59 protein-coding genes (2 of these 59 running past the window's edge) are annotated in these 53,353 nt (G+C 67.0%); 25 read left to right on the top strand and 34 right to left on the bottom strand.

The features are described from left to right. Window positions 1-721 carry the 5' portion of a hypothetical protein gene (locus tag ACOZ4N_RS03480; RefSeq protein ID WP_424018549.1) on the bottom strand. 29 nt of this gene lie to the left of the window's left edge, so 721 of the gene's 750 nt are visible here — the first part of the coding sequence; it begins with the start codon at window positions 719-721; the stop codon falls past the left edge of the window. A gap of 85 nt (window positions 722-806) precedes the next feature. Here ACOZ4N_RS03480 and ACOZ4N_RS03475 point away from each other — a divergent pair, with 85 nt between their 5' ends. Next, entirely contained in the window at window positions 807-2,948 is a 2,142-nt protein-coding gene (locus ACOZ4N_RS03475) for a thioredoxin domain-containing protein (RefSeq protein ID WP_424018548.1), read from the top strand. Between the two features lie 53 nt (window positions 2,949-3,001). Beyond that, window positions 3,002-5,236, top strand: coding sequence for a DUF2298 domain-containing protein (locus ACOZ4N_RS03470; RefSeq protein ID WP_424018547.1), 2,235 nt, complete (start codon window positions 3,002-3,004; stop codon window positions 5,234-5,236). 30 nt (window positions 5,237-5,266) lie between these two features. On the opposite strand, the gene ACOZ4N_RS03465 is transcribed toward ACOZ4N_RS03470, so the two are convergent. The 3 genes from ACOZ4N_RS03465 to ACOZ4N_RS03455 form a co-directional block, all read right to left on the bottom strand. Beyond that, a complete protein-coding gene (locus tag ACOZ4N_RS03465) occupies window positions 5,267-6,244 on the bottom strand; it encodes a hypothetical protein (protein ID WP_424018546.1) in 978 nt (325 codons plus the stop codon). Between the two features lie 185 nt (window positions 6,245-6,429). Beyond that, on the bottom strand, window positions 6,430-6,834 hold the full coding sequence (locus ACOZ4N_RS03460; RefSeq protein WP_424018545.1) for a thioredoxin: 405 nt from the start codon (window positions 6,832-6,834) through the stop codon (window positions 6,430-6,432). 54 nt (window positions 6,835-6,888) lie between these two features. Then, window positions 6,889-7,335 carry a DUF488 domain-containing protein gene (locus ACOZ4N_RS03455; protein WP_424018544.1) on the bottom strand — a complete coding sequence of 149 codons (447 nt, stop codon included), beginning with the start codon at window positions 7,333-7,335 and terminating at the stop codon, window positions 6,889-6,891. A gap of 116 nt (window positions 7,336-7,451) precedes the next feature. Between ACOZ4N_RS03455 and ACOZ4N_RS03450 the strand changes: the two genes are divergently transcribed. Further along, the gene (locus ACOZ4N_RS03450) at window positions 7,452-8,453 is read left to right on the top strand and encodes a PLP-dependent cysteine synthase family protein (RefSeq protein WP_424018543.1); all 1,002 of its coding nucleotides are present in this window, start codon (window positions 7,452-7,454) and stop codon (window positions 8,451-8,453) included. 223 nt (window positions 8,454-8,676) lie between these two features. Beyond that, entirely contained in the window at window positions 8,677-9,822 is a 1,146-nt protein-coding gene (locus ACOZ4N_RS03445; protein WP_424018542.1) for a hypothetical protein, read from the top strand. Here the strand turns inward: ACOZ4N_RS03445 and ACOZ4N_RS03440 are convergent. Next, window positions 9,819-10,397 (bottom strand): DUF5804 family protein, encoded by a 579-nt coding sequence (locus ACOZ4N_RS03440; protein ID WP_424018541.1) that lies wholly within the window; start codon window positions 10,395-10,397, stop codon window positions 9,819-9,821. The genes ACOZ4N_RS03445 and ACOZ4N_RS03440 overlap by 4 nt on opposite strands. Before the next feature lie 129 nt (window positions 10,398-10,526). On the opposite strand from ACOZ4N_RS03440, the gene ACOZ4N_RS03435 reads away from it, so the two are divergent. Beyond that, entirely contained in the window at window positions 10,527-12,065 is a 1,539-nt protein-coding gene (locus ACOZ4N_RS03435) for an RAD55 family ATPase (protein ID WP_424018540.1), read from the top strand. A 1-nt stretch (window position 12,066) separates the two neighbouring features. Further along, window positions 12,067-12,639, top strand: a complete 573-nt coding sequence (locus ACOZ4N_RS03430) for a DUF7504 family protein (RefSeq protein ID WP_424018539.1) — start codon at window positions 12,067-12,069, stop codon at window positions 12,637-12,639. Here ACOZ4N_RS03430 and ACOZ4N_RS03425 read toward each other — a convergent pair. Next, complete coding sequence (locus ACOZ4N_RS03425) at window positions 12,636-13,838, bottom strand: methionine adenosyltransferase (protein ID WP_424018538.1); 1,203 nt, start codon at window positions 13,836-13,838, stop codon at window positions 12,636-12,638. The two genes, ACOZ4N_RS03430 and ACOZ4N_RS03425, sit on opposite strands and share 4 nt — an antisense overlap. Before the next feature lie 65 nt (window positions 13,839-13,903). Further along, window positions 13,904-14,452 carry a class IV adenylate cyclase gene (cyaB, locus tag ACOZ4N_RS03420; protein WP_424018537.1) on the bottom strand — a complete coding sequence of 183 codons (549 nt, stop codon included), beginning with the start codon at window positions 14,450-14,452 and terminating at the stop codon, window positions 13,904-13,906. Between the two features lie 102 nt (window positions 14,453-14,554). Between cyaB and ACOZ4N_RS03415 the strand changes: the two genes are divergently transcribed. Both ACOZ4N_RS03415 and ACOZ4N_RS03410 read left to right on the top strand, forming a co-directional pair. Beyond that, a complete protein-coding gene (locus tag ACOZ4N_RS03415) occupies window positions 14,555-15,538 on the top strand; it encodes an FKBP-type peptidyl-prolyl cis-trans isomerase (RefSeq protein ID WP_424018536.1) in 984 nt (327 codons plus the stop codon). Between the two features lie 159 nt (window positions 15,539-15,697). After that, complete coding sequence (locus ACOZ4N_RS03410; protein WP_424018535.1) at window positions 15,698-16,528, top strand: bacteriorhodopsin; 831 nt, start codon at window positions 15,698-15,700, stop codon at window positions 16,526-16,528. A gap of 3 nt (window positions 16,529-16,531) precedes the next feature. Here the strand turns inward: ACOZ4N_RS03410 and ACOZ4N_RS03405 are convergent, their stop codons facing one another. Beyond that, a complete protein-coding gene (locus ACOZ4N_RS03405) occupies window positions 16,532-17,161 on the bottom strand; it encodes an RAD55 family ATPase (RefSeq protein ID WP_092663910.1) in 630 nt (209 codons plus the stop codon). A gap of 29 nt (window positions 17,162-17,190) precedes the next feature. After that, a complete protein-coding gene (locus ACOZ4N_RS03400; RefSeq protein ID WP_424018534.1) occupies window positions 17,191-17,844 on the bottom strand; it encodes a MinD/ParA family ATP-binding protein in 654 nt (217 codons plus the stop codon). 101 nt (window positions 17,845-17,945) lie between these two features. On the opposite strand from ACOZ4N_RS03400, the gene pyrB reads away from it, so the two are divergent. Both pyrB and pyrI read left to right on the top strand, forming a co-directional pair. Then, window positions 17,946-18,860 carry an aspartate carbamoyltransferase gene (gene pyrB / locus ACOZ4N_RS03395; RefSeq protein ID WP_424018533.1) on the top strand — a complete coding sequence of 305 codons (915 nt, stop codon included), beginning with the start codon at window positions 17,946-17,948 and terminating at the stop codon, window positions 18,858-18,860. Then, on the top strand, window positions 18,857-19,321 hold the full coding sequence (pyrI, locus tag ACOZ4N_RS03390) for an aspartate carbamoyltransferase regulatory subunit (RefSeq protein WP_424018532.1): 465 nt from the start codon (window positions 18,857-18,859) through the stop codon (window positions 19,319-19,321). Before pyrB ends, pyrI begins: the two co-directional genes overlap by 4 nt. 1 nt (window position 19,322) lies before the next feature. Here pyrI and ACOZ4N_RS03385 read toward each other — a convergent pair whose 3' ends face one another. Beyond that, window positions 19,323-21,224: a PAS domain S-box protein gene (locus ACOZ4N_RS03385; protein WP_424018531.1), complete on the bottom strand. Its 1,902-nt coding sequence runs from the start codon at window positions 21,222-21,224 to the stop codon at window positions 19,323-19,325. Window positions 21,225-21,488: 264 nt separating this feature from the next. Here ACOZ4N_RS03385 and ACOZ4N_RS03380 point away from each other — a divergent pair, with 264 nt between their 5' ends. Next, window positions 21,489-22,313, top strand: a complete 825-nt coding sequence (locus ACOZ4N_RS03380) for a hypothetical protein (RefSeq protein WP_424018530.1) — start codon at window positions 21,489-21,491, stop codon at window positions 22,311-22,313. On the opposite strand, the gene ACOZ4N_RS03375 is transcribed toward ACOZ4N_RS03380, so the two are convergent. Together ACOZ4N_RS03375 and ACOZ4N_RS03370 are read right to left on the bottom strand one after the other, a co-directional pair. After that, a complete protein-coding gene (locus tag ACOZ4N_RS03375) occupies window positions 22,310-22,798 on the bottom strand; it encodes a hypothetical protein (RefSeq protein ID WP_424018529.1) in 489 nt (162 codons plus the stop codon). The two genes, ACOZ4N_RS03380 and ACOZ4N_RS03375, sit on opposite strands and share 4 nt — an antisense overlap. A 90-nt stretch (window positions 22,799-22,888) precedes the next feature. Beyond that, window positions 22,889-23,446, bottom strand: coding sequence for an NUDIX hydrolase (locus tag ACOZ4N_RS03370; protein WP_424018528.1), 558 nt, complete (start codon window positions 23,444-23,446; stop codon window positions 22,889-22,891). 404 nt (window positions 23,447-23,850) lie between these two features. Between ACOZ4N_RS03370 and ACOZ4N_RS03365 the strand changes: the two genes are divergently transcribed. Genes ACOZ4N_RS03365 through ACOZ4N_RS03350 form a run of 4 tightly spaced genes read left to right on the top strand, consistent with a single transcriptional unit; the run spans window position 23,851 to window position 25,884 of the window. Beyond that, entirely contained in the window at window positions 23,851-24,468 is a 618-nt protein-coding gene (locus ACOZ4N_RS03365; RefSeq protein ID WP_424018527.1) for a DUF7504 family protein, read from the top strand. 45 nt (window positions 24,469-24,513) lie between these two features. After that, complete coding sequence (locus ACOZ4N_RS03360) at window positions 24,514-24,711, top strand: DUF1918 domain-containing protein (RefSeq protein WP_424018526.1); 198 nt, start codon at window positions 24,514-24,516, stop codon at window positions 24,709-24,711. A 7-nt stretch (window positions 24,712-24,718) separates the two neighbouring features. Beyond that, entirely contained in the window at window positions 24,719-25,156 is a 438-nt protein-coding gene (locus ACOZ4N_RS03355; RefSeq protein WP_424018525.1) for an RNA-binding protein, read from the top strand. After that, on the top strand, window positions 25,156-25,884 hold the full coding sequence (locus tag ACOZ4N_RS03350) for an RNase P subunit p30 family protein (protein WP_424018524.1): 729 nt from the start codon (window positions 25,156-25,158) through the stop codon (window positions 25,882-25,884). The genes ACOZ4N_RS03355 and ACOZ4N_RS03350 overlap by 1 nt, the downstream gene beginning before the upstream one ends. A gap of 231 nt (window positions 25,885-26,115) precedes the next feature. Here the strand turns inward: ACOZ4N_RS03350 and ACOZ4N_RS03345 are convergent, their stop codons facing one another. Both ACOZ4N_RS03345 and ACOZ4N_RS03340 read right to left on the bottom strand, forming a co-directional pair. Continuing rightward, window positions 26,116-26,964, bottom strand: a complete 849-nt coding sequence (locus ACOZ4N_RS03345) for a hypothetical protein (protein WP_424018523.1) — start codon at window positions 26,962-26,964, stop codon at window positions 26,116-26,118. 112 nt (window positions 26,965-27,076) lie between these two features. Further along, window positions 27,077-28,018 carry a hypothetical protein gene (locus tag ACOZ4N_RS03340; RefSeq protein ID WP_424018522.1) on the bottom strand — a complete coding sequence of 314 codons (942 nt, stop codon included), beginning with the start codon at window positions 28,016-28,018 and terminating at the stop codon, window positions 27,077-27,079. Window positions 28,019-28,151: 133 nt separating this feature from the next. Between ACOZ4N_RS03340 and ACOZ4N_RS03335 the strand changes: the two genes are divergently transcribed. Next, complete coding sequence (locus ACOZ4N_RS03335) at window positions 28,152-28,379, top strand: DUF7385 family protein (RefSeq protein ID WP_424018521.1); 228 nt, start codon at window positions 28,152-28,154, stop codon at window positions 28,377-28,379. 14 nt (window positions 28,380-28,393) lie between these two features. On the opposite strand, the gene rqcH is transcribed toward ACOZ4N_RS03335, so the two are convergent. The 6 genes from rqcH to ACOZ4N_RS03305 form a co-directional block, all read right to left on the bottom strand. Beyond that, window positions 28,394-30,598: a ribosome rescue protein RqcH gene (gene rqcH, locus ACOZ4N_RS03330; RefSeq protein ID WP_424018520.1), complete on the bottom strand. Its 2,205-nt coding sequence runs from the start codon at window positions 30,596-30,598 to the stop codon at window positions 28,394-28,396. Window positions 30,599-30,670: 72 nt separating this feature from the next. After that, a complete protein-coding gene (locus ACOZ4N_RS03325) occupies window positions 30,671-30,847 on the bottom strand; it encodes a hypothetical protein (RefSeq protein WP_424018519.1) in 177 nt (58 codons plus the stop codon). A 76-nt stretch (window positions 30,848-30,923) separates the two neighbouring features. After that, on the bottom strand, window positions 30,924-32,372 hold the full coding sequence (locus ACOZ4N_RS03320) for an NAD(P)(+) transhydrogenase (Re/Si-specific) subunit beta (RefSeq protein ID WP_424018518.1): 1,449 nt from the start codon (window positions 32,370-32,372) through the stop codon (window positions 30,924-30,926). Continuing rightward, window positions 32,372-32,668 (bottom strand): NAD(P) transhydrogenase subunit alpha, encoded by a 297-nt coding sequence (locus ACOZ4N_RS03315; protein ID WP_092692896.1) that lies wholly within the window; start codon window positions 32,666-32,668, stop codon window positions 32,372-32,374. Before ACOZ4N_RS03315 ends, ACOZ4N_RS03320 begins: the two co-directional genes overlap by 1 nt. After that, window positions 32,658-33,926, bottom strand: coding sequence for a Re/Si-specific NAD(P)(+) transhydrogenase subunit alpha (locus ACOZ4N_RS03310; RefSeq protein WP_424018517.1), 1,269 nt, complete (start codon window positions 33,924-33,926; stop codon window positions 32,658-32,660). The genes ACOZ4N_RS03315 and ACOZ4N_RS03310 overlap by 11 nt, the downstream gene beginning before the upstream one ends. 191 nt (window positions 33,927-34,117) lie before the next feature. Further along, complete coding sequence (locus ACOZ4N_RS03305; protein ID WP_424018516.1) at window positions 34,118-35,149, bottom strand: NAD(P)/FAD-dependent oxidoreductase; 1,032 nt, start codon at window positions 35,147-35,149, stop codon at window positions 34,118-34,120. 111 nt (window positions 35,150-35,260) lie between these two features. Between ACOZ4N_RS03305 and ACOZ4N_RS03300 the strand changes: the two genes are divergently transcribed. Next, the gene (locus ACOZ4N_RS03300) at window positions 35,261-35,662 is read left to right on the top strand and encodes a hypothetical protein (protein WP_424018515.1); all 402 of its coding nucleotides are present in this window, start codon (window positions 35,261-35,263) and stop codon (window positions 35,660-35,662) included. 14 nt (window positions 35,663-35,676) lie between these two features. Here ACOZ4N_RS03300 and ACOZ4N_RS03295 read toward each other — a convergent pair whose 3' ends face one another. From ACOZ4N_RS03295 to ACOZ4N_RS03265, 7 genes are all read right to left on the bottom strand, one after another. Continuing rightward, entirely contained in the window at window positions 35,677-37,338 is a 1,662-nt protein-coding gene (locus tag ACOZ4N_RS03295) for a tRNA uridine(34) 5-carboxymethylaminomethyl modification radical SAM/GNAT enzyme Elp3 (RefSeq protein WP_424018514.1), read from the bottom strand. A 52-nt stretch (window positions 37,339-37,390) separates the two neighbouring features. Continuing rightward, the gene (locus ACOZ4N_RS03290; protein ID WP_424018513.1) at window positions 37,391-37,960 is read right to left on the bottom strand and encodes a hypothetical protein; all 570 of its coding nucleotides are present in this window, start codon (window positions 37,958-37,960) and stop codon (window positions 37,391-37,393) included. Window positions 37,961-38,022: 62 nt separating this feature from the next. Then, window positions 38,023-38,535: a hypothetical protein gene (locus tag ACOZ4N_RS03285; RefSeq protein ID WP_424018512.1), complete on the bottom strand. Its 513-nt coding sequence runs from the start codon at window positions 38,533-38,535 to the stop codon at window positions 38,023-38,025. Between the two features lie 52 nt (window positions 38,536-38,587). Continuing rightward, the gene (locus tag ACOZ4N_RS03280) at window positions 38,588-40,723 is read right to left on the bottom strand and encodes a DHH family phosphoesterase (protein WP_424018511.1); all 2,136 of its coding nucleotides are present in this window, start codon (window positions 40,721-40,723) and stop codon (window positions 38,588-38,590) included. Between the two features lie 124 nt (window positions 40,724-40,847). Continuing rightward, window positions 40,848-41,111: a hypothetical protein gene (locus ACOZ4N_RS03275; RefSeq protein ID WP_424018510.1), complete on the bottom strand. Its 264-nt coding sequence runs from the start codon at window positions 41,109-41,111 to the stop codon at window positions 40,848-40,850. A 23-nt stretch (window positions 41,112-41,134) separates the two neighbouring features. Then, window positions 41,135-41,746, bottom strand: a complete 612-nt coding sequence (locus tag ACOZ4N_RS03270) for a YIP1 family protein (protein WP_424018509.1) — start codon at window positions 41,744-41,746, stop codon at window positions 41,135-41,137. A gap of 62 nt (window positions 41,747-41,808) precedes the next feature. Beyond that, complete coding sequence (locus ACOZ4N_RS03265; protein ID WP_424018508.1) at window positions 41,809-42,399, bottom strand: NADPH-dependent FMN reductase; 591 nt, start codon at window positions 42,397-42,399, stop codon at window positions 41,809-41,811. A gap of 19 nt (window positions 42,400-42,418) precedes the next feature. On the opposite strand from ACOZ4N_RS03265, the gene ACOZ4N_RS03260 reads away from it, so the two are divergent. Both ACOZ4N_RS03260 and ACOZ4N_RS03255 read left to right on the top strand, forming a co-directional pair. Beyond that, a complete protein-coding gene (locus tag ACOZ4N_RS03260) occupies window positions 42,419-42,559 on the top strand; it encodes a hypothetical protein (protein ID WP_424018507.1) in 141 nt (46 codons plus the stop codon). Window positions 42,560-42,594: 35 nt separating this feature from the next. Continuing rightward, on the top strand, window positions 42,595-43,317 hold the full coding sequence (locus ACOZ4N_RS03255; RefSeq protein ID WP_424018506.1) for a class I SAM-dependent methyltransferase: 723 nt from the start codon (window positions 42,595-42,597) through the stop codon (window positions 43,315-43,317). 12 nt (window positions 43,318-43,329) lie between these two features. On the opposite strand, the gene ACOZ4N_RS03250 is transcribed toward ACOZ4N_RS03255, so the two are convergent. After that, window positions 43,330-44,253, bottom strand: coding sequence for an A/G-specific adenine glycosylase (locus ACOZ4N_RS03250; protein ID WP_424018505.1), 924 nt, complete (start codon window positions 44,251-44,253; stop codon window positions 43,330-43,332). Between the two features lie 66 nt (window positions 44,254-44,319). Then, window positions 44,320-44,889, bottom strand: a complete 570-nt coding sequence (locus ACOZ4N_RS03245; protein ID WP_424018504.1) for a hypothetical protein — start codon at window positions 44,887-44,889, stop codon at window positions 44,320-44,322. A 101-nt stretch (window positions 44,890-44,990) separates the two neighbouring features. On the opposite strand from ACOZ4N_RS03245, the gene ACOZ4N_RS03240 reads away from it, so the two are divergent. Continuing rightward, on the top strand, window positions 44,991-45,317 hold the full coding sequence (locus tag ACOZ4N_RS03240) for a hypothetical protein (RefSeq protein ID WP_424018503.1): 327 nt from the start codon (window positions 44,991-44,993) through the stop codon (window positions 45,315-45,317). Window positions 45,318-45,342: 25 nt separating this feature from the next. Here the strand turns inward: ACOZ4N_RS03240 and ACOZ4N_RS03235 are convergent, their stop codons facing one another. The 3 genes from ACOZ4N_RS03235 to ACOZ4N_RS03225 form a co-directional block, all read right to left on the bottom strand. Next, window positions 45,343-45,573 carry a hypothetical protein gene (locus ACOZ4N_RS03235; protein ID WP_424018502.1) on the bottom strand — a complete coding sequence of 77 codons (231 nt, stop codon included), beginning with the start codon at window positions 45,571-45,573 and terminating at the stop codon, window positions 45,343-45,345. Between the two features lie 72 nt (window positions 45,574-45,645). Further along, complete coding sequence (locus ACOZ4N_RS03230; protein ID WP_424018501.1) at window positions 45,646-46,974, bottom strand: aminotransferase class III-fold pyridoxal phosphate-dependent enzyme; 1,329 nt, start codon at window positions 46,972-46,974, stop codon at window positions 45,646-45,648. Between the two features lie 84 nt (window positions 46,975-47,058). Then, window positions 47,059-48,327 (bottom strand): MgtC/SapB family protein, encoded by a 1,269-nt coding sequence (locus tag ACOZ4N_RS03225; RefSeq protein ID WP_424018500.1) that lies wholly within the window; start codon window positions 48,325-48,327, stop codon window positions 47,059-47,061. Between the two features lie 94 nt (window positions 48,328-48,421). Here ACOZ4N_RS03225 and ACOZ4N_RS03220 point away from each other — a divergent pair, with 94 nt between their 5' ends. Then, window positions 48,422-49,660 carry an AI-2E family transporter gene (locus ACOZ4N_RS03220; RefSeq protein ID WP_424018499.1) on the top strand — a complete coding sequence of 413 codons (1,239 nt, stop codon included), beginning with the start codon at window positions 48,422-48,424 and terminating at the stop codon, window positions 49,658-49,660. 57 nt (window positions 49,661-49,717) lie between these two features. On the opposite strand, the gene ACOZ4N_RS03215 is transcribed toward ACOZ4N_RS03220, so the two are convergent. Further along, a complete protein-coding gene (locus ACOZ4N_RS03215; protein WP_077207569.1) occupies window positions 49,718-49,993 on the bottom strand; it encodes a PadR family transcriptional regulator in 276 nt (91 codons plus the stop codon). Between the two features lie 222 nt (window positions 49,994-50,215). Here ACOZ4N_RS03215 and ACOZ4N_RS03210 point away from each other — a divergent pair, with 222 nt between their 5' ends. Further along, window positions 50,216-50,494, top strand: a complete 279-nt coding sequence (locus ACOZ4N_RS03210; protein ID WP_424018498.1) for an amphi-Trp domain-containing protein — start codon at window positions 50,216-50,218, stop codon at window positions 50,492-50,494. Window positions 50,495-50,771: 277 nt separating this feature from the next. Here ACOZ4N_RS03210 and ACOZ4N_RS03205 read toward each other — a convergent pair whose 3' ends face one another. After that, window positions 50,772-50,918, bottom strand: coding sequence for a hypothetical protein (locus ACOZ4N_RS03205; RefSeq protein ID WP_169302358.1), 147 nt, complete (start codon window positions 50,916-50,918; stop codon window positions 50,772-50,774). Between the two features lie 101 nt (window positions 50,919-51,019). Between ACOZ4N_RS03205 and ACOZ4N_RS03200 the strand changes: the two genes are divergently transcribed. The 3 genes from ACOZ4N_RS03200 to ACOZ4N_RS03190 form a co-directional block, all read left to right on the top strand. Then, on the top strand, window positions 51,020-51,739 hold the full coding sequence (locus ACOZ4N_RS03200; protein WP_424018497.1) for a DUF7117 family protein: 720 nt from the start codon (window positions 51,020-51,022) through the stop codon (window positions 51,737-51,739). Window positions 51,740-51,812: 73 nt separating this feature from the next. After that, window positions 51,813-53,033, top strand: coding sequence for a CaiB/BaiF CoA transferase family protein (locus tag ACOZ4N_RS03195; RefSeq protein WP_424018496.1), 1,221 nt, complete (start codon window positions 51,813-51,815; stop codon window positions 53,031-53,033). A 190-nt stretch (window positions 53,034-53,223) separates the two neighbouring features. Continuing rightward, window positions 53,224-53,353, top strand: partial view of a dodecin gene (locus ACOZ4N_RS03190; protein WP_092692830.1) — the 5' portion only. The gene runs 71 nt beyond the window's last position; 130 of the gene's 201 nt are visible here — the first part of the coding sequence; it begins with the start codon at window positions 53,224-53,226; its stop codon lies beyond the right edge, outside the window.

Below are 53,353 nucleotides of genomic sequence, written 5' to 3'. Positions count from 1 at the left end.
AGCGCAGTTCCGGGTCGAATTCCGTGGCCGGGGGTGCGACACCACGGTCACGGGCCAGCCCGTACAGCGTCGTCGCCTTGAGACTGACCTCGGTGGCGGGATAGTCGTCCCGGTTCGACCGGTGGTAGTCCAGGACCGACACGAGGCCGTCGCGGACGCGCTCGGTTTCTCCGTGGTGGAGTCCCGCCAGACACTCCGGAACCCCGCGCAAAACCGGCGGGACCGACTCGTCGAGCAGCGGTTCCGAGGCGGCCTCGACGACCGACTCCCTGGCGAGGAGTATCCCCGCGACAGCACGTGCGTACCGGGCGAACGCCAGCGTCCCGGCGTCCTCGATGACCGCCTCGGCGTCCCGGAGGGCGTCGAGCATCTCCGTCGTAGCGGTTGTCACACGGTCGCTCGACCCGGCCGCCCGCGCCGCGTACAGCGCCAGCAGGTAGGTGTGTGGTTCGTTCAACCCGATAGGCTTCTCACGCCGCCGTCGTTTCTCCTCGATGGCCGTCAGGTAGTGTTCTACGGCCGTCTCGTAGTGGGTTCTCGCGGCATCGTACTCGCCGAGCAACACCTCGATGCTCGCAGTATTCTCGGCGTTCACGGCGAGTCCGAAATACGCCGATGCGATTTGGTCGTCGACGACCGCGTCTGCCGCCAGTCTCGCCAGGCTCGAATCGTACATCTTCCGCTGGAAGCGAATCTCCTCCCGGAGCTGTTGTTCGTTCATGGCGACGTATCGGCGAACCGAATCAAAAAATCTGGGCTGGGTGGGCGTCCCCGCCCTCAAGTACCCGGCGCGCCTACCTCGCCCCATGACCGACGCGGCCCCCACCGACCGCAACCGCCTCGACGACGAGGAGAGCCCGTATCTCCGCCAGCACGCCGACAACCCCGTCAACTGGCAACCGTGGGACGACGCCGCCCTCGACGCCGCCCGCGAACGCGACGTGCCGATCTTCCTCTCGGTCGGCTACTCGGCCTGCCACTGGTGTCACGTGATGGAAGACGAGTCGTTCGAGGACCCCGACATCGCACGCAAACTCAACGAGAACTTCGTCCCGATCAAGGTCGACCGCGAGGAGCGGCCCGACCTCGACTCGATCTACCAGTCGATCTGCCAGATGACACAGGGCACCGGCGGCTGGCCCCTCTCCGTGTTCCTCACGCCCGAGGGCGAACCCTTCTTCGTCGGGACGTACTTCCCACCCGAATCCAAGCGCGGGATGCCCGGCTTCGGCCAGTTGCTCGACGATATCACCGAGAGCTGGGAGACCGAGCGCGACGGACTCCAACAGCGCGCCGAGAAGTGGACGAACGCGGTCAGGGGCGAACTCGAGGAGACGCCAGAATCGGCCGGCGAGGCACCCTCGGAGACCCTCGACGCGGCCGCACAGGCCGCCGTCCGCGGGGCCGACCGCGACCACGGCGGGTGGGGGCGCGGCCAGAAGTTCCCCCAGGCCGGCCGCGTCCACGTCCTCCTGCGGGCCCACCGCCGGACCGGCCGCGATCAGTACCGCGAGGTCGCCACCGAGGCACTCGACGCGATGATCGAGGGTGGCCTCTACGATCACGTCGGCGGCGGCTTCCACCGCTACTGCACGGACCGTGACTGGACGGTCCCCCACTTCGAGAAGATGCTGTACGACAACGCCGAGATCCCACGTGCCCTGCTGGCTGGCTACCAGGCGACCGGCGACGAACGCTATCGGGAGTACGCGCTCGACACGCTGGAGTTCGTCACCCGCGAACTCCAGCACCCCGACGGCGGCTTCTTCAGCACGCTCGACGCCCAGAGCGAGGGCGAGGACGGCGAGCAAGAGGAAGGCGCGTTCTACGTCTGGACACCCGAGGCAGTCCGCGAGGCCGTCGCCGGGACGGACTTCGACGCTGTGGACGACGACACCGCCGCCGAGATCTTCTGTGACCGCTACGGCGTCACCGAACCCGGGAACTTCGAGGGCCGGACCGTGCTGACGGTCGTGGCCGACATCGACGACCTCGCCGACGCCTACAGCCTCGACCCCGCGGATGTCGAGACGGTCCTCGACGAGGCGACCACCGCCGTCTTCGAGGCTCGCGAGGACCGGCCGCGACCCCGCCGCGACGAGAAGATTCTGGCCGGCTGGAACGGGTTGATGCTGTCGGCCTACGCCGAGGCCGGACTCGTGGCGGGCCCCGAGGTCGCCGAACCGGCCGTCGACGCAGTTGAATTTCTCCGGGAACATCTGTGGGATGCCGAGGAACGGCGACTCGCCCGGCGGTACAAGGACGGCGACGTGAGCGTCGACGGCTACCTCGAAGACTACGCCTTCCTCGCGCGGGGCGCGTTCGACCTCTACCAGGTCACGGGCGGGCTCGACCATCTCGCGTTCGCGCTGGACCTCGCACGAGCCATCGAGGCGAACTTCTGGGACGCCGACGCGGGGACGCTGTACTTCACGCCGGCCGACGGCGAGGGACTGGTCGCGCGACCCCAGGAACTCACCGACCAGTCGACACCCTCCAGCGCCGGCGTCGCCGCCGACCTGTTGCTCGCGCTCGATCACTTCCTGCCCCGCGAGGGGTTCGCCGACGTGGCCGAGACCGTGCTGGCGACCCACGGCAACGAGATCGAGTCCGACCCGCTCCGCCACGCGTCGCTCGTGCTGGCCGCCGACGGCTACGAACACGGCGGGCACGAACTCACCGTCGCCGCCGACTCGCTCCCCGAGGACTGGCGGGCGGCCGTCGGCGAGGCCTACCTCCCGGGTCGCATTCTCACGCGCCGGCCGCCCAGAGCCGACGAACTGGCGGACTGGCTCGACCGGCTGCATCTCGACGAGGCACCACCGATCTGGGCCGACAGGGGCGAGCGCGACGGCGAACCGACGGTGTACGCCTGCCGCGCGTTCACCTGTTCGCCGCCGCGCCACGACATCGAGGCGGCGCTGGACTGGTTCGAGACAGCGGATTGATGGGTGTCGCCGTGCTTTTGTAATCGCGCTGTGAGCCACCCACCCGAGAACGGGTGATTCCCTTCGACGCCGTCGTCGGCTGGCTGGTCGTCTGTCTCGTCCTCGGGCTGGCCGGTGGACTGATCGCACTCGGACCGCTCGCGAACCTGGGTCGCTACGCGCCGGCGTTCGGCCTCCCCGCGGCACTGTTCGTCGTGGGTAGCGTCGCGCTCTGGGTCGGCCACCTCTCGATTTCTGTCGGGCTCGTGGCCGGCCTCGCAGTGCTGGGGCTGGCCGCCGTCGTCACGGCCCGCCGGACGGACTGGCGCGACCGGTTCCGGGCCGGCCTGCCCGCCTACGGTGTCTTCGTACTCGCCTTTGCCTTCCTGCTCGCGCTCCGTGCCTTCGATCCCGCCGTCGACCCCGCGAGCGGCGAGAAGTTCCTCGATTTCGGCTTGCTCCGCGCGCACCTCAGAGCGTCGGCCCTGCCGGCCGAAGACATGTGGTTCGCCGGCGAACCGTTCGGCTACCACTACGGCGGGCAGTTCACGACCTCGCTGCTGGCGCGGCTCACCGGCACACCGGCACGGCTCGCCTACAACCTCTCGCTGGCCACCTTCTACGCGGCACTGGTGACGGCCGCCTACGGGCTGGCGGGTTCCATCGGGCGACGCTGGAACGCCGGTCGCGCCGCTGCCCTCGCCGGCGTCTTCTTCGTCGGGTTCGCGAGCAACCTGTCTCCTCTCGTTCGGTTGCTGTCGGGCCTCGTCGACGGATCGCCCGCCACAGCGCTCGCGGGGCTGGACTACTGGCCGGCCAGTCGCGTCGTGCCGGGGATGATCACCGAGTTCCCACTCTTTGCCTACCTCGACGGCGACCTGCACGCGCACATGCTCGCGGCACCGTTCTCGCTGCTGGCCGTCGCCTGTCTGTACGCGTACTTCGAGACACCCCCCAAGAAGCGGCGGTACCGGCAGGCCGTCGTGTTCGGCCTCGTCCCCGCCATCGCGGGCTTCCTCACGGTGACGAACGGCTGGTCGCTCCCCATCATCCTCGGCCTCGTCTGGCTGACGCTGTACTTCGCCCCCGCGTCGCCCGTGTCGCTCGGCTTCGACCGCTTGCGGGAGTCGGTTCCCGTGTCCGGCGACACGCCAATCGCGCGGTTCGTTCGTAACGGCCGCGCGCTCGCGGCGACACTGGCGACCGGCGTGGTGGCACTTCTCGCGGTCGGCTGGTCGCTCCCGTTCTGGTCGGTCTCGGCGACCACCGGACTCTCCGTCGGCTTTTTGCCGACCCGGAGTCCCCTCGGATCGCTCCTGCTCGTCCACGGCCCCTTCCTCGCCGTCCTCGTCCCGTACCTGCTGGTCCGGTTGACGCCGGACACGGAGGTCCGGACGAGCGCCGGCATCGTCGTCGCCGCGGTGGCGATGGTGAACTACCTCCTCTCGGGCTTTGCCGGCGTGATCGTGTTCACCATGCTCGTGCTGGTCGCCTGGTTCGTCCTCCAGCGCACTCGCCGCTCCGACGCTGACACACCCATCGGCTACGAGGGAGTCCTCGCGCTCGCCGGCTTCGGCTTGATCGTCCTCGTCGAGCTCGTCTACCTGAACGAGCCGACCAGAATCGGGCGTGTGAACACCTTCTTCAAGACCTACGCCGAGGTCTGGCTGTTGTTCAGTGTCGCCACTGCCGTCGTCGTCGGCCGCCTGCTGGCCGACAGCGACGGGCCGTCGCTCCCTGTGGTCGGTGGTTTCGATCTCCGTCCGGTCGTCGTGGCGGCGCTGGTCCTCTCGACCGGCATCTACGGCGTCGCCGCCGTGGTTGAGTGGACCGACGGTGACGGCGAACCGCACAACAGCGTCGCGGACCCGACGCTCGACGGACTGTCGGTGGCCGAAGATGAACACCCCGACCGGATGGCCGCGATCACCTGGCTCGACGACCGGTCGGGGACCCCGACACTGCTGAGCGCGCCCGGTTCCGGTACCGGCGCTGACCACTACTGGGCCACCGCCCCGTCGAGTCTGACGGGCGTCCCGACCGTCGCCGGGAGGGCACACGGTGTCGGGTTCCGCGACCCCGACGCTTACTGGCGTCGCGTCGACGACGTGGGCGTCATGTTCGAGGGGAGTCGTCCGGATCGTCATCGTCTCCTCGACCGCTACGGTGTCCGATACGTCTACTACGGCCCCGAGGAGCGCAGGCGATACGGCACCGACCGGTTCGACGACGACCCCGCCACGGAACCCGTCTTCGAGAACGACGCCGTGACGATCTACCGCGTGAACCGGTCGACGCTCCGGTACTGACCCGGCTACCCGCCAGCCGGAGCCCGCGACTCAGTCCCACCAGTCGTCGTCATCGTCGTCATCGTCTTCCCCGTCGTCCCACCAGTCCCCGTCGTCTTCGTCGTCCTCGTCGTCTCCAGTCTCGCCTTTCCCGTCGTCGTGGTCGCTGTGGTCTTCGTCGTCGCCGTGGTCTTTCCCGTCGCCTTCGTCTGTTTCCTCCCACTCCTCGCGTTTCCGCTCCCAGTAGTCCTCGTGGTCGCGGTGGCTGAAGATGTCCTTGAAGAAGTTCGCGCCCTGGTCCATCCAGAGCGTGTGACGTTCGGGGTCGTCGAGTCGGCCCGAGAGGAGTTGCCACTTCTCGACGGTGCCCTCGTACTCCTCGCCGTAGAGTTCGGCGTCCTCGTTGAACGCCGGGTCGATCCGGAAGTAGAGGTCGTCGTCGAGCGGCCCGTACGCCCCGCCGTCGTTGCGGCCGCCGGCCCAGGTCCAGTGGACGGTCTGGAGCAACCCCTCGGTCTCCCACTGGTCGAAACTACTCGGAGAGTCGTAGTCGTCGTCCCTGACGATCCAGGAGCCGTCCGCCGGCAGACCGAGAAACGTGAACGACGCCGCGCCTCCGTCGTTGTCACCCGTCCACTTCTCGTGGACGATTACCAGACTCACGTCACCGTCGGGCCCTTCGTAGAGAAAGACCGTGCAGGTGTTCTCGCGCTGGAGCGGTTTCGTCCCGACGGAGCTGTAGTGGGTCCGGTCCCACCCATACAGTTGTTCGACCGGTATCGATCCCTTCAGCGGCGTAATCTCGACGAGTTTCTTCTCGAAGAACCACTTCTTCTGCAGGCAGTAGTAGGTCTCGTCGGATTTCCCGTCCGCGACCTCGTCGAGGTCCGGCGCGTCGTGGTCCGTACAGCCCGCGACTGCGATCCCTGTCGAGGCGAACGCCCCTGCCCCCGCCGCGACGCCACTGATGAACTGCCGCCTGTCGAGTCCCGCGTTCGTGTTCCGGCGCATCGAACCGGTCTCTCTCACCTACGCCCTTCGTTATATTCCGAGTAGAACAGGTCAGTTATCGTGTACTCCGACTCCGGAGACGGAGGTGCGTGGTTACGACGGTTCTACCGGGTCGGTGAGTGTGGGTAGCCGGTCACTACCAGTTCGTCGTCGACTGTTCGTTCGTGGGTGCGGCTTGCGTTCGGTTCGGCTATCGGGTGCGCTCAGGCCGTCGTTTCGACGTCGGCGAGGTCGTCGGCGAGAGCCACCGCGATGGGGACCTCCGCGTCCTCGACGAACCGGGCCAGTTCCTCGCCCGTCGCCGAGTCCTCGACGACGACCGTCGGGATGTATTCGATGCCGTACTCCTCGACGCCGGGGCCGGTTTTCGATCCGTCGTCTTCCTTCTCTGTCGGGTAGTGTTCGATCCGGTCCTCGGAGACCTCCGCCGCCTTCAGCGCCGCGCCGAAGGCCGGGAGCTGCGACCGGCAGTCCTTGCACCAGTCGCCGCCCCAGACTTTGAACACCACGGTCTCGTCGAGGTTCCCGAGTGTCTCGACCGTCTCCTCGTAGGAGTCTTCGTCCCAGACCGGGTCCGGTTCCATCGTCGTGAGTCGTCCGTCGCTCATACCCCCATCAACGCGGCCGGCGGCCTTAACGGGTGCGTTCCCGACAGCCGACCGTTAGGTCCCGTCGGCTAGCCGTTCGTCCAGCAGTTCGACCAGAATGTGTCGGTGACACCGTTTATCCTCGCCCTCGAAACAGACGAGGACGACGGTCTCGCCGTCACGAGCCCGTTCGGCCAGGTCCGCGAGTACGGCCTGCGCGTCGGGGGATTCGCGGACGTATTCGCGGTATCGCTCCTCGAACCCCACCTCGTCCCAGGCCGCGTTGTGCGCGCCCTCGTCACAGAGGCCCTGCATCTTCAGGTCCTCGTGGCGCTGTTTCGTCGCTTCCAGCAGGTTTTCTGGCGGCCCCAGCGCGGGCCGGTTCTCGTCGACCGCTCCGTGGAACCAGCCGGTCGGCTGGCGGACGACGCCGACCAGGGTGGCGTCCTCGAACGTCACCAGGTCGTGCTGGAGTGCGGCGACGTAGGTCTCGGAGACCTCCCCGGAACCGGGTCGCGCCATGAGCCAGTCTCGAACGGGCGTACGCAAAAACCCGGCGACCAGGCGGGCGTCGGCGACCGAGGCACGCCCTGCCGGCGGCAGTGGGCACTTAAGCCGGGGTGGCATAGCGGGAGCAAATGCACGCGTCGATTCTGGAGACCGTCGGGTCGCCGCTGGTACAGGTCAAGTCCCCGCCGGGGGCGACCGTCGCCGCGAAGATCGAGTCGAAGAACCCGGGTGGGTCGGCCAAGGACCGTCCCGCGCTGGCGATGATCGAGGCCGCCGAGGCCGCCGGCGAGATCGAACCCGGCGACCACCTCGTCGAACCGACCAGCGGCAACACCGGGATCGGCCTCTCACTGGTCGCCGCAGCCAAGGGCTACGACATCACCATCGTCATGCCAGCCTCCAAGTCGGCGGAGCGGCGCAACCTGATGAAAGCCTACGGCGCGGACCTCGAACTCGTCGAGGGCGAGATGGACGCGGCCAAAGAGCGCGCCGATCGGCTCGAAGCCGAGGAGGGCATGGTCCAGCTCCGGCAGTTCGAGAACCCCGCCAACCCCGAGGCCCACTACCGGACGACCGGCCCCGAGATTCTGGAACAGTTGGGCGACCGCACCCCCGACGCCTTCGTCGCCGGCGTCGGTACTGGTGGGACGCTCTCGGGGACGGCACGCCGCCTGCTGGAGGAGTTCCCCGACATGGAAGTCGTCGCGGTCGAACCCGAGGACAACGCCGTCCTCTCGACGGGCGAATCCGGATCCGACGACTTCCAGGGCATGGGCCCGGGCTTCGTCAGCGACAACCTCGACACCGACCTGCTCGATTCCGTCGAAACCGTCGGCATCGACGAAGCGGAAGCTGAGTGCCGCCGCCTGGCCCGCGAGGAGGGGATACTGGTCGGCCAGTCCTCCGGCGGGACCAACGTCGTCGCCCGCCGCGTCGCCGAACGACTGGCCGACCCCGACGCCGACTGCCCGCCCTCCCCCGACGAGGGCGGTCCCGGCCCGGGGATCGTGATGGACGGCGACGGCCCCGCCGATCCCGGGTCCGAGACGTTCACCGACTGCCCGCTCGTCCTCACCGTCTTCTGGGACTCCGGCGAGCGGTACATGTCGACCGGGATGTTCGAGGGCTGAGTGTTGGGAGGCGAGGTGCCCCGCTCCGCGCGGCACCCGACGAGGTGACCGTGTAGTACGAAAACGATCTACCCGCCGCCACACGCGATGGTTCGACCTGTCGGTGGCGATAAATCTACGAATTGCAAACTCTAAATAACTGGTTCCTGTCTGACTAGTACGAACGGCTGTGGTGGGCGGTACACCTGGGTGGGATCACGGTCCGCCACAGCCTCGAACGACTATGACAGGGAAACCGGCTTTCGATGCCACGATATCGCGGGCTCTGGTCGCGGTCCTGTGCTGTCTGCTCGTCGCGGTCCCCGTCGCAGGTGTCGCTGGGGGACAGCCCAGGGCACAGGCGGCCGACAGCGGGCCGGCCGCGACCGTCGGTGGCGCCGTCGCTGGGTCCTCACTCGACGCGCCACCACTGGTCGCCCAGACGAACGGGTCGTCGGCCAACGAGACCGACGCCGAGAACGGGACCGACGGCAACGCATCGAGCGGCGACGGGAATCGCACGGCCACCACGACCAGCGGAAACGAGACGGGCGACGACGGGACGGCCGAAACGGAGACGACCGAGGAACCGGCGTTGATCGAGTCCTTCACCGCGACCACGGCGGGAACGAACGTCACCGTCCGGGTCGAGAGTTCCGAAAAGCTCCGCCAGATCGCCGTCGGCGTCTACGACATCGACGGCGACGTGGTAGCCCAACGCGAGTCGAACTTCCACGTGGGGACCGAGTACGCGGCGACGTTCGACCTCTCGGCTGGCACCTACAGAACGAGTCTCGTCACCGCCAGAAGTTACGACCGACGGGTGGACGACCCGACGAGTCACTTCGCCATCGTCACGGTCGCCGAACCGGGGGCCAACGACAGCGAACCGACCGACGACGAGACGAACACCGGACCCGACGACACGGGGCCAGGAGCCAACGAAACGGAGACGGCACCCGGGGACGGATCGGGTGAGACGACGACCGGCAACGAGACGGCGGACTCGGGCTCACAGGAGGGGGGAGCCGAGTCGGAGCCAGAGAACGGGACGGAGACCACCGACCGGAACCGCACTGCTACTCCGGTGTCGTCGGCGACCGGGACACCGACGACGGCCGCCACCGAACGGTCGACCACCGCGACTCCGGCACCGACGACGAGTGCGTCCGCGTCGACGGACGCCGAAACGAGCCGGGAGGCGTCACGTCCGGCAGGGACGACACCGCCGCCGGAGACGCGCGCGGCCGCCGCCGACGAGCGTGGCTCAGAGCCCCGGACCCGAACGCGGGGAGCGCTGTTCGGATCGCCGTTCCTGCAGAGCGTCCTCACGCTCGTCGCCGCCGCTGTCCTGGCTCTGCTCAGCGTCCTCCTGTGGATTCGGGGCTAGCGCTGTTTCTCGCCGCCGAACTCGGCTTCGGCCACTCTGACGACGAGCGTGTCCGAAACGTCCTGGAGGTCGTACTCGGGGAGGTCCGGGCCGGTCCGGGCGGCGTACATCGGTTCGACCAGCGCCGGGGCCGTATCGACGGTCGCGTCGTCGGACCCGTCGTCCGTCTCGGACTCGCCGGCGTCGGAGTCCCCGCCGGTCGCCACTGCGTCCGGCGGGCCACCGTCGTCCCGGTCGGACTCGTACTCGACGCCGTAGATCTTGAGGAAGCGTTCGGTCTCGTCGGCGGACAGTTCGTCGTCGCGGACGGCGGCGGCGAGGTCCCGGGAGAGCCACTCGGTCTCGCTGACGCTGGGTTCGCGGACGAACGCGTCGCGCGTGAACCGGACGAGATACCAGTTCAGGTCGTTCAGGAGGGCGACGGCCGCGCCGAGGCTCACCGTCTCGACGGCGACGGTGTTCTCGAACGGCTCCCGCAGGTCGTAGGTCGCGAGGGCGTTTCGGGCCGTCTCTCGCGAGAGCAACTCGTACCGGAGGTTCACCTCCGGATCGCCGACGAGACAGACCTGCGTCATACTGGGCGGAACAGGGCCGCGAGGCATAGCGGTTTCGGCTCCTCGACCGTCTCGACCGGCACGGCGCGGTGAAGCGACCCGCACTCACTTACGACTGGGGTTCGTATCGGCGACAAGTTTGATCCCCCCATGACTACGGACCCGACAGCAGAGTCCGGCGGCGGACTGCGGAAGATCCCCTCGGGCAGTGTCGTCCTGGACGAGATCCTCCAGGGCGGCCTCCCGAAGAACCGGTCGGTCCTCGTCTCCGGCGGTCCCGGGACCGGCAAATCGACGCTGGCGATGCAGTTCCTCCAGCGCGGCCTCGAAGCCGGCGACGACTGTCTGTTCGTCAGCACGGAACAGACCACAGACGAGTTGCGGGACACGTTCGACGGCTACACGTTCGACCTCGATCACGAGGCCCTCACGATCACGACGATCCACGCCACGACCGGCTACACGCTGGAAGGCGAGGACGAAGAACTGACCCTGAAGACGCTCGAAGGCGGCGACTCGGTCAGCGACGGCTACTCCGCGCCCTTCGAGTCCCAGTACATCGTCAAACACCTCGAACAGTTCGCGCCCGTCGACCGCGTGGTCCTCGACAGCGTCTCCGGGCTGTCGGCGATGGGCGACGACTACGACCGCTACCGCCGGGCCGTCCTCGACCTCATCAGGCTATTCTCCGACGAGTTCGAGGCGACGACGATCCTGACCGCCGAGGAGAGTGGTCTCGGTGCGGACTCGGGCGAGGCCACGGTCGCCGTCTCGGACTCGATCCAGTACAACACCCACGGCGTCGTCCGACTCTGGCGGGAGAACATCGAGGGCGACTACCACCGCTTTTTGGAGGTGATGAAGATGCGCGGCGTCGACCACGACACCCGGGTGTTCCAGACGGACTTCGACGACGACGGAGTGCGGCTCATCCCCCGGATGCGCACCCACCCCGGCGAGTTCGTGCCCGACGACTTCATGGCGACCGGGATCGGTGGCCTCGACGCACTGCTCGGGGGTGGCATCGTCCTCGGCGGGACGATGTTGCTCGAACACGACGGCCAGGCCAGCCCCCACTCCATCCTCACGAGTTTGATGCGGGCCGCCGTCGACAACGACATGTCCATCGCGCTGGCTCCACCGGTCGAGTTACCGCCCAAGCGACTGGAGACGATCATCGACCGGGACGTGGGCGACATGGACGAGATGCTGGAAAACGACGAGCTATTCCTGCTGGACTACCCGAACATCTGGCGCAACACCCGCCGAAACGTGTTCAAGCCGCGGGAACACGACGACGAGGGAGCCGAGTCGGTCCTCGAGATCATCGACGAACGTCGCGGCGACAGACCGATGTTCAGTGCGATGAACGTCGAGGCGATGGTGCCGGTCATGGACGAGAACGAACTCAAGCGGATGCGGTTCTGGGAGGAAGAGAACCTGATGGGGGAGGACGATACCTCGCTGTACTTTTTCAACCCCGGGACGTTGCCGGACGAACTCGCCGAGTTCTACAAGAACAGCGCGTGGCAGGTCCTCCGGACGTGGATCAACGACAAGGGACTCCAGTACATCAAGCTGAAGAAGTCACCGGCCGGCTTCCTCGGCTCGACGCGACTGGTCGAGTACACCGAGGCGAAACCGTACATGCGCGTCCAGCGACCGCCGCGAGCCGACGAGGAGAGTTGAGATGAGCAAGCACACCCCCGCCAAATCGGGTAACTTCCTCGTCCTCGCGCCGGCCATGAGCGACGAGAAGGCCGACCAGTGCCACGACCTGCTGTCGGGCGAGTCGCCCGAGAACGTCGACCTGTTGCGGATCGTCTACCACCGCTCGCCCGACCGACTCGTCGACGAGTGGGCGGACCGGGCAGGTGCCCAGCCGTCGAACACGGTCATCCTCAGCGTCGACGACCGCGCCCAGTCGGGTTCGATCGGCGGCGAGAAACTGTCGGGCGAGGCCGACGGGACGGTCGAAGTCCTGGCGGCGAATCCGAACGACCTCACGGGACTGGGGATGGAACTGAACAACGCCCTGACGGCGCTGTCCGAGACGGGCAACGACGTGTACGTCTGCTTCGACTCGGTGACCGCGATGCTCCAGTTCGTCGACACCGAGAGCGCCTACAAGTTCCTGCACATGCTGACCGGCCAGTTCCACAAGGTCGACGCGGTCGCACACTTCCACCTCGATCCCTCCGCTCACGACGACCAGACGATCAGCCGGATCAAGACGACGTTCGACGACCTGATCGAACCCTAGAAGGTCGAGAGGTCGCCCTCGATGGCCCGCTCGGTGATCGAGGTCACGTCGGCGAGTCGCTCGTCGACGATTGCAGTTACTTCGTCCTCGATGTCGGCGACGGAGACCCCGTCTTCGGTGACGACGTGCGCGTCGGCCACGTGGGGCTGGTCGATGGGACGCCCGATCTGGCTGAGCAGCCGGATCTGGAGTTCGCGGATGCCGTCGACCTCGTCGACGACGGCCTCGGCCACGTCCGTCGAGAGCAGGTTGTAGATCTTCCCGATGTGGTTGACGGCGTTTTTCCCGCTCGTGGCCTCCATGCTCATCGGCCGGTTGGGCGTGATGAGGCCGTTCGCGCGGTTGCCTCGACCGACGGAGCCGTCGTCGCCCATCTCGGCGGAGGTGCCGGTACAGGTCAGGTAGATCGCGCCCTCCTCGTAGTCGTCGGCGGTGTTGACGTGGACGGTCACGGAACGGTCCGTGATCGAGCGGGCGAGGTCGCCGACGTACTCACGGACCCCCTCGACGGCATCCCGGTAGGCGTCGAGGTCGGCGACGTACTCGTCGATCATCGCGACGGCGACGGTCACGTCGACCTGATCGCCCTCGCGTTTGCCCATCACCTTCACGTCCGGGCCGATCTCGGGGTTGTCGTCGGCGTACTCGCCGTTGAGTCGGCGCTCGGTCTCGTAGACGATCCGCTCGGTCTCGGTCAGCGGCGCGTGGCCGACGCCGAAACTCGTGTCGTTGGCCATCGGGACCGCGCCGTCTTCGCCGAACACTTCCTGCAGGTCGCCGCTGCCTTCGCCGAGTTTCACGTCGATCACGACGTCCCGACCCACGTCGAGCTGGGGGATCTCCTCGTTGAGGTAGTCGCGGGCGGCCTCCAGGGCGATGGTCTCGGCCGGGATCTTCGTCCCCTCGTACTCCTTGGTCGCGCGGCCGACGATCAGCAGGTAGATCGGTTCCTGGATCTCCCCGCCGCCGAAGGCCGGCGCGGCACTGCCCGCGACCAGCTGGGTCTCGTCGGTGTTGTAGTGGAGGGGCTTGCCGACGCGTTCGAGGTAGGCCTGGGCGAGCGCCTGCGAGACGCGCTCGGCCACGCCGTCACAGATCGAGTCCGGATGCCCGATTCCCTTCCGCTCGACGATCTCGACTTCCTGATCTTCGACTGCGAGCCGGTTGGTCGGCTCGACGCGAATGTTCCGCTCGGTCATTACCTCCACCTTGGCAGGTGGGGATTCTATAACTTCCGGAAATGTCGAGACTGACAGAATTACTGTCAGGCATCCCCGTCTGCGAGCAACATCCCGAGATAGGAGGTTCGGATGCCGTCGTCGGGGTCCAGATCGAGCGATTTCAGGAGGTCCTGTGCCGCATCGCGCTCGGTCGGCACGTCGGCCTCGCGCTCGCACTCGGTCTCGACCTCGACGAACTCGCCGACCTCCGACACGGAGTCGAGCGTGACGGTGAACTCGTGGACCCGGAACCGGGTGCGCTCTTTCTCGACCGTGGCGGCGGGCGAGAAGCCAAGCGACTCGAAGATGGCCTGCACGCGCTCACGATCCGCTACTTCCGACTCGATCTCCTCGCGGGTCTTGGACTCGGCCTCGACCAGCGGTCCCTTGTAGGTCAACTCGGTAATCGCTCCGTCGGAATCACGTTCCTCGCGGAGGCGCAGTGCCTCGTCGGTCGCCGCGAAGTCCCGGTGGGGCGCGTCGAAGTAGGTGTCGACCTGTTCGACGGTCCCCAGCGGTTCGGCGTCCAGTTCGGCCAGTCGGTCCCGGACGGCCTCGTGGTCGGCGCGGACTTTGACCTCCACTTCGTACATACCACCCGATTCGCGGGGCTGGACTAAAGAATCCGGATTCCGACCGGTCGCGGCCCGGGTCGAAACGTTGTGCTTATAGGCGTAACCCATGACCTTCAGGGTATGAGTGACGAAGCCGAGGCCGACGAGGCCGAACAGGCCGATGACGTAGCAGACAGCGAGGAGACAGCCGAATCCGAACAGTCCGGACTCCAGGCGGGCGACTTCGTGGAACTGGACTACACCGCCCGCACCGTCGAGGAGGGCACCATCGTCGACACGACCCGTCCCGAGGTCGCCGAGGAGGAGGGCCTGGACGAGGAGGGCCGCGAGTTCGAGCCCCGCACGCTCGTGCTGGGCGAGGGCTTCCTCTTCGAGGCCGTCGAGGACGACATCATCGGCGGCGAGGTCGGCCAGAGCGACACCGTCGAGATCGCCGCCGACGAGGCCTTCGGCGAGTTCGACGAGGACGACGTGCGCACCGTCTCGGTCAACAAGATCCCCGAGGACGACCAGTACCCCGGCGCGCAGGTCCAGATCGACGGCCAGCAGGGCCGCGTCGAGACCCTCGTCGGCGGCCGCGCCCGCGTGGACTTCAACCACCCGCTCGCAGGTGAGGACATCGAGTACGACTACGAGGTCGTCGGCCAGGTCGAAGACCGGCTCGAACAGGCCCGCAGCCTGTTCGACATGTACCTCGGCATGGATCTGGAGATGTGGATCCAGACCGACGAGGTCGAGGAGGAGGAACTCGTCCAGCCCGACGAGGAGGGTGACGAGGACGAGGAACCCGAACCCGAGACCGAGGTCGTCGAGGTCGAGAAGGAGACCCTCTACATCGAGGCCAACCCCCAGCTCAGCATGAACCAGCAGTGGATGATGCAGAAGCAACAGATCTGCCAGCAGGTCACGGACCTGCTCGGGCTCGACCGCGTGATCATCCAGGAGATCATCGACGGCTCCGGGATGGGGATGGGCATGGGCGGCATGATGGGCGGCATGGGCGGCGGCGAGGGCGACATCGAGGAAGCCCTCGAAGACGCCGACGTGGACGCCGACGAGATCATGGAGGAGATCGAAGGCGCGGCCGAAGACGCCAACGAGTAACGCCGCCGACGGTTCTGTCGTCGGAAACGCCGTCGTTCTCGGAATCCTGACTGGTTGGGGGTCCGTTTTTTCCGGATCCCAGGCGTAATCCATACGGGGACGGGTCGCGGTGGCCCACTTCTGGCCACGTCGCGATCGGGTCCCGAAACCATCGTACACATGATCACGCAAGCCACTGGAGACGCGTCGGCGCTCGTAGCGCCCGTTGCACAGACCAACGCGGTCGAGATACTCCGGAACGACACGGTACTGAGCGCATCGCTGTGGATCAACGTCGCCCTCGCCGGCCTCGCGATTTTGCTGTTCGTCTACATGGGCCGGAACGTAGAGACACCACGGGCGCGGCTGATCTGGGTATCGACACTCCTGGTACCACTGGTCTCGCTCGCCAGTTACACGGCCCTGCTCTCGGGGTTGACCGTCGGGACGCTGGAGATGCCCGCGGGACACGCCCTGGCCGGTCAGGAAGTGTTCTCCCCGTGGGGCCGATACCTGACCTGGACGTTCTCGACGCCGATGATCCTCCTCGCACTCGGACTGCTCGCCGGCACCGATACGGCGAAACTGTTCACGGCCATCACGATGGACGTAGGGATGTGTGTGACCGGGCTGGCCGCCGCGCTCGTCACCCAGTCGTACCTGCTTCGCTGGGTGTTCTTCGGGATCAGTTCGGCCTTCTTCGTCGCCGTGCTCTACGTGTTGCTGGTCGAGTGGCCCGACGATGCCGCACGGGCCGGTACGGCCGAGATATTCGGAACGCTGAAGCTGTTGACCGTGGTGTTGTGGCTCGGCTATCCGATCCTCTGGGCCCTCGGTATCGAGGGGTTCGCCCTGATCGACGCGGCCGTCACGTCGTGGGGGTACTCCGCGCTGGACATCCTCGCGAAGTACGTGTTCGCGTTCCTGCTCCTGCGCTGGGTCGCGGGTAACGAGGACACCGTCGCGTCGGCCCCGGACGGAGCGACGGCGTCGGCTGTCGCCGACGACTGACGATCAGGCGATATCCCGCGACGTGTCGATGGAGACCTCCTCGACGAGGTCGAGTTTGATCACGTCGGAGGGCGCGCGGCCACCCCGGAATTTCGGGATGGCCAGCCGGTTCTCCACGTCGTCGCCGTTGGTGCCGGTCTCCAGCTGGAAGATCACGTCGGCGAAGTGCTCGGTGGAGTCCCGGAGGCGGGGAATCTGATGACCGGTCAGGCAGTGCAGGACCGCCAGCGAGCCGGTGTTGAAGATGTGGTTCTGGAGGTCGTTCATGAAGTTGCGGAACCGCGAGGGCGGTTCCTGAGTCTCTAGGACGTTCACCGGGTCGATGATGAGGTTCGAGGTCTCCGGGAGCGCGGAGACGAGCTTGCCGGCGTTGTCCAGCGGTGCTTCCCCGGGAATGTGCCGGACGGTCGGGTCGCCGGTCTCGGTCGGCGAGTTGCGGATGCTGTCGGAGACGGCTTCTTCGGAGCGGTCGAGCGAGAGGTAGAGTGTGCCCCGCGTCGCGGTGAGTTCGTAGAGAAATAGCTCAGCCTGGCTGGCCGGGTCGGCACAGAGCGCGACGATACTGCCGGCCGGGATCCCACCGTTGAGCTTCCGGTCGAGAACGTCGATCCCGGTCCGGAGCCGATTCTCCATGTCAGTATGAGCCAAGCGTACCCAGCAGATTAAATATTCCGTTGTTGAACCTTTCTTGCGACCCGTCGATACCCCGTAGGAACCGTTCGTGTCGGGCGATCTCCACTCGAAACGTAGGTTATGCGTGCCGCGACCGGACAGTGCAACGCGGCGCGCGCGGTCTCGGCCGGGACCGTTGCCGCGTCGTCGGTCGGGCTGGTCTCGACCAGTACCGCCGCGAGTGGCGCCGCGTCGAGTTCGCGGGCCATCGCTGCGGTCTTGACGGCGTCCCGGAGCGACCGGCGTCGCGGTGTCGAGACGAGGAGCGTCCGGTCGGCGACCCGCAACGGGCCGACCGCGTCAGCCATCGCGCCGGCCGGACAGTCGAGCAGTACCGGCCCGTCCCACGCTCGCAGACGGGGTGCCGCGGCGGCGAGGGCGTCCGCGTCGGCACCCGTCGCCGAGAGGACGGCGAGGCCGCGGTGGTCGGGCGGGGTGTGGGCGACGCTCGCGGGTCGCCGTCCGTCGGCCACGGCGGCGAGACCGGGTTCGCGCGGGACGCCGGCGACACGGTGGAGGTCGGGCATCTCCACGTCGGCGTCGACGAGTAGCGGTGAGCGGCCGTCGGCGGCGAGTGCGTGCCCGAGTCGGTACGTCGTGGTCGTCTTCCCGCACCCACCTTTCCCGCCGGCTATCGCGAGCATGTTCGCGGGTGGTCGCGGTTTCGGTCAAAAGCGTTCGGAGCCGGGTTCCCCCGTCGCGACTAACGAGGGATTCAAGGGGCCGCGGGTCGCGGGTTCTCTCAATGCCCCAGGACCACATCATCAGCGCGAAACACCTCTCGCGTGCCGACATCGAGTCGGTACTGGATCGCGCGGCCGAGATCGCCGCCGATCCGGACGCGGTGGCCGACCGGCACGCCGGGAAGTTGCTCGGTATGCTCTTTTTCGAGCCGAGCACGCGCACGAAGATGAGTTTCTCCGCGGCGATGAAACGACTCGGCGGCGACATCGTCGACATGGGCCCGGTGGACCAGTCCAGCGTCAAGAAGGGCGAGAGCCTCGCCGACACCGTGCGCGTCGTCGAGGGCTACGCCGACGCGCTCGTGATGCGCCACCCGCTGGAGGGGTCGGCCAAGATGGCCAGCGAGTTCGTCGACGTGCCGCTCATCAACGCGGGCGACGGGGCCGGTCAGCATCCGACACAGACCCTGCTGGACCTCTACACGATCCGTGAATCGGCCGGCTTTTCGGACCTGACGGTGGGGATCATGGGCGACCTGAAGTACGGCCGGACGGTCCACTCGCTGGCCCACGCGCTGACGACCTTCGACGCCCAGCAACACTTCATCAGCCCCGAGAGCCTGAAGCTCCCGCGTGGCGTCCGGTACGACCTCCACGAGGCCGGGGCCTCGATGCGGGAACACACGGAACTCGAGGAGGTGCTGGACAGCCTCGACGTGCTGTACGTCACCCGAATTCAGGCCGAGCGGTTCCCCGACGAGGACGAGTACCGCAAGGTCGCCGGGGAGTACCAGATCGACGCCGAGACCCTGGAGGCGGCCAAAGACGACCTGGTCGTGATGCATCCGCTACCCCGCGTCGACGAGATCGCACCCGACGTGGACGAGACCGATCACGCACGCTACTTCGAGCAGGCACACAACGGCGTGCCAGTGCGGATGGCACTGCTGGACCTCATTCTGGAGGGCAACCTATGAGCGACGAACAGAAACTCCGCGTCAGCAAGATCACCGAGGGAACGGTCATCGACCACGTCACGGGCGGCCAGGCGCTGAACGTCCTGGCGATCCTGGGCATCGACGGCTCCGGCGGCGAGGAGGTGTCCATCGGGATGAACGTCCCCTCCGAACGGCTGGGCCGGAAAGACGTGGTGAAAGTCGAGGGCCGCGAGTTGAGCCAGGACGAGGTTGACGTACTCTCGCTCATCGCGCCCGCGGCGACGATCAACATCGTCCGGGACTACGACGTGGTCGAGAAACACCGCGTCGAGCGCCCCGGCGAAGTCGTCGGGGTCCTGCAGTGTCCGAACCGCAACTGCATCACGACGAAAGACGAGCCGGTCGACTCGCGCTTCGCCGTCCTCGACGAGGGCGTGCGGTGTGCCTACTGCGACACGATCATCCGCGAGTCCATCGCCGATCACATCCACGTCGGCTGAGTCACTCCGCGCGGAGGCTCAACACGACGACGCTACCCTGGGAGTCGGAATCGGACCCCGGTCGATCATCGATCCGGACCTCGCCGCCGAAGAAGGTGGCGATCCAGTCGACGAGCCACAGTCCCACGCCGCTGCTGTGGGTCAGCTGCGTCACCGCCGCGTCGCCGGTGACTACTTTTCGCTCGTGGTCGGGGATGCCCGGTCCGTCGTCCGCGACCCGGAGTTCGACCCACTCGGCCGGTTCGACGCTGTCGCTGGCGACCGTCCGCGGTGGGTCCCCGTCCGCTACGATCTCGACATGGACCGTGGGCGAGTCCCGTTCTGCGTGTTCGATAGCGTTCTCGACGAGATTGGCGAGTGCGATCCGGAGCGACTCGTTGCCCCTGACCTGGATCGGGCCGTCGAAATCGGTCTCGACCGTCGCGTCCGGGTACTGTTCGCGCACGTCGGCGAGGACAGCCTCGGCGATCACGGCGAGGTCGACGGTCGGCGCGTCCTGCATTCGGGTACCGAGCGACTTCTGGACGCGCCGGATCTTGTCGCTGGTCTCGACCAGATCGAAGGCCGTCTCGTTGATCCGCTGGGCGTACTCGGCGACGGAGGCCGACTCGGTCTCCAGCTCGACGAGGTCGGCGTACTCGATGACGGTCGTGAGGTCGTTGCGGAGGTTGTGCCGGAGCAGTCGGTTGATGACCTCCAGCCGGCGCAACAGGCGCTTCCGGTCGGAGATGTCGCGGGTGATCCCCGCCGTCCCGCGGAACTCCTCGTCGAAGGGCAAGACGGCGATGTGGGTCTCACAGGGAATCACCTGCCCGTCTTTCCGCACGAGGTCGTGCTCGAACTTCGCGCTCGGGCCGAGCGGGTCGTCGTCGGAGACGATCCGGCGGACCAGTTCCCGGGCCCGTTCCATGCCGTCCTCGGTCATACCGATACGGGCACCCTCTTCGCCGGACTCGCCGCGTTCGTACCCGGAGAGTTCGTGCAGCGCCTCGTTGACGTAGATGTACCGCTCGCGGTCGTCGAGCGCCCAGACGGCGTCCGGGATCGCCTCGATGATCGTCTCGTACTGTTCGAGTTCCTCCCGCCGTCGCTCGCGTTCGGTCACGTCCCGGAGGACGCCGATGGTACCGCGGAACTGGTCCTCGTATGGCCGCAACGCCACCCGTGCCTGATAGATGCGCTCGTCGTCGCCGGGATAGGCGCGGAACTGGAACTCGCCGCGTTCGGTGTCCGCATCGTCCGAGAGCAGGCGACGCACCACGTCGGTGTAGGGTTCGATCACCTCCTGGTGGAGGACGCCGTCGGCGACCAGCTGCGGGATCGGCGTTCCGATGGCGTCCGCCTTCGTCATCCCGAGCAGGGCCGCGCCGTTTTCGTTGCCGCTGACGATGGTCGCGTCCTCGTCGAGGACGAACACACCGTCGGGCACCGTCTCGACGATGGTCTCGTAGTGTCTGCGGTCGGTCGGGGCACCCACGGACGAATCGCCCGCCGGCTGGTCCGTGTCGGGGGGCGACGACTCGCCCCCGGTCGCCCGGATGGCGTCGGTGACACGGCTGGCGAGTTCGGGCACGGCGCCGTCGGGCCCGAGCGGGACGTAGTCGGTCGCACCGGCGGCGATGGCGTCGCTCGCGGCCCGCTCCGATCCCTGCCCCGTCGCGATCACGAAGGGGAGGTCCGGGTGGGACTGGCGGACCGACCCCAGCAGTGCCAGCCCGTCGCCGTGGGGGAGGTCAAGCCCGGTCACGACACAGTGGATCGGCTCGTCCGCGCCCAGTCGCTCGTGCAGCGCGGCCCCCGTCGGGACTCTCGCGACCGTCACGTCGTCCGTGGCCGAATCGAGCGCGGCCGCAACGTCCGCGCCCCCGGGTTCGGGGACGACGGCGATCCGCTTGTCAGCCATTCACACGTACCTGGGGAACGAGACTCAAATACCCTCCGCCAGGGTCGGAGTCGGACACGAGGGGGTCGGCCCCGGAAGGATTATACCTCGACCCGTCGTTTTCTGTCATGCAATGTCCAAGAAGCTCAAGCTCGCCGCCGCCCTGGTCGCCATCGTCCTCGTGTACCGTCTGGCGGTCAAGAAGTGAGTCGGCGACACTGACGTATCGCGCGCGAACCGCCCTGGCCCCGACGGGCTTTTCCCGGCCGCTGTGTACCCACAGATATGTACGGCGTCGTCACCCGCAACGAGGAAGAGTTGGCCTGGTCCGAGTTCGACCGGTCGTTCTACGAGGTCAAAGACGTCACCGGCCGGGCCGCCGAACCCGTCCCCGAGGGCATCAGCATGGTCTCCTGTTTCGGCGACAACGCCGCCGCCGACGCCAATCCCGACCTCGTCCCCGTCTCCGAAGACGGCGAACCCGCTACGCGGGAGCGTCGCTACTTCGACTGGGCCTACGTCTGCCCCACCCGGGACGATTACCGGGAGGGCCTGCTCGAGATCGTCGAAGACGCCGCCGACGTGACCCCGGACGTGCGCCTCGACGACGTGGGCTTTCCCCGCCCGGAGTACTGTCACTGTGACCGCTGTGAACGACGCTTCGCCGACAGCGAGTTCGAGGACTGGTTCGCCTGGCGCGCCGACGTGATCACCGAGTTCGTCCGCGAGGCCCGCGAGCGCGTCCCCGGCGACCTCTACCTGACGCTGTACCCCGACCCCTACCCCGGCCACGTCTACGAACGGGCCGGCCTCGACGTCGACGCCCTCGAAGAACACGTCGACGAGTTCGTCGTCCCCATCTACGACATGGCCTACACGACGACCTACTGGCTGGAGATCATCGCGTCGGGCTTCGCCGACGCCCTCGACACGCCGTTCAGCGTCGAGTTGTACGCCGTCGACGTGGAGATCGACAACCTCATCGACGCCGCCGAGGTCGCCAGCGAGTACGGCGAGAGCGTCCTGTTCGGCTACGACGCCAGCAACGCCCGCGCGACGCTCAGGCGCATGAACGCCGACGGTCGCGAGGGCGAGGAGTTCGGAGCTTAATCGACCGGGACGACGGTCTCGACCGTCTTGTTGCCCTGCTCGGTCTGCAACGTCGTGAACAGGAGCCCGTCGTTCTCCCTGAGCGCGAGCCCGTCACCGATTCCCACGTTGATCTCGAACGTGCTGACGACCGTCTCGTTCGCGGCGATGGTCCCCGGGGCGACCTCCCCGCTCCAGGCCTCCTTCTTCGCGCTGCCGTTCTCGTACCTGGTGAACAGGGCGTGATCCGCCGTCACGTTCAGCGACGTGTTCCCCGTATTTCTGATCGTCGAGTTCACCACCCGGCAGGTCTGGCCACACTCCGACCCCCCGACGAGCGTGAAGTTCAGCGCCACGTCGCTCCCGTTTCCGTCCCCCGTGGTCGGCGGTGCGGTGTCGTCGCCCCCGCCGCCCGGAACCAGTCCGAAGACGAACGCCGCACCGACCCCTGCTATCACGACCGCGCCGACGACACCGACGACGACCGCCATCTGTGATCGTTCCATCCGTACCCCCACAGAGCCACGTGTCAGGGTTAAAACTACTTCCGGTTACGACGCGTAGAATGGACCTCGAAATCGCCGACGGACCGCCGATCACAGCGCCTGCTCGCGCCATCTGAGCAGTTCCGCCCGGTCGCGGGTGTCCTCGGGCAGGTCGCCGAACCAGCGCGCGTCGGAGATCTCCCCGTCGGGATCGCGGACTTCGAGGTCGGTCGACTCCGCCCGGGCCGCGAACACCGGGAGGACCCCCCAGGCGCGATGGCCGTCGCTGCGGAAGTTGACTCGTGCGAGGATCCCCACCCCGTCGTAGGCGGCGTCGATACCGGCCTCCTCCCGGAGTTCGCGGCGTGCGCCCTCGCGCAGTGACTCGTCGGCCTGGACCTCACCGCCGGGGACGACCCACATGTCGACACCCTCGTGACGGACGAGCAGGAGGTCGCCCGAATCGCGGTAGACCAGCGTGTGCGCACCGTAGGGAAGCCCGTTCTCCCGGATGCGGTCGGCGACGGTCCGGAAGCGCGACCGGGAGACGCTCCGCGTGCGCTCGTACTCGACGTAGTTCTCGTGGTCGCTGGCGAGCCGGTGATACGTCTGTTCGGCCCGCTGATCGGCCTCGTCGGCGAGATACCACAGGTTGTCGACGACAGTCATCGTGCCGCGTCTGCGTGGCGTGGCGTTTGCACGCGATCCGGAGGGGCGGCGAAAGAGTGCGAACGGTTGACCATGTCGACGTATTTCACACGAGCCAGCAATAAGTCTTCGACATTGGCCGTCGAGACCGCTCGCCCGTCCGAAGCGTCTCCCGGCGGTCGACGCTTCCGGCTCACGGTTGCACCGCTCGCACATCCCAAGCTCCTCCCATTCGGTCGGAGCTTCCGGCAGACGCCCGTCTGACAGGGAATTATACGCGTGCGGCCGACTTGCACTGTCATGGGACACGGGAGCAACCCTCCCGGACGTGATCGGTTCAGGGGTCGTGGGCCGAATCGCTTCGGGGACCAGTCCGAGTGGAACCGTACCGACGAGGGGCGTGAGCGGACGCGCGGTGAGTCCCGATGACGACCACGGAGCGCGTGGCCGACCGGGACCGCGGGCGGGCCCCGGCGGACGGGACCGTCCTCCTGCTGGCACCCTCCGTCGGTGGTGCCGAACGGGACGCCTGCACGGAGTTGCTCGCGCACCACGACGCCGCGAGTACCCGCGTGATCCACGTCCTCTACATGGAGTCGGCCATCGAGCGGTACCGACTGATCGAGTCGCGACTCCCAGATCACCCCGCGGAGTCGGCTGTCGTCGCGGTCGGGGCCGGCGGCGTCGTCGGCGAGCGCGGACCGGAGCCACCGGCGGACCACTACCACGTCCAGCGGCTGACCGATCCGGCCGATCTGACGGGACTCGGGATGGCGCTCAACGACGCCCTCGGCGAGTGGGCGGCGGCCGGCGACGTGACGCTCTGTTTCGACTCGCTGTCGATCCTCCTGCAGTACGCCGACACCGAGCGTATCTTTCGGTTCCTGCACATGCTGACCAACAGGCTGACCGAACTCGGGGCGAGCGCCCACTTCCACATCGATCCGGCCGCCCACGACGAGCGGACGGTCGCGCAACTGGCCCAGGCATTCGACGAGCAGGTCAGGGTCGACGGCGACGGCGACCGCATCGTCCGTGGGTGACCGCGAATCAGTCCCTTTTTAGGCCGGCGTGAGTAGATTTCGGGTATGAGTTTCGAGGAAGACGACACCGTCATTCTGCACGACGAGCACAGCGAACACGACGGCGAGGAGGGTGTGATCACGCAGGTCATGGAGACGATGTTCGGCGACGCCAACTACACCGTGAGCTTCGACGACGGCCAGGAAGCCGGCATCTCGGAGGACGCGCTCGAACTCGTCGACGAAGCCGACGACGAGGAGTAACGTAGCCGTGCCGTCGGTCCCCTTCCACTACGTCGACCTCCGCGCCTTCTGTTACGCCACCGAGGACGAGAAGCGCGTCGCGGGCGCGCTCCGAACCTTCCTCCCCGAGGAGGTCGAGATCGAGCGCGCGACCTCGGAAGGGCACCACGGCGACCGCATCGTCGTCCTCTCGGCCCGGGTCGAACGGGCCGACGAGATGCGCCACGTGCTGGACCGCCTGAGCGACCTCGACACCGCCCAGCAACTGGCCGACGAACTCGACGAGCGGGTCGACGACAACTGCTCGCTGTTTCTCAGACTGGACAAGCAGGCCGCCTTCGGCGGCGACGTGCGACTCGGTGACGGACTGACCGTCCGGGCCAAGGTCGAGGCCTACCCCGCGACGAAGGAGAAAGCGGTCGAGAACGCCCGCGAGGCCCTGGAGACGTTCATCGCGGAGAAGTGATGTACGAGGGGGTCCACGCGCGACCGGACGGTGAGAGTACGGTCGCGCGGCAGGCGCTCACCGCCGCGGAGTACGGGTATTCCGGGATCGTCGTCCGCAACCACGGCGACCAGCCCTGCGATGCCGACTACGAGGAGATCGCCGAGACCTACGGCATCGACGTGGTCGACGGCGTCGAGGTCCGGGCCGACGATCCGTCCCGGGCCAGCGGCTTCGTCGGCAACTACCGCGACGAGAAGACCGTGGTCTGTGTCCACGGCGGCGACACCCGACTCAACCGCTTCGCCGTCGAACAACCCGCCGTCGACGTGCTGGCCCATCCGATGGACGGCGGCGACTTCAATCACGTCCTCGCCAAGGAAGCGGCGCGCAACGGCGTCCGCGTGGAGTTCTCGCTGACACGGGTCCTTCGAGAGCAGGGCGGCACCCGCGTCAGGGCGATCCAGGACCTCCGGAAACTCCGGGAACTCGTCGAGACGTACGACGCCCCCTACGTCGTGAGCGTCGACCCGACCTCGCATCTGGACCTGCGCGCCCCGCGAGACCTCCAGGCCGTCGGCGAGGTGATCGGTTTTTCCGCCGAGCAAGTCGAGCAGGGTCTTCAGGAGTGGGGGCGACTGGCCGAGCGCAACCGCGAGCGGCAGTCCGACCGGTACGTCGAGCCGGGTGTTCGGCTCGGGGAGTACGAGGGCGGAGACGACGAGCCTCCCGGGAGAGACGGCGACTGATTCCCTCGGGAATTACAGTGAACCATTGTACGACACGCTCAAGTACTACGCTTGGTAGTCGGGAAAGGTTCTTATGCGGGAACCGCTTCAGCTAGAACAGACTCAACTGGAGGCACTTGCGATGACCTTCCGAGAACAACTCCGCTCGATAGAAGAGCGGTATGGTGTGAGTGAGAGCGAACATGCCCGGGAGCTTGGGCGCACTGTCGCGGACCTTCAGGATTAGCACGGTTATTCTGCTGCTTCGAGAAACGAGACGAACTCCCCTTTCCCAATACCGTCGGTACTGACGAGTTCGTCGTGTCCGGCACGTGTAACGGATTCGGTGAGGAAGTCCGTACAGAGTTCGGTATGCGCATCCCCGTAGTGCGCCAACGCTTCTGAGCGAGTGAGATCGAGGTCGTACTCTGCAAGACTGATCTCGATGCCATTCTTCCGTACAACGGTGTCACACCCCCACTCAGAGAGTAACGAGAACGCCGTCGTATTCCGGCGAACCGTGAGAAGCCGCTTCGATTCGGAAATATACTCGTTGAACCACGTCTTCCAGTCGTACGCTTCAGTCGCAAAGTCAGGAAATGAGAACCCGGTTTCGATGCTTTCCAGGTACCACTGAGCCATACTGATCGAAGTCCGGTGATTCGCATTGGGTAGTGCGTGTTTCAGAATCAGCGTCGACATCAACTGCCCTGCGACATCGACAGCAGTGCCGGTCCAGTCGACGCGAGCGATAGCATCGGGAATCCGCTCTAATTCGATCTGCTTGTAAATTTCGAGTTTCTCTTCCTCTTCCAGCTCCGTTTCCTCGACGATCTCCTCGAATATCTGGAGCAACCGTACCGTAATCGTCCGATCCTGCGAGGACATCTCATCGAGTGTGTCTTCAAACGCCACATCAAGATCCTCGACAGTACCGCTCGCCCCACGATTTGTATACAGTACAAAGAATTCCTCCTCGAAATCGTAGTGCTCGATCATCGCGTCTTGCCCTGCTGTCGTTATCTCGTCCCTGTCTTGCGTGACATACGCGAGAGAGTAGTGAGAATCATCGGGATGATGGTAATAGACACGGGCAGTCATCCCATCAGTGTAACCAACAGACCGGATTAAAACATACTACATCCAGTGGCGGACGAGCACGTTCGGACAATACTACTGAAACGCGCATTACCTGTACTGAACTGGTCCTCTCTCACTCCCCGTCGTCGATCTCGATGGTGACCGGGTCGTCCGGGTCCCGCGTGGGAATCGACCGCTCGTAGATGTTCTCCAGCGCCGTCCCGGCGTGGGCGACGAGCATCTCCAGCAGGGAGCGCGTCTCCTCGGTGACGGCGGTGTCGCCGCGATCCAGCGCGACCAGTGCCGTGGTGGCGCTGTCGGTCTCGGTGACGAGGATGGTCACGACGCGCTCTACGTCGTCGGGGAGGCCCGCCGGGAGGTCGTCCTCGTGGGTGACGACGGTGGCTGGTTCCGCGCCGGCGGCCAATCCGGCCAGTTCCGCGATGGTCTCCTCGTCGACGCCGGCGATGGTACTCTCGACGAGGGTGGCGAAGCCGCCCCGGCGCTCGACGAAGGCCACGTCGCGGAACTGGACGAGCGTCGTGGCGGCCTCGACACAGAGGGAGCTCACCTCGTCCATCGTGGCACACTCGTTCAGCGCCCGCCCGTAGTGGTTCGTGTCGGCGGCGCGGTTGGCGAACGTCTCGATCCGGTCGCGCTGGCGTTTCAGTTCCGCCCTGTCGATCCGACTCCGAACGTCGTAGATACCCACGAGGACGCCCGCGAGCGTCCCGGCGGTGACGTTGTCCATGGCGACGTAGGGGGCCGCCCCGAACACGTCGAAGGTCTCGGTGGCGACGTTCAGCGAGAACAGGATCAACGCAGTGATGGCGGCGAAGGCGACGGCCCCGCCGACGACCCACGCGCCGACGACGGTGCCGTACTCGACGTAGTCGGGGCTCCGGGCGACCCAGACGCCGGCGAAGGTGATCGCGGCCGCCATCGCCAGGAACGGGACCAGGTCGACCAGGAACCCGACGGTCGTCGACGTGCGAGCCATCGCGTGCGCGACCTGGACGGCGGCCAACAGGAGTCCCACAGCGGCGATGGCCGACCCCTGGAGCCGTCGTTGCATAGTCCCCAATGGCCGTCATGATAGTTGGCTCTATGGGTCGTTTTCGACGTCGACTCGCCGAACCGAACGGAGCGGACTCCGACAGGGCTGGCCGGGCGTGTGATTTATGCCTGCCGCGTGACCGGCTTTCAGTATGGAGGATTACGACGAACTCGTCTCCTCGCTGACGCCCCGACAGGAGAGCGACTCGGTCAGCATCTACCAGAACACGGTCGGCATCGCCTGTCCGGCCTGCGAATCGCCGTTCGACAATCTGATCGTCTGCAAAGACGAGTACAACTCGCTGGAACTGGACTTCGCGATGGACATCTGCACCGCGATCCACGACGGCAACCCGCTCCTCTTTACGCACAAGCACTGACGGGACCGGCTGGTTCAGTCCTCGACCATCCGTGACCCACCCGGCGGCAGGAACTCCTGGATGAGGTCCGGGCTGGCGACCGACCGGACGAACGCCTCGTCGGCGAACCGGTCCTTGAACTCCCGGTAGCACATCTTGGCCATGTCGTTCTGTGCGTAGCGCCCGGGTTCGAGTTCGATGCTGGTCTCGACGTTCGGCTCGATGGCGGCGGGCGGCCCGCCGATCACGCGAGTGTCCGGTTCACATTTGATGCCGACGGCGACGCTGGCCGCCACGTCCTCGAAGTAGGTCCGGTCGCCCCGGACCGCGAACCCGCCCTTTTCGAGGTACTCGCCGCTCTCTGGCGTCTTCGACACCTGATCGGGGTCGACCATGTACACGTCGTCGGCGTACTTGCCTTCCTTCCAGACCGAGGAATAGGAGAGCGCGAACTGCGCGGCCTCCCGGAGCGTCGACTCGGGGAAGTCCACGTCCCTGGCGGGTTCACTCGGCCCCGTCGCCTTCAGGATCGTCACCGGGCCGCCGTGGGCCTGGGCGTGGAAAAACTTGTCACCGCTGTCCATGTACTTCTTGACGAGTTCCTCGTTCTGGTCGGCGTTGCGCCCGCCGATGACGAGGAAGTCGTCGCTGGTGTGGAACCAGCGATACTCCTCGTACCACTGCTCCGAGGACCGGACGGGGATCGACGCCCGCGAGAGCCAGTCGACGTCCTCGGCGTCTTCGTCCGCACCGTCGGCTTCGTCGCCACTCCCTGCCTCGTCACCGTCACTGGCGTCCCACTCGTCCCGGCGGCGTTTGACTTCCGCCAGATCCTCGCGGGTGTTCTCGATGGCCGCCTGTGCGCCCTCCTTTTTCTCCTCGATGCGTTTGGCCTCGGTGTAGTGCTGGTCGGCGTTCTTCTCGACGCCCATGCTCGCGTCCACGTCGATCCGGTGATCGTCGAGTTCGATCGTGACGGTGCCCTCGCTGCCGTCGACCCCGACGACGGCCTCGGCGGCCTCGATCCCGCGCTCGGCCCCTTCCTCGAACTTCGCCTCGATGGCGTCCCAGGCCACGTCGTTCTCGCGGGCCTGCTGGACCGTCGAGAGGATGTCGTCGACGAGGTCGTACTCGGCGTACAGGAGTTCCGCCTTCTCGCGTTCGGCCTCGGCGTCGGCCTCGAAATCCTCGATAGCCCCCTGCTGTTGCTCGATGATCCGTTTTTGCTTCTCGATCTCGCTCTCGAAGTCCGGCCGGTTCCGCCCGCCGCCGTCCTCGGGCCCGGTCTCCGGTTCGGCCTCCCAGTTGGTGAAGTAGTCGTCCAGCGCCGCAGTGAAGGTCTCGAAGGCGTCGCTGGGGAGGTCGTCGTACTCCGCCATCGGCATCGGCGTGGCGTCGACGCGGAGCCCGCGGTCGGCCTCCCCGTCGCCGTCCTCGCTCCCATCCGACTCGTCACCCTCGTCCGCCGCCTCGTCGCCGCTCTCCTGACTGCCTTCGTAGTACACTCTGGGATCGAGGTCGGCCGCGTCGAGGCGGTCTCGGAGGTCCTCGATCACGGAAAAGAGGGCCTCGTACTCCTCGTCGCCGGCGTCGGCGATGTCCATGGTCTTGTCGACGCCGGCGCGGGTACAGAGTTCCTCGCCCCAGAACCCGCCGAAGTCGAGCTGGGTCGCCAGCGTCCGCACCACGTCGGTGTCCGAGTCGTCCATCTTCGCGGCGAAGGCCTCGTAGTCGGCCTCCAGCGGGTTGAATCGCGAGGAGGGGAACTCGTACGGTGAGCCGGGCGCGACGGTGCGGGACTTCAGACGGACGGTGTCGAGACAGTCGACGACCTCGCCGCTCTCGTCGAGGACGGCGACGTTGCCGTCACCGAACAGTTCCGCGACGACGGTCGTGTCCTCGTCGCCGCGCTCGAATTCGAGCGTGACGATCCGGTCGAAGCCGTACTGCTCGACGCCCACGAGGTCGGCCCCCGACAGGCGATTTCGGAGCATCATCGCGAAGTTCGGGGGCCGGCCGGGCGCGTCGGGGACGTTCTCGGCGTCGGCCACCCGGAGGTGTTTGGTCTCGCCGATATCGACCAGCAACTCCACGCGGCCCCGGTCGAAATCGCGCATCCGGAACCGGACGAGGCCGTCGTCGTAGAGGTAGACCTTGTCGACTTTCGCGCCCTCGTAGTCCCCGAACTCGCCACAGAGCGCCGCGAGGTCGACGCTCGTCAGCTCCCGCTTGCGGTCCATATCCCCCGGTCCGCCGGACGTGCAAAGAGGGTGTCGTTCGGCCCCGAAAGCGAGCCAGCGGGGGTGGCCGACTCAGGCGCTCGACCCCTGCCGCGGCGGTTCGGATCGCTCGCTCGTGTCGACCTCCTCGACCGGCTCCGAGGCCCCCTCACCGCCGAGGACGCTCTTGAGCAGCCAGATCGAGGCCGGGATCAGCAGGAAGAACGCTGCCATACCGATGGCCGTCACCAGGAGTGCTTCTTGAACCATACGAGTCGATACACCACGGGAACACAAGAAGGGGACCCCAAATCTTCAGAATCTGGGAACTAGTGGTTCCGGACCGTCAGTCCGTCGCCTCCTTGTAGTCGTTGACCAGGTCCTGCATCGACTCCTTGGCGTCGCCAAAGAGCATGCTCGTGTTGTCCCGGGCAAAGAGCGGGTTCGGAATGCCCGAGAAGCCGGGACTCAGGCTCCGCTTGTTGACGATGACAGTGTTTGCCTCCGCCACGTTGAGGACGGGCATCCCCGAGATGGGACTCCCGTCGTCCTCGTTGGCCCGGGGGTTCACCACGTCGTTGGCCCCGCAGACGATGGCCACGTCGGTCTGTGAGAAGGTCGGGTTGACCTCCTCCAGTTCGCGCATCTTGTCGTAGGGCACGTCGGCCTCGGCCAGCAGGGCGTTCATGTGGCCGGGCATCCGGCCAGCCACCGGGTGGATGCCGAACTCCACGTCCACGCCGTGTTCGTCGAGCAACTCGACGAGTTCCGCGACGGCGTGCTGGGCCTGAGCGACCGCCATCCCGTAGCCGGGGACGACGACGACCCGATCCGCAGTCTCCAGGAGCATGACGACTTCCTCTGGCGAGGTCTCCTGAATCTGCCCCTCGTAGATGTCCTCCATGTCCTCGCTGTCGCCGTCGTCGCCGCCGAGCCCGCCGAAGAGGACGTTCGACAGCGAGCGGTTCATCGACTCGCACATGATGACCGTCAGGATCAGCCCCGACGCGCCGACCAGCGTCCCGGCGATGATCAGCGCGGTGTTGCCCAGCACGAACCCCGTCGTCGCGGCCGCCAGGCCGGAGTAGGAGTTCAGCAGGGCGATGACGACGGGCATGTCCGCGCCGCCGATGGGCACCACGAGGAAGATCCCGAGGATCGACGCGGCCGCGACCAGCACCCAGTAGGACGGGACCCACGACGCCATGGGCGAGTTGCCCAGCACGTCGGGCTGGATCACGAGGACGAGGCCGGCCACGACCGCGGCCCCGAGGAACAGGACCTTGATCGCGTGACCGACGTTCGTGCTCACGGGCGAGTCACCGACGAGGCCGTGGAGTTTGCCTGCGGCGACGAGACTGCCCCAGAAGGTGACCGAGCCGATGATGCCGGCGATGGCCGCGGTGGCCGTCAGACCCATCGTGAGGGAGTCGCCGACGGCGAGTACGTCGATCAGTTCCGCGCCGGCGACCAGCGCCGACGCGCCGCCGCCGAACCCGTTGAACAGGCCGACGAGCTGGGGCATCTCCGTCGTCTCCACGGTGACGGCCAGCCAGACGCCGATCCCGCCGCCGACCAGCAGGCCGGCCGCGAGGATCAGCGGCGAGACGATGTCGAACCACAGCGCCGTCACGACGACGGCGAGGAACATCCCCGCCGCGGAGATCTGGTTCCCGCGGGTCGCGGTCCGTGGGTGGGTCATGTCCCGGAGCCCCTGGATGAACAGGATGCCGGCGATCAGGTAGGCCAGTTGCAGGGCCGCGGGGGGCAGATACTGAGCGAGTACTCCCGCCATCAGTTACCACCTCCGCGGAACTGGTCGAGCATGAAGTGACTCACCAGATACCCACCGACCACGTTGATCGTGGCCATCACGACCGCGAGAAAGCCCAGCGCGGTCGCGAGGGTATTCTCTCCGGCCCCGGCGACCACGACCGAACCCAGGAGCGTGATTCCCGAGATCGCGTTGGCCCCGGACATCAGCGGCGTGTGCAGGTTCGTCGGGATCTTCGTGATGATCTCGTAGCCGACGAAGGCCGCCAGCACGAACAGCGTCAGGTTGGTGACGAACGCCGACAGCTCAGTCGCCATCGCCGTCACCTCCGTCACCGTCGGCGGAATCACCGCCACCGTCGGCCGCGGCGTCGTCCGCGTCGGATTCGTCCGCCGCCGGGTCCTCGTCATCGCCGTCGCCGCTCTCGTCTTCCTCGGCCCCGCCGTCGTCGATGTGCGGGTTCCGCACCGTCCCGTCGTGGACCAGCAACGTCGAGTCGACGATCTCGTCCTCGAAGTCGAAGTCCAGATCGCCCTCCTCGTCGAGCAGGTTGTCGAGGAAGTGCTTGCAGTTGTTGGCGTACTGCTGACTCGCGGTGTGGCTGACCCGCGAGGGCAGGTCGGTCGGGCCGTGGACCCGCACGCCGTCGACCTCGACGGTCTCGCCGGCCTCGGTCGGTTCGCAGTTGCCGCCGGTCTCGGCCGCGAGGTCGACGACGACCGACCCGGGGTCCATGTCCTCGATCATCTCGGTCGTGACGATCTCGGGTGCCGGCCGGCCGGGAATCGCCGCCGTGGTGATCAGCACGTCGGATTCGGGCACGACCCGCTCCATCTGTCTGCGCTGTTCGGCGTAGAACTCCTCGCCCATCTCGACGGCGTAGCCCTCCTCGTCGCCCGACTCCTCGGTCGGGAGTTCGAGTTCCACGAAGTCCGCGCCGAGGCTCTCGACCTCGCGTTTGACCTCGAGGCGCACGTCGTGGCCCTTCGTGCTGGCCCCGAGTCGCTCGGCGGTCGCGATGGCCTTCAGCCCGGCCACCCCTGCGCCGATGACGAACACTTCCGCCGGCTGGATCGTCCCCGCGGCGGTCATCTCCATCGGGAACATCTTGGGCAACTCCTCGGCGGCCATGAGCGTGGCCTGATAGCCGCCGAGACTCGCCTGCGAGGACAGCGCGTCCATGCTTTGGGCGCGGCTGATCCGAGGCATCAACTCCAGCGAGAACGCGCTCACATCCCGGTCGGCCAGGTCGGCCAGCGTGTCCTCGGCCACTTCGTACGGACCGAGCAAGCCGACGACGACCTGTCCCTCGCGGTACGGGTCGGTCTCGGTATCGGTCGCGCCGAGGCCGCGAACCTGAAAGAGGACCTCGGCTCGCTCGAACACCGCCTCCCGGTCGTCGAGGACCTCACAGCCGACCGCCTCGTAGTCGGCGTCCGCGTACGTCGCCCCCTCGCCCGCACCGCTGGCGACACAGACCTCGTGCCCGTCCTCGACGAGGTCCTCGGCGACCGGTGGCGTCAGAGCGACCCGTTTCTCGCCGTCGGCCGTCTCGGTCGGAACCCCGACGATCACGGCGAACGCCCCCGCCCCGTCGTCGAACCGCCGGCGTCAGTCGAAGCGATCACTGCGTCTCGATGCGCGTGCCGTGGTACGTCGTACCGTCTCCCGCGTGGCATTGACGTACACGATTTTTTGGCTCCGACTTAAATACCCATCACAAAAACCAGAAATCTGGTACGTTTTCGGAGATGTTCGCGACGGAGTCAGCGGTCGGCGATCCGCGCGCCGGTCTCCAGCCCGTTCCGGAGGGCAGCGTGGACGCGGGCTTCGCCGGCCACCCAGTCGCCCGCGAGGTAGAGGCCGTGGTCGGCCGCCCGGTCGACTACCTCGTCGGCGACACCGTCGTCGGCCAGCGCGTAGCGCCAGTGCTGGGTGTCCGTCCAGTCGGGATCGATCAGTCGGTCGTCGCCCAGCAGGTCGGCCACCTGCTCGGCGGCGGCGGTCGTAACTGTCTCCTCGTCGGCGTCGTAGTGGTCGACCGACCAGTCGGGACTCATCTGGACGATCAGCAGGCTCTCGCCGTCGGGAACGTGCCCGTCCTTGCACTCCTCGCGGGAGAGCCAGCCCACGTCGTGACCGTCGTCGGTGTTGACCAGCGCGTAGTAGGGTCGGTCCAGTTCGAAGGGGTAGTGCAGGACGGCCGTGACGATGGTCCGGTAGGGCACCACGGCGACCGCCTCGCGTAACTCCCGGCAGAGTCGATGTTCCCAGTTCGCACAGCCCAGCAGATCCGCGGTCTGGGGTGCCGGCGGCGTGAGCAGGACGGCGTCGAAGTGACCCAGATCCTCGTGGTCGGTATCGTAGAGCCGCCAGCCCTCGTTCTCGCGGACGGGTTCGGACACGCGGACGCCGTTCTCGATCGTCGCGTCGGTCCGCTCGAACAGTCGTTTGGCCAGCCCCGTGATCCCCGACTCGTAAGTCCACTTGTGGTCGTCGGCGTCCCGCCCCTCGGAGATGTCGCCGTCGGCGTCGAACACCCAGACGGGTTCCGCGATGTCGACCAGTCCCTCGGTGTCGAGTTCCTCGGTCACCAGTTCTGAGACACGGTCGTCGTCGGACTTGAGATAGTTCGCACCGTGGTCGTACCGGCAGTCACCGTGGCGGCGCGTCGCCGCACGGCCACAGACCCCCCGGCTCTTTTCGAAGACGGTGACCGTCGCGTCGGCGTCGGCCAGCGCGTAGGCGGCACCCGCGCCCGCCGCACCGGCTCCGACGATTGCGATATCGTCAGCCATACCCGTGATTCGGGTGCGAGGGTCAAAGTTCCCCCTGCCTCGGGTCGCCACCCAGCGGGCCACTCGCCCGCTGTCGGGAGCTTCTTTGCCCTGGGGCGGGGAGGTAGGGTCATGCGACGGAGAATCTACCTGTTCGCCGGCGTCATCCTGGCGGTAACCTCGTTCCCGACGCTCCTGCTGGGCGTCATCGAGGACCCATACAACGCCGTCGGCACCCTGCTACTCGGGATCGGCGGCCTGCTGTTCGTCGTCGCCGCCAAACGTGACGAAGTCGAGGTCGGCGACTGGTCCATCTCCTGGCACCAGTTCGTCGGCGGCGCGGACGTGTTCCTCGGCGTCGGGTTCCCCCTGACGCTGTTGAACCCGGTGATCGAAGGCACCGCCACGTCGATGGACTACACCTTTTTCGTGGCCGGAATCGTCGGCGGCCTCGTCCTCGTGTTCATCGGCGTCGACGTGCTTCGCGGGAGCCACTACGTCTCGCTGGGTTCCGACGGCGAATCCGCCCTCTGAACGCCCTGAAAAGGCTACAACCGCTTGGACACGTACGGCCCGTCCTGGTAGTAGTCCAGTTTCTCCCGGTAGTACTGCCGGACGCCGATCCCCGAGAGGACCGACAGCTTCTCGAAGCCGTTCTCGACCGCCAGCCGTTCGGCCCGCTCCAGCAGTCGCCGCCCGTAGCCCCGATGCTGGTGCTGATCGTCCTCGCTCTGCTGGCCCACGCCGACCTGACTCCCGTAGACGTGGAGTTCCCGCACCAGCGCGGCGTTCTCTAGCTCCTTCCTGACGGGATCGTTCGGGAACCGCACCCGACAGAACCCGATCAGCAGGTCCTTCTCTGGGTCCTCGAAGGAGAGGAAGTGTTCGGTGCCGCCGCCGGCCTCGTAGGAGAGTTCCTGCAATTCGACCTGGTCGGGTTCCTCGTCGTTCATCCCGACCTCGCGACAGCGGATGCAGTCACAGGTCCAGCCGTGCTCGTCCATCCGCTGGCGGGCCAGTTGCCGGAGGTTGGACTTCCAGACGCCGCCCTCGATGAAGTCCGCGGGGATGTCCCGCTGGACGCGCTGGAGGCGCGTGTACTCGGGAATCATCGACTTGATCTCCGCGACGAGTTCGGCGGCCTCCTCGTTGCCCAGTGGCTCGAAGTCGCCGCGATGGTACATGTCGTAGGTCGCCGTGCCCTCGACGATCAGCGTCGGGTAGATCTTCAGGTAGTCGGGCCGCCACTCCGACTCCTCGAAGATCCGCCGGAAGTCTTCGAGACACATCTCCTTCGACATGCCGGGCTGGCCGGGCATCATGTGGAAGCCGACCTTGAACCCGGAGTCACGAAGGCGGCGGTTGGCGTCGATGGAGTCCTGCACGCCGTGGCCGCGGTGCATCTCGCGGTTGATCCGCTCGAACGTGGTCTGGACGCCGACCTCGACCTTCGTCCCGCCCAGATCGAGCATCCGGTCGATCTGCTCGGGGTCACACCAGTCGGGCTTGGTCTCGAACGTGGTCGCGACGTTGCGCACGTCGCCGACCTCGTTCTCGGCGATCACGTCTTCGAGGTAGCTGAACTCCACCTCCCCGGGGTCCTCGGCGAAGCTCTCGCCCTCGGCCGGTTCGGGCTGGGTGTCGGCGTCGTAGTCGTTCATCGCCTCGATGGCCCGCTTGACGAACCACTCCTGGTAGTCGTGGGAGCGGGCGGTCATCGTCCCGCCCATCAGGATCAACTCCACCTTGTCGACGGGATGCCCGATCTCCCGGAGCTGTTCGAGCCGGAGCGTGACCTGCCCGTAGGGATCGTAGTCGTTCTGCTTCCCGCGGGCCGCCGCGGGCTCGTGGCCCGTGTAGCTCTGGGCGCTGGAGAACTCCGAGTCGGGCCCGCCGGGACAGTAGAGACACTTTCCGTGCGGGCACCGCTCGGGCGAGGTCATGATGGCGACGGGGGAGACGCCCGACGCCGTCCGGACGGGCTTGCGCTGGAGGACTTCCTCCAACTCCTCCCGGCGTTCGAGGGGGGCGTAGTCGAGCAACTCGGAGTTCTTGGGTACCTTCGGCGAGGAGAACTCCGAGCAGACTTCGAGTTTGGCCTGCTCGACCTCGTCGCGTTCCAACTCGCCCGCGAGGATTCGGTCCACCAGCTCCTCACAGACCTGCTCGAACGCCTCCGTCTCGGTCGGGTCGGTCGTCTCCGTGCTCATTGCCGCGTGGTCAGTAGTGGACGCGTCGCGAGAATAAGGGTGTCGGCTTGGGCTATGCAGGGTCGAAATCACCGGGTTTCGGGGCCCGGTACTGTCTGGGACGGGGACAGTTGATGAGCGTCGACGAACCGCCACGCTCGACGCGGCCCCCCGGACGAACGACGACGGTGGTACTGGAGCTGTTACAGTCGAACCACGAACGGTCGATGCCCAGCCAGTACCACGAGTCGTCGACGGTGTCGACGTGGAGCGTCACCAGGTACTGGTCAGCCTGTTGGAACTCGGCGGTGACGTACTCGCCCGTTCCAAGTTCACCCTGCCAGTCCAGCACGGTCCCGTGTTCCAGCCCGGTGATCACCAGTCCGAACGAACAGGTCGACCGGTCGTTCCAGAGGGACCGGTGCTGGCCGGTGTAGTACGGGTCCCGGTCGGCGTCGGGGTCGCCGGCCGTCAGCGTCTCGATTGGCTCGGCAACTGCCGGTTCGAAGGAGAACGACCCCTTCGGAATCCGCCCACCGGGCGGTTGCGCGCTGGCCCCATCCCCGCCGCTGAGCGTCCCCCAGCGGTCACCGAACAGGTAGCCACCCACGAGTAATCCCAGGAACGCACGGCGGCGCTGCATGGCTCACGCGACACCGGCCCCGCGCTTAAAAGTTGCGCGAGTGACAGGAGGCACTCGTCCTGTCACTCGGCGAGCGTGCTGTACCGCACCTCACCCCCGTCGTCGACCACGATATCGGTCACGGCGGCGTCGCGGTCGAACCACGCCGGGTCGACGGTGACCTCGTACAGCAGATCGCCGTCACCGACCGCGACCGTGTACGCGTCGGCCTGTCCGAGTTCGATTCTGAGGGGACGATCCGGGTGGAGCGTCCGCTCGGTTTCGAGCAGGTCGCCGCGGCCGGCCGACTCGACGGCTACCGTCAGCGTGCGTTTCGGGCCGGCGTTCCAGACGGTGACACCGTGGGAGGGCGCGCGGTCGTCACTCGCATCCGAACGCTCGGCGACGGTGACCGTCTCGAACGGCGGGAGTCGGCCCGGCCGTGCCGGGACGTGTGCCGCCGTCGCGGGTTCCCGCACCGGGTCGGGGTCGGACCCGATACCGACCGAATCCAGCAGGTGCGTCAGGTCGTCGCGCGAGCAGGGGAGGTGGGCGAACACTGCGGCGAGGGGACCGGGGGCGGACGCTCGGTGCATCGCCAGCGGCTATCGGAGCGAGAGAAATGAACGTTGTGGCGGACAGTCTCCGTCAGGCCACGTCTGCGACCGCGTCGAGGACGGCGTCCAGGACGGCGTCGCGCTCGCCCGAGAGGAATTCGAGACAGCCGTCGCGGGTGCTCTTGGCGTGGAGCCCGGCGTTGGGCGCTTCCTCGGCGGCGCTCGCCGCGACCGCGCGCACGTCGAGTGCCGAGGTCGAGCGCAGGAAGAGTTCGTCCGCGGCGAGGCCGACGACCACGTCCACGTCGTCGCGGTGGCGACGGAACAGTTCGTCGAGCAGGAGGTTCGTCGGCGGGAACTCGTAGCGGTGGGCGAAGGCGTCCGTGTCCAGCACGGCGACCTCGATCCCGTTCACGTCGCGGTGTTCGAGGTTCGCCTCCGCGGTCTCGATCTCCGCGTCCATCTTCGTCCGGAACTGCTCGCTGACGTGGCTCGCCAGCCCGCGCTCGTCGTCCGTTTCGGGGAACAGCAGGTCGGCGATCAGTTCGCGCTTGTCCTCGTAGGACTGGTAGTACGCCTCCAGCGCGATTGCCTCGCGGATCTCGCGCGTGTCGTCCGCGTCGTAGCCAGTTTCGGCGGCCAGGTCGACGTAGGACTCGGGCGCGTCCTCCCAGAAGCTCACGGCGGGGAGGTGACCGATCTCCTCGCGCACGTCCTCGTCGACGTGCGCGGCGACGGTCGCGGCGATTGCGCTCGCGGTCGTCTCGGCGTCGGTCTCGGTCAGCGACGGCGAGACCAGCGTGTCGACGGCGTCGCCGACTTCGGGGTCGGCCTCCGCGGCGTCCAGCACCACGCGGTCGGCGTCGTACACGGACAGCAGGTCGAAGCCGTCCATCGACTCGCGGGTCGCGCCCGCGGCGACGAACACGAACAGGGGCAGTTTCTCGTCGTGGCGCTCGCGGTTGTCGAGCATCCCCGTCACGTCCTGGGTGGCGTCCTGCATGTCGTAGACGCCGTCTTCGAGCGGCCGGCGGTCGAAGTAGTGGTACTCGGCGTCGGCCGCGCCGTGCTGGTCGCGGACCAGCGGGAGGGTCGCGCGCTCGATGGCGACGCCGCCGACGTAGCCGTCGACGGTGGCGTTGTGCCGGACGACGACCGGTCGGTCTTCGAGGACGGCGCGCCGGATCGCGGTCGCGGCCTCGCGCACGCCGTCGATGACGCCATCGACCGCGGGGTCGTCGGCCAGCGGCTCTACGTCCTCGGGCCGAGCCTGCTCGGTCAGCGCGTCGGCCATCCGCTCGGAGACGGCCGCGTGCTCGTCGTCTTCGAGGACGACCAGCGCCTCGGTCTCGACCTGGAGTTCGCCGCGGCGACGGCGGACTTCACCGTCGAGCCTGACGAGGTCGCCGTCCTCAACTTCGGGATAGGCGCGCACGCCGGCCTCTTTGAACGCGGCGCAGTCGACGGCGCCGGTCTCGTCGCGAAGCTCGAAGACCGTCGGGCCGCTGGTCTGGCGGATGTCGGCGATCTCGCCCTCGATACGTACGTCGTCGCCGACCCGGTCTTCGAGGGTCTCGACGGCGACCTGCGTGCGCTCGACGGCGGTCTGCTCGCCGTCGGTCTGGGGTTCCGTCTCGACGACGGCCGCGCCGCCCGAACCGCCGGCGTCGGCTGCCTCTGTCTCGATCTCGGTGTCGTCGCTCTCGGATCCCGACTCCTCGTCTGCGGGTGCGCCGGTCTGGCCCGTCTCCCGCGTGTCGTCGCGCTCGCTCTTGTCGGGGACCTGCCCCACCGTGTGGCGGACCGGCCCGTCGTCATCGTCCTCGTCGTCGTCTTCGACGTTCTCTTTCAGCAGGGCGAAGTCCTCCTCGGGGTCGTCGATCAGCGTGCCGCGGAACTCGCGTTCGGACTGGCGGATCGACCACCCGAGGTCGATGTTTCCGTTGTCACGGACGTTCTTGACCTGGACGAAGACGGTGTCTCCTGGCTCCCACTCGAGGCTCTCCAGCCGCTGGTCGAGTTCGCTCCGGTGGAGGAGACCGGTCACCCGGTCCGCGATGTCGACGAACACGCCGAATTCGGCGTACCCGTCGACCGTCCCTCGGTAGAATCGCCCCGGCGTCAGCTGGTCTGCGTTCGTACCGCGGAATTCGAAGACCACGTCCTGCTGGTGTGTCTCGCAGATGTGACCTTCGACAGACGTTCCGCAAATGATACAGCTTCCCATTACCGGAAGCAAACAGACCCGGCCTAAAACTGTTGTCGAATCGCGCCGGGAATTTCGCCCCCGCCGAGCGCGCACCGATCCCCGTCGGGACTGCCGCCCCACGATGCCACGGCCCGCTGGCCGCTCACTCGAAGACCTCGCTCTCGTCTTCCAGCATCTCGATCCCGCGAGCGACTTCGCGGGCTTCGTCGGGAAAGAGCGCGACCTCGACCTCGTTGCCCTCACCGTCCTCGAAGGCGAGTTTCACGCGCTTGTCGCCGAACTCCCGCACGTCGACGCCCTCGACGTCGTACAGTTTCGCGGTCGCGTCCTTGTTCGTCGGCCCCACGTTCTTGATCGAGCCCTCCTTGAGTTCGATCATGAACTCGTCGAGTTGCAGACTGAGCATACCGGGCGTTCGCCCGCCGACGGTTAAAACGGTAGGGAGACCCCAACCTCGGCCAGCACCGCGCTCGCCGCCCCGAACCCGCGGAAGCCGTAGCCGAAGACGATAGCCGCCGGCACCGCGACGACCGGCACTGCCTTCCAGTAGGGCAGGTCGTGGACCTCGGCCGTGCCGACGACGAGCAGGAGGGCCCCGACCGCTGTGCAGGCGACTCGCAACTCGGGAATCGCCGGGCCGGCGAACACGCAGGGGGCGGTCGAGTACGCCAGGACCTGCACCGTCTCGCTGACGCCGCCACGGTCCGGTGCGGTCGCCATCAGGATCAGCGTCTGGAGCGCCGCCGTCAGGTGCAGGGCGGCCGGCATCACGAGGACGACGGCGAGAGCGAGAAACAGGGCGCGGGAAGCGACCGGCTGCCCGGCCACGACCGGATAGACGTTCGGGATCAGCGCCAGCCGCGTCAGTTCCTCGATCAGGACGACGACGGCCGCGAAGATCAGGCCCGGAGCCTGGTCACCCGGCGCGACGCCGGCCCGAAAGAACCGGCGGGGACGCACCAGCACCTCGGCCCACGCTCGCGCGACCGCGACCGGACCGCGATCACGCCCGCCCGTCGGATTCTCGACCCACTGGGTCACACCCGAAGTAGGGGGTCTTCGGGCTTGACGGTTGCGGGTTCCGCTCGCGCGGGGACCGCCGGTCAGTCGTCCGCGCCGACGTTCTCCGCACTCTCCAGACAGGGCGGGTCGGGTTCGATGGTCGCGTACTCGACGGCCCGTTCGCCCAGCACCGCCACCCGGTCGGCCGCGCCCTCGTCGACGAACCGCCAGTCGGTGGCGTCACCTTCGAAGGCATCGCTGGCTTTCGGAATCGCGGCCTGGTGTGGCAGGACCCACGCGTTCAGCGCACGACAGACCGAGCGCAGGTGTTCCAGCGCCGTGATCGGGAAACTCCCGCCCGCGACCGCGAGCAGGCCGACGGTCTTGTTCTCGAACTCGTCGAACCCGCAGTAATCCAGCGCGTTCTTCAGCGGTGTGGCGTAGGACCCGTGATAGACGGGCGTCCCGAGCAGGATGGCGTCGGCCTCGCGCACTCGGTCCGTGAACGCCCCGGCGTCGCCGGCATCGCTCGCGTCGGCGTCGTAGACGGGGAGGTCCCACTCCCGGAGGTCGAGCAGTTCCGTCTCGCCGCCGGTCTCGGCGGCCCGATCGAGGGCGTGTTCGAGGCCTTTGCGGGTGTGACTCTCGTCGCGGAGACTCCCACAGATCGCGGCGACGCGTGGTCGTGACATATCGCCCTTGTCGCACCGCGTGGGCTTAAACACCGGTCGGTCGCGGTCACGGAGCCAGAAGACCGAGAACTGGGGGCAACTGTTCGAGATCGTCCACGCCGGCGGCCGGAACGAGAGTCAGGAGACACAGGTCGGCGGCGGCTCACGGAGCGAGGAGTGACAAGCACTATCTCGGCGCTACCCCTGGACAGGGGTATGAAAGCGGCCGTCCGCGCGAACTTCGACGAGAGTGTCTCGGCGTACGACGCCTACGAGCGCCGAACCGGCCGGTTCACCGCGCTCGCGCGGCTCCTCCGGGCGGAGATGCGCCGGCGGACCGGCGGGTTCGACACGATCCTCGACGCCGGAGCCGGAACGGGTATCAGCACACGCGTGTTCGCCGACGGCGGCGCGCGGACGGTCGCGCTCGATCTCAGCCACGAGATGGTTCGGCAGGTCGCGGTCGGCCAGCGCGTCCAGGGCGACTTCGACAGCCTCCCCTTCACCGACGGGGCGTTCGACGCCGTTGCCTTCACCGCCTCGCTCTTTCTCACGCCAGAACCCGCGGCCGCGGCCCGCGAGGCCGCACGCGTCCTCAGTCCGGGCGGCGTGGTCGGGGCCGTCGCCCCGCTGGGCTGGGTGCGAGCCGACGGGACCGACGTGTTCGCCGACCTCGACCGGGAGTCCCGGTCGCCGGCCGACGCGGGCGCAGTCCGGACGGCGCTCGAGGACGCGTTCGCCGTCGAGACGGGTGTCTGGCGGTTCGCGACGACGGCGGCGGACGTGCGGCAGTTTCACTCGATCCCTGCGATGGCGGCGCGGCTCTACCCCAGGCTCTCGACCGAGGCCCGGATCGAGCGGGCCGACGAACTGCTGGCCGAGTTGGAGGGGACCCTCGAACAGCGGTGGCGGTGGATCGTCGGCGTCACCGAGGAGTGAGTCCGCCGGCGGCTACTTCCGGAGCCGGGCGACGGTATCGCCGTCGCGTTCGTCGACCGATACCAGCCCGTCGTCGGCCAGATCCCCGAGGAGCCCGCGCAGCCACTCGCGACCGTACTCCCCGTCGGGGACGTAGTCGACGCGGACTTTCGGCCCCAGGTCGTCGAGCGCGAGTTCCCGGTCGTCCTTGAGCGCGCTCACGACACGGCCGCGCATCTGCCGACGGCTCCCCTCGAACTCGGGCTGGGTGGGCACGTCCGGCGCGGTGAAATCCCCCGTCTCGTAGGCGTGACAGAACTCCCGCCAGGGACACCCCGCCGCGTCACAGGATGGCGTCTTCTCGCAGGCCACCCCACCGAGTTCCATGATCGCGTTGTTCCAGATACGGGACTCGCCCTCGGGCATGAGTTGCTGGGCCGCACGCTCGAACTCGCTGTCGTCGTCCGCCACGTCGAAGGCGCGGTGGAGGACGCGCTTGACGTTCGTGTCGACCACCGCATCCCCGTTGTTGAACGCGAACGAGGCCACCGCGTTGGCGGTGTAGGGACCGACGCCCATCAGCTCGGAGAGTTCGTCGGGGTCGCGTGGGAACTCCCCGTCGTACTCGGTCAGGACCTGCTCGGCGGCCTCGTGGAGGTACTTCGCGCGGTTGTTGTAGCCGAGGCTGTGACTGGTCCAGAATCCGACCACGTCCGCGCGGTCGGCCGCGGCCAGGTCGGCGACGGTCGGCCAGCGGTCCAGGAACGCCTCCCACGCGTCGACCACGCGGTCGAGCTGGGTCTGCTGGCTCATCACCTCCGAGACCAGAATCTCGTAGGGGTCCTCGGTCCGACGCCAGGGGTAGTCCCGATGGTCCGCCTCGTACCACTCGATCAGCGCCGTCCTGACGGCCGTCTCGTCCACCCCGGACAGCGCCGCGGGAGCGTCCTCACTCATCGACACGGCGTAGGGCCGATCCCCGCTTACGCGTGGCGGTTCGGGGCCGGACCCGCCGCCGTCCGATCAGGACTCGCAGTACGAGCCCTCCGCGAACATCCCCTCGCAACTGACCGTGACCTCGGCGCGGGCGACCGCAGACACGTCGCCTTCGACCGACTTGCTGACGTTGATCGCCGCCGACTCGCCGGGCGCGACCTCGGTGTCACCGGTGGTCCCGAACCCGGTGTTCGTCCCCATCTCCGCCCCGTCTGCGTCGTACAGCGCCAGGTCGTAGTTGTACTCGAAGACGTCCGTCGTCTGCTCGCCCGCGTTCCGGACGGTCGTCACGATGACCACCTTGTCCTCGTTCCCACCCTGACGCTCCAGCCCGTCCACGACGAGCGGGTCGACGGTACTCTCCCCCGAAACCTCGATGCCCCCGCTCGTCCGTGGGCCCGCGTCCGTCGGCGTTCCGCTGTCGCCGTCACTGTCACCACCATCGCTCCCGTCGTCACCGCCGTCGGTCGGCGTTCCGCCGGAGTCGCCGGCACAGCCCGCGATTGCGCCAGCCGTCGCGACCCCCGCCGCCGCGAGTACTCGCCGCCGCGTGACCGATCCACCTCGTCGAGATCTCTCCGTTCGATTATCTGTCATAGTTACAAAGTGGTACGAGTGTGTGTATTAACACTTCGGGTCGGGAACGGCGGTCACGACCAGCCGAAAGCGGTTTCCTCGGGCGTCGCCACGTGCCAGCCATGAGCCTCGACGACCTCACAGACGACGTGGAGGAGAACTACTCGGAGTTGGGCGAGTCCGTCGACGTGGACCTGGACCGGGAGACGCGCAACGAGTTGGCGATGCTCGTCGCGGCGATGGAACCCGACGACGTGGGCGAGCTGATCCGTCGGGCCGTCCACATGCAGTTCCAGACCGCCGTCGAGACCGGGAACCTCGATTTCCACCTCCGGAACGCCTACGACGTGACCTACGACGAGTACCTCTCGGGGATGACCTTCGAGGAGATGACCGGCGGCCAGTTCCCCCAGCAACAGCAGAAAGACGACCGCCGCTACCAGTTCTAGCCGCTCGTTCGCGGGGCGACGGCCCCTACCCCGAATCGTCCGTTTCGGCCGTCAGCGTCAGCTCCAGGTCCGCGCCACAGCTGTTACACTCCCCGAGTCGAATCACGTCTTTCAACAGCATATCCTTGAAACAGCAGGGACAGGAGATGCCGGTCAGCGGTCCCGGCATGAACTCGAACGTGTTGTTCTGCGTGACCGCGAACTCCTGTACCCGCGGCGCGACACCGTCGTCCGATCCGGCTGGCTCCGAGGACATGCGAAGTGGTACCACACCACACCTTGTAAATCTTCGTCAGACATCGGGAACGAACCGGTCACAGTTGCCGGATCAACTGGCGGCGTCCACGGCCGCTCCCAGCAGCGTCGCGCCGAGGTCGATCTCCCGTTCGGTCACGTCCAGCGGCGGGAGGATTCGGAGCGTCTTCCGGCCACAGCCCAGCGTGAGCAGGCCGCGAGCGAAGGCCGCGTCCATCACGTCGTCGCGGCGCGCCTTCGTATCGAATTCCACGGCGAGCATGAGCCCCGTGCCGCGCACGTCGGTCACGGCGGGCCCGCCGTCGAAGGTCTCCCGGAACTGGCGGCCCCGCTCGCGGGCGTTGTCCATCAGCCCCTGCTCCCGGATCACGTCGATAGTGATCGCCCCCTGTGCGCAGGCCAGCAGATCGCCCGCGCCCCAGGTGGAGGAGAGTCGGCTCTCCGCGTCGGGGAACACGTCCTCGCTGGCGATGGTCGCACCCACCCGGAGGGCCTTGGCCGCCGCGATCACGTCCGGGTCGAACGGGTAGTGATCCGACGCCCAGAACTCCCCCGTGCGCCCCATCCCGGACTGGATCTCGTCGGCCACCAGCAGGAGGTCGTGTTCGTCGACGACCGCCGCCAGTTCCTCGACGAACGCGTCGCTGGGGAACCGATAGCCCCCCTCGCCCTGTACCGGTTCGACGATGACGTAGGCCACCTCCTCGGGGTTCACGAACCCGCCCGGCCCGAGCATCCGCCGGAGCCGCGAGCCGTCCTCGACGAAGAACCCACAGCCGCAACTCCCCGGGTCACAGGTCCGGTCGGTACAGAAGGGCACGTCGTGGACGGCCGAGATCTCGGGGAACCGTCGCCGATAGACCTCCTTGGACCGGTTGAGCGAGAGCGCGCCGAGCGTCCGGCCGTGGAAGGCCCCCTCGAACGTGATCGCGTACTTCCCGGCGGTGTGGTCGTAGCTGATCTTGATGGCGTTCTCGACCGCCTCGGCCCCGCTGTTCGAGAGGAAGACCGTATCCATGCCGTAGTGGTCGGACACGTCGACGAGGCGGTCCATCAGGTCCGCCGGGCCGGGGATCGGCGCGTCACCCGGCGGGCCGCTGGCCGCGTAGAAGTCCTGGCCGGCGATCTTCGTGGGATCGGTCAGATCGAACTCGTCGAGGCGCTCCCGGAGGGTCGGGTTGTCGTAGCCTAGCGGGGCCGCCCCGACGTGGGCGGTGAAGTCCATCAGGACGTTGCCGTCCACGTCGGTACAGAACGGTCCCGTGGCCGGGGCCGTGTGGTCCCAGACGAACTCGTAGACGTACGTACTCGGCGCGGCCGTCTCGTGGTGGTACGACACCTGATCCCGCGCGCGCTCCCCCGGCAACTCCTCGACTTGCGGCTCGACGCTGTCCCGGTCCATGACTCCAGTTCGGTTGCCGATCCGATAAATAATTCGTCCGGTTTCGGCAATCTTTACTGCGCCCGTCGTCCCGTGGCGTGATCTTCAGGCCGCCATCGCGACCGTCACGAGCGTCGCCCCGAGCATGAGGGCGAGGCTCCAGGCGGTGACCCGGTAGGCGAACCGGCGGTTCGGGCTGGCGACGGTCAGGCCCGCCTTGACGAGGATGCTCGCGGCGGTCGCGAGCAGGATCGCGAACACCGCCTCTGGACCGGTGAGCGAGCCACCGCGATACAGGATGACGGCCGAAGTCGTCGCGCCCGCGCTGGACACGAACCCCGAGATGGCGGCGGTCACGTAGAACCCGGCGGTACCGAACAGCTGGCGTGCGACGCTCCCGGCCAGCACGATCAACAGGAAGACGACGCCGAACCCGAGCGCCCGGCGCAGGGAGAACGGACTCTGGAGGTCGATGTCGACGGACTCGCGCCAGTCGGCGGAGTAGGCAGCGACCCCGACGCTCCCGACGATCACGGCCCCCAGCGGGACGACCGCACCCAGCAGGATCCCCGACTGGATCGTGAACACCAGAGCGATGACGAGGTTCCGGAGGGCCATCGCCGCGTCGGCCAGCAACACGGCGGCCACCGCGTAGGAGGTCGCCCGGTCGTGCTGGCGGACGTGATCGAGCATCGTCCCGACCACGGCCGTCGAGGAGGCCAACCCGCCGAAAAAGCCCGTCACTGCGATGCCGCGACTGCCGTAGGTCTGGACGATAGCGTAGTTGACGATGCCGATGCCCGCCACGGTCACCACCATCAGCCAGACGACGCGGGGTTCCAGCGACACGGTGAGGCCGGCGACCGTGAAGCGCCGCGCCCCCGCGGGCAGGAGGGGGTACACCACGAACGCGAGGATGGCGAACTCCGTCGCCGACCGCAACTCCCGGCGGGACAGTCCCCAGGCGAAGCTGTGGAGTTCCCGCTTGAGGACCAGCAACAGCGACGACACCACGGCCACCGTGACGCCCTCGGCGACGTACCCATCGGCGACCAGCGCCCCGACGCCGTACGCGACGAGCATCGAGACAGAAGTCGTCAGCGAGAGCCCCCGTTCCTCCGTCAGCAGACCCTCGACCGCGAGGACGACACCCTGGACGACCACCAGCACGGCCCCGGCGACCAGCAGGAGTTCCATCCCGAGCACGGTGAAGACGGCACCGAGCAGGCTGATGAGGGCGAACGTTCGGATGCCAGCCGTCTTCTGTGCCCACTCCCGCTCCAGCCCGAGGAACATCCCCAGGGCCGCGGCCAGCACGAGCCGCGTCACCTCGGCGTCCAGCGGCGCGGGGATCGTCTGCAGGACGGGACTCACCCCTCACCGTACGACCTTGATCGGTTTAAGTACCACGGCAGTCACTACCACTGTCCTCCGGGGTTCTTATTAGGTACGCTAAAAAAGGGGAGGCATGGTCGATCTCGACGTCGACCGGACGCGAGCGTTCTGGTGGGGGCTCGCGGCCGTGTTCACGCTGACCGTCGCCTACGTCGTGCACACGTTCATCGGTACGTTCGTGTTCGCCATCTTCATCTACTACGCGACGCGGCCAGCGTACAAGCGGATCCGGCGGCGCATCCGGCGACGCAGTGTCGCTGCGGCCCTCTCGCTCGCCGTCTTCGCACTGCCAGCCGTCGCCTTGCTCGCGTACACCATCGCCATCGCCCTGCAGGAACTCTCGAAGCTCAACGGCCAGCAACTCGGCCCCGTGATGGGACTGGTCGAACCGTACGTTCCCGTCTCCGGAATCGTGGAGAACCCCTCGACGCTGATCGATCAAGCGAGCGTCGAAACCGCACAGTCCACCGTCCTCGCGGCGCTCGACTACATCGGCTTCATCGGGAACGGCCTGCTCCACCTGTTCGTGATGTTCGCCCTGGCGTACTACATGCTCAAGGACGGCAGTCGCCTGTCCCGGTGGTTCATCCAGTTCGGCGACGACCGCGGCGTCCTCGAGACGTACGCCAGGGCGGTCGATCAGGACTTCGCGAGCATCTTCTTCGGCAACATCCTCAACGCCATCGTCACCGGTGCGATCGGCGCGATCTCGTTCAACCTGCTCAACCTGGTTGGCCCACAGAGTCTACAGATCCCCTATCCCGCTCTGCTGGGTGTCCTGACCGGCGTCGCCAGCCTCATCCCCGTCGTGGGCATGAAGATCGTCTACGTCCCGATGCTGGGGTATCTCGGCTACGCGGCGTATCTCCAGGACGGTGGCTTCGGCTTCGTCGCGCTCGTCGCCGGCGTGACCATCGTCATCGTCGACCTGTTGCCCGATTTCATCCTCCGACCGTACGTCTCCGGCCGGAACCTCCACATCGGGCTGGTGATGTTCGCGTACATCCTCGGCCCCCTGCTGTTTGGCTGGCACGGCATCTTCCTCGGTCCGATCATCCTCGTGCTGGTCTTTCACTTCGCGCGGATCGTCCTCCCGGAACTGCTCGCTGGCACGACGATCCGCCCCGTCGCAGTCGATCCGACGTACCTGACGGAAACTGAGACGACCCCGCCACCGGACGGCCCCGAGGCGAGCGTCGCCGACGGCGGCCACCACGACGGACGCTCCTCGGACGAAAAGCGAGAGACCGGTTCCACAGACACAGACAGCGACGAGACGCGAGACGAGGGGACCGCTGACCACGAAAACTGAGCTAGTGATCGGTCCCAGCCGTCGAGGGATCCGTGACCCGCCACCACGCCCGCCGTCTCAGAGGTCGACGTACTGTTCTTCCCACTCGCGCCGGGCGTCGATCTCCCGCCGACCGCGCCGGGTCAGGCTGTAGAAGTTCGTCCGCCTGTCGCGTTGCCCCTTCTCGACGAGACCCTTGTCGACGAGCGTGTCGAGGTTCGGGTAGAGACGGCCGTGGTGAATCTCCTTCTCGTAGTACTCCTCGAGTTCCTCCTTGATCGCCAACCCGTGTGGCTCCTCCCGGCCGGCGATGACGTACAGCAGGTCACGCTGGAATCCTGTCAGGTCGTACATCGGTAATGTCCACATTCGAGTTACTGTCGGAATATCATAAATATATCGAACCTCGATACGTCCGCGGGCGTTAGCGGGTCGATTTCGTGCGGAATCCGTCGTATCACATCGAGGAAACAGCGGCGAACCTATCGCTGGTCAATCTTTCAGCCGATAGTCACGTACCGGTTGCCTGCCCGTCGACTGCCACGTTTATCTTCCGTGGCGTCCTACGGGGAATCCATGCCGGAAAAAGTGCTGTTCGAGACCGAGCGCGTCCAGAGCCGGGAAAACGTCGCGACCTACCTGCGAACGGTGGCCGACAAACTGGACGACGGGGGGCCGATCACACTCGAAGCGGGCGATCAGTCCGTCACGATGGAACCGCCCACGAACGTCGAGTTCGAGGTCAAAGCCGAGCGCGAGGGGCCGACCGACGCGCCCGGCGAACTCAGCATCGAGTTCGAACTCGAGTGGGACGAAGACACCAGCGGCTCCGACGGGTCGCTCAGCATCAAATAACCGCGGTTCCTCGGCTGTTCGATCGTTGATTCACGTCGAATGGAAAGCAAACCACGCGGGGGTGAAAAGACCCCGCGTGGTTGCTTGCCGCCCTGAATTGGTCCCCGCTGACGCTTCGGCCCTCCAAGCGAAGCGTCACCTGAACGCAATAGCCATAATTACTTAAATGTACCGGCCACGCCAATTCTATTCGCCGTCCGGCAGTTTGCTGTTACTTTTCAACTTCTGGGAGTAAGTCGTTCGTACGCGTTAAATCTCGGTCGAAAAGAGTGACCGATCAGATATACTCCTCTTCGAGGACCCACCCGAGGGCCCGCTTGTAGTACGTGAACATCTGTCTGACGCCCTGGTGGTTCATGTTCTCGTCGTCGAGTTGTTCCTTCAGGAACTCGTACTGCTCGCGGATTTCCTCTTCGTCGCGCATATGCAACGTGACGGACGGGAGCGTCAAGTATTTTCACACTCACGCGAGCCGAAACTGTGGAGAGCGCGCCAGTTTTGAGGCTGGCACCGAAAGGGGCAGGCATGAAGATCCGCGGGGACCGGGAGTGCAAGTCCTGTGGGACGCGCTGGTCGTACTACGACACCGGCAGTGTGGAGTGCCCGCAGTGTGGGAGCCTCCGGAGCGTCGGCGTCGACGACCGGAAGGAACACACCGCGAGCGCGGTGTCACTCGATCTGACCGACGTACGTGACCGCATCGACGACGCACCACTGCCCGAGCTGGCCACCGACGCCGCCGAACGGTGTCGGGAGTACGTGCGACAGCAGGGGTTCATCGACGCTGGCGAACTCCGTCCGCTGGGCGACACCTACCTCGCCGCGCTCGAACTCGCCCACGCGGCGCTCGAACTGGACCGGAGTATGCGCATCGCCGACGACGAGGAGTACTACGTGCTGGAACTCCTGCGCGGTGCCGACCACGGCGAACGTCCCGGCCCGTCGACCGTTCCCGAGTCGATGCGGGCGGCGCGGGGGCTGGCCTACGCCAGCGCCGTCGCGGACTACCACGACGAGTTGCGCACCTACCTGGAGGACAACCCGGACGAACTGGCTCGCGACCTCCTGAGTTCGTTGAGCGAACACCGCAAACGCGTCGACGCACTCGACGGCGACGTGTCGCTGGCCGACAGCGAGGCCCTGATCGGGGCCGCACAGGCCGTCGGTCACTACCTCGCCGAGGACGACGAAGGCGCACTCGCGCAGGCGCGTCACCACCTCGACACTCTCGATCCAGGACCCTGACTGGCCGTGTGCCGCATCGGCACTGGCACGCCGGAACACAAACGGTAACCACCCGGTTCTCCCAGGGCCACGTATGAGCGATACGGACGCGACCGACGGACCGTCGGGCCCGCTCGACGGGCTGCGTGTCGTCGACTTCTCCGGGATGGTCAGCGGCGGGTACGCCACCATGCTGTTGGCCGATTTCGGTGCCGACGTGATCTGTGTCGAACACCCGGACAGTCCCGACCCGATCCGGGACTGGCCGCCCGACGAAGGCGGTACGAGCCTCTGGTGGAAGTCACTCGCCCGGAACAAACGCTGTGTCACGGCCGATCTCAGTACCGACGAAGGGCAGGCTCTGGCGCTGGAGCTGGTCGCCGACGCCGACGCCGTCGTCGAGAACTTCCGCCCCGGAACGCTCGAAGGCTGGAACCTCGGTCCCGAGCGCCTCCAGTCGGCCAACGAGGAACTGATCGTCGTCCGCATCTCGGGCTACGGCCAGACCGGGCCGAAAGCCGAGGACCCTGGATTCGGCACCGCCGCCGAGGCCATGTCCGGGTTCGCCCACGTCAACGGCTACCCCGACCGCGAACCGCTCCTGCCGCCGATCAGTCTCGCGGACATGGTCGCGGGACAGACTGCAGTCCAGGGGCTCCTGATGGCGCTGTTCGAGCGCGACGTGACCGGCAGCGGCGAGGGTCAGGTGATCGACGTGAGCCTGCTGGAATCGCTGTTCCGGATGTTCCCCGGCGAGGTCGAGAAGTACGACAAACAGGGGAAGGTGTCCGAGCGACTGGGCAACCACCACGCCAACGCCGCACCGCGGAACGTCTACGAGACGACCGACGGGTACGTCGCTCTCTCGGCGTCGGCCCAGTCGATCTTCGAGAACCTCGCCGAGATCGTCGGCCACCCCGAACTCGTCGACGATCCGCGCTTCGCGGACAACGCCGCCCGCGTCGACCACGCGGACGAACTCGACGAGTACATCGCCCCGTGGATCGCCCAACGGTCCACCGAGGAAGCCATCGCGGAGTTGCGAGCGGGCGATGCCGTCGTCGCCCCCATCTACGACGTGAGCGACATCGTCGCGGACGACCACTACCGGGCGCGCGACGCCATCGTCGAGGTCGAGGACGACGAGATCGGTCCGACACGAACCGCGAACACCCACCCGAAGTTCTCGCGGACGCCGGGCTCCGTCGACCATCTCGGTCCGCGCCACGGGGAACACAATCGGGAGGTCTACCTAGACGAACTGGGACTGGCGGAGTCGACACTGGCGGACCTCCGGGACGACGGCGTGGTCTGAGCCGTCGCTCGCTGCTGGCGAACAGGCGATCCTCGACGACGCCGACACGACGGATCGCGCTCCCGCCTCGACCGTGCCGGTCGACTCACCGCACGGGACGGCCTGGTCGCGGTTCGCTACAAAAGCGTTCGCTCCGTGCTAAGTTTTAACACGGCAAGCGACGAACAGGGTGGTCCGGGGAGCGATTACCATGGTTTTCAAGAAAATCACGCTGATCGGTACGAGTCCGGAGAGTTTCGACAAGGCGGTCGACGACGCGGTCGACCGCGCGGAGAACACGCTCGACAACGTCTACTGGGTCGAAGTAGAGGAGATGGGCG

Origin of the sequence: Halorientalis pallida (assembly GCF_049605515.1) — an archaeon.
Lineage (GTDB): Archaea > Halobacteriota > Halobacteria > Halobacteriales > Haloarculaceae > Halorientalis > Halorientalis pallida_A.
Note: the sequence above shows the minus strand (reverse complement) of the source record. Positions and strands in the feature narration are given on the sequence as shown.

Excerpts from the sequence above, each read along its gene's own strand:
- pyrI (WP_424018532.1), top strand. The coding sequence starts at position 18,857 with ATGAGCGACGAACAGAAACTCCGCGTCAGCAAGATCACCGAGGGAACG.
- ACOZ4N_RS03235 (WP_424018502.1), bottom strand. The coding sequence starts at position 45,573 with ATGTCCTCGGAGCCAGCCGGATCGGACGACGGTGTCGCGCCGCGGGTA.
- ACOZ4N_RS03460 (WP_424018545.1), bottom strand. The coding sequence starts at position 6,834 with ATGAGCGACGGACGACTCACGACGATGGAACCGGACCCGGTCTGGGAC.
- ACOZ4N_RS03430 (WP_424018539.1), top strand. The coding sequence starts at position 12,067 with ATGAGCAAGCACACCCCCGCCAAATCGGGTAACTTCCTCGTCCTCGCG.
- ACOZ4N_RS03315 (WP_092692896.1), bottom strand. The coding sequence starts at position 32,668 with ATGGCGACTGAGCTGTCGGCGTTCGTCACCAACCTGACGCTGTTCGTG.
- ACOZ4N_RS03240 (WP_424018503.1), top strand. The coding sequence starts at position 44,991 with ATGAGCCTCGACGACCTCACAGACGACGTGGAGGAGAACTACTCGGAG.
- ACOZ4N_RS03475 (WP_424018548.1), top strand. The coding sequence starts at position 807 with ATGACCGACGCGGCCCCCACCGACCGCAACCGCCTCGACGACGAGGAG.
- ACOZ4N_RS03300 (WP_424018515.1), top strand. The coding sequence starts at position 35,261 with ATGCGACGGAGAATCTACCTGTTCGCCGGCGTCATCCTGGCGGTAACC.
- ACOZ4N_RS03265 (WP_424018508.1), bottom strand. The coding sequence starts at position 42,399 with ATGTCACGACCACGCGTCGCCGCGATCTGTGGGAGTCTCCGCGACGAG.
- ACOZ4N_RS03435 (WP_424018540.1), top strand. The coding sequence starts at position 10,527 with ATGACTACGGACCCGACAGCAGAGTCCGGCGGCGGACTGCGGAAGATC.
- ACOZ4N_RS03445 (WP_424018542.1), top strand. The coding sequence starts at position 8,677 with ATGACAGGGAAACCGGCTTTCGATGCCACGATATCGCGGGCTCTGGTC.
- ACOZ4N_RS03360 (WP_424018526.1), top strand. The coding sequence starts at position 24,514 with ATGAGTTTCGAGGAAGACGACACCGTCATTCTGCACGACGAGCACAGC.
- ACOZ4N_RS03215 (WP_077207569.1), bottom strand. The coding sequence starts at position 49,993 with ATGTACGACCTGACAGGATTCCAGCGTGACCTGCTGTACGTCATCGCC.
- ACOZ4N_RS03275 (WP_424018510.1), bottom strand. The coding sequence starts at position 41,111 with ATGCTCAGTCTGCAACTCGACGAGTTCATGATCGAACTCAAGGAGGGC.
- ACOZ4N_RS03290 (WP_424018513.1), bottom strand. The coding sequence starts at position 37,960 with ATGCAGCGCCGCCGTGCGTTCCTGGGATTACTCGTGGGTGGCTACCTG.
- ACOZ4N_RS03255 (WP_424018506.1), top strand. The coding sequence starts at position 42,595 with ATGAAAGCGGCCGTCCGCGCGAACTTCGACGAGAGTGTCTCGGCGTAC.
- ACOZ4N_RS03210 (WP_424018498.1), top strand. The coding sequence starts at position 50,216 with ATGCCGGAAAAAGTGCTGTTCGAGACCGAGCGCGTCCAGAGCCGGGAA.
- ACOZ4N_RS03205 (WP_169302358.1), bottom strand. The coding sequence starts at position 50,918 with ATGCGCGACGAAGAGGAAATCCGCGAGCAGTACGAGTTCCTGAAGGAA.
- ACOZ4N_RS03385 (WP_424018531.1), bottom strand. The coding sequence starts at position 21,224 with ATGGCTGACAAGCGGATCGCCGTCGTCCCCGAACCCGGGGGCGCGGAC.
- ACOZ4N_RS03220 (WP_424018499.1), top strand. The coding sequence starts at position 48,422 with ATGGTCGATCTCGACGTCGACCGGACGCGAGCGTTCTGGTGGGGGCTC.
- ACOZ4N_RS03440 (WP_424018541.1), bottom strand. The coding sequence starts at position 10,397 with ATGACGCAGGTCTGTCTCGTCGGCGATCCGGAGGTGAACCTCCGGTAC.
- ACOZ4N_RS03345 (WP_424018523.1), bottom strand. The coding sequence starts at position 26,964 with ATGACTGCCCGTGTCTATTACCATCATCCCGATGATTCTCACTACTCT.
- cyaB (WP_424018537.1), bottom strand. The coding sequence starts at position 14,452 with ATGTACGAAGTGGAGGTCAAAGTCCGCGCCGACCACGAGGCCGTCCGG.
- ACOZ4N_RS03325 (WP_424018519.1), bottom strand. The coding sequence starts at position 30,847 with ATGGTTCAAGAAGCACTCCTGGTGACGGCCATCGGTATGGCAGCGTTC.
- ACOZ4N_RS03425 (WP_424018538.1), bottom strand. The coding sequence starts at position 13,838 with ATGACCGAGCGGAACATTCGCGTCGAGCCGACCAACCGGCTCGCAGTC.
- ACOZ4N_RS03455 (WP_424018544.1), bottom strand. The coding sequence starts at position 7,335 with ATGGCGCGACCCGGTTCCGGGGAGGTCTCCGAGACCTACGTCGCCGCA.
- ACOZ4N_RS03340 (WP_424018522.1), bottom strand. The coding sequence starts at position 28,018 with ATGCAACGACGGCTCCAGGGGTCGGCCATCGCCGCTGTGGGACTCCTG.
- ACOZ4N_RS03230 (WP_424018501.1), bottom strand. The coding sequence starts at position 46,974 with ATGGACCGGGACAGCGTCGAGCCGCAAGTCGAGGAGTTGCCGGGGGAG.
- rqcH (WP_424018520.1), bottom strand. The coding sequence starts at position 30,598 with ATGGACCGCAAGCGGGAGCTGACGAGCGTCGACCTCGCGGCGCTCTGT.
- ACOZ4N_RS03285 (WP_424018512.1), bottom strand. The coding sequence starts at position 38,535 with ATGCACCGAGCGTCCGCCCCCGGTCCCCTCGCCGCAGTGTTCGCCCAC.
- ACOZ4N_RS03305 (WP_424018516.1), bottom strand. The coding sequence starts at position 35,149 with ATGGCTGACGATATCGCAATCGTCGGAGCCGGTGCGGCGGGCGCGGGT.
- ACOZ4N_RS03365 (WP_424018527.1), top strand. The coding sequence starts at position 23,851 with ATGACGACCACGGAGCGCGTGGCCGACCGGGACCGCGGGCGGGCCCCG.
- ACOZ4N_RS03335 (WP_424018521.1), top strand. The coding sequence starts at position 28,152 with ATGGAGGATTACGACGAACTCGTCTCCTCGCTGACGCCCCGACAGGAG.
- ACOZ4N_RS03250 (WP_424018505.1), bottom strand. The coding sequence starts at position 44,253 with ATGAGTGAGGACGCTCCCGCGGCGCTGTCCGGGGTGGACGAGACGGCC.
- ACOZ4N_RS03375 (WP_424018529.1), bottom strand. The coding sequence starts at position 22,798 with ATGGAACGATCACAGATGGCGGTCGTCGTCGGTGTCGTCGGCGCGGTC.
- pyrB (WP_424018533.1), top strand. The coding sequence starts at position 17,946 with ATGCCCCAGGACCACATCATCAGCGCGAAACACCTCTCGCGTGCCGAC.
- ACOZ4N_RS03380 (WP_424018530.1), top strand. The coding sequence starts at position 21,489 with ATGTACGGCGTCGTCACCCGCAACGAGGAAGAGTTGGCCTGGTCCGAG.
- ACOZ4N_RS03415 (WP_424018536.1), top strand. The coding sequence starts at position 14,555 with ATGAGTGACGAAGCCGAGGCCGACGAGGCCGAACAGGCCGATGACGTA.
- ACOZ4N_RS03400 (WP_424018534.1), bottom strand. The coding sequence starts at position 17,844 with ATGCTCGCGATAGCCGGCGGGAAAGGTGGGTGCGGGAAGACGACCACG.
- ACOZ4N_RS03195 (WP_424018496.1), top strand. The coding sequence starts at position 51,813 with ATGAGCGATACGGACGCGACCGACGGACCGTCGGGCCCGCTCGACGGG.
- ACOZ4N_RS03450 (WP_424018543.1), top strand. The coding sequence starts at position 7,452 with ATGCACGCGTCGATTCTGGAGACCGTCGGGTCGCCGCTGGTACAGGTC.
- ACOZ4N_RS03370 (WP_424018528.1), bottom strand. The coding sequence starts at position 23,446 with ATGACTGTCGTCGACAACCTGTGGTATCTCGCCGACGAGGCCGATCAG.
- ACOZ4N_RS03200 (WP_424018497.1), top strand. The coding sequence starts at position 51,020 with ATGAAGATCCGCGGGGACCGGGAGTGCAAGTCCTGTGGGACGCGCTGG.
- ACOZ4N_RS03320 (WP_424018518.1), bottom strand. The coding sequence starts at position 32,372 with ATGGCGGGAGTACTCGCTCAGTATCTGCCCCCCGCGGCCCTGCAACTG.
- ACOZ4N_RS03410 (WP_424018535.1), top strand. The coding sequence starts at position 15,698 with ATGATCACGCAAGCCACTGGAGACGCGTCGGCGCTCGTAGCGCCCGTT.
- ACOZ4N_RS03280 (WP_424018511.1), bottom strand. The coding sequence starts at position 40,723 with ATGGGAAGCTGTATCATTTGCGGAACGTCTGTCGAAGGTCACATCTGC.
- ACOZ4N_RS03245 (WP_424018504.1), bottom strand. The coding sequence starts at position 44,889 with ATGACAGATAATCGAACGGAGAGATCTCGACGAGGTGGATCGGTCACG.
- ACOZ4N_RS03350 (WP_424018524.1), top strand. The coding sequence starts at position 25,156 with ATGTACGAGGGGGTCCACGCGCGACCGGACGGTGAGAGTACGGTCGCG.
- ACOZ4N_RS03405 (WP_092663910.1), bottom strand. The coding sequence starts at position 17,161 with ATGGAGAATCGGCTCCGGACCGGGATCGACGTTCTCGACCGGAAGCTC.
- ACOZ4N_RS03295 (WP_424018514.1), bottom strand. The coding sequence starts at position 37,338 with ATGAGCACGGAGACGACCGACCCGACCGAGACGGAGGCGTTCGAGCAG.